Here is a 57671-nt window from a genome sequence, read left to right on the forward strand (position 1 = left end):
CAATATAAAGCTGCTTCCTCCGCCAAGAAGCCAAATTGCTTCAGGGGCGGTTGCTTTAATCTGACCTGCTTTAAGTGATAGACTGCCACCCTGAATCGAGATGTTACCTGCACTCTGCATCATTACACCTTGGTCATTCAGTGTGATGACTAATCCAGCTCCAGCCTGTACGGTCACCTCATCCGATGACATACCAATAGATGGTCCGTCAGGATGGCCCCACAGTTTGTGTTGCGTTCCACCGGAAACCGAACGCTTGCTTTCGGGCACTGCATGACGAATATAAGCCTTGGACTCGCGAGTTCCAGGAATGTACAGTTCCACCGTGTCACCAATTTCTGGCATCAGGTAGAGTCCGCTGTGACCTTCGGCGACGTAAGATGTCGATAAAGGATATGGACAGGAAGATTCTGCTTTAATCGGACCATCTTCGATATACAGTTCCATCTGTACACGATCACCAATAATGCGGATTACTTCACCGTATAAGGAGAGGCCAATGAGATCCAGAAGATCGGATCGTGGAACCCGAATATGGTCTTCCAACATCATACGATATGTAGTCATGAGCAACCCGGATTCCAATCGGGATTCCGCTTGAGTTACCGTTAATTCTTTCCCGTCAGGCAGTTCGACTTTATCACCCAAAGCATAGGTTTCATAACACTCCATCGTATAGATGAGCGCCCCCTGTGTACCTTTGGGATCCTGCATCATATACCGATGCTGTTCATCCCCATGCCAATTCAGATGGCCCATTTCTTTCTTGACATGATATGGACGATCCAGAGGCCATTTCCACAACTTGCCCATGGGCAACCCGAAGAACAATTTCGGTGAAGCCGCTGTCACTTCAGGCACCAGTACGGTACCAAACCGGGAAGCCAAACGTCTCAGAAACATCCAGTCGGTTTCTCTATATTGTAAAACAAGTTCTCCCAATTGGGTATTCTCTGTGACATTATCAATTACATCCGAGTAGGTATACGCCTTCATCACGTATTTAACTAATTCGCCATAGGACATCGCCCTGTTCTGGAATGCTCGCTCGGATATTTCAATGTCCATCTGATATGTATTCGATATGGCCTCTAGCTCGAACCTGTATATGCCACCAACCAAATGTACAGTTAATGAAGTCATCACGCCATGAAACAGACGCCTTACAGATTTCCCCATTTGATCTAGCTGTCTTAGTACAATCGGTTCTCCTTCAGCCTGGACATGAAGGATGCCTGGTCCATCTTCCTCCGGTATAACGCCGCTAATATATAACTTCGCATGCTCATTAATCTGTCGGGTAATTCGGATTTCTTCCAGCCATTGCACTTTATACGGCCAATATAAACGGAGTTGTTCGTATCCGATGCGTTCCTGTACCTTTTTCATGGATTCGTTCATCTCAAAAATCCAGCTGCTGTCCGTCATCCTCGATGACGATATCTCCACCATACAGACACTTATGCGTACAGTGACCAAGTAGAGCAGCTTTCCCTTCCACCTTGGCATCTCCTTTGCCATGTAGCCAAGGCATAGTCAATACAGGTACACACGGTGCTTTCTTCACCCCATAGATATCCACCATCATACTGTTGGATACAGCCGGATTCTCCATATTGGAGCAATTTCCAAATGATCCAATATGGACTCCAGGTACATAATCTTCAATCGTCAACTGAGCCTTGCCTTTGATGTAAACGCCATGACTAAATGGGATCTTCAATCGGGTACGCTGTGTACCACAACTGCAATGCAGAATCGCTCCGGCAACCACATAACTCTTGGAATCTCCTGTAGCAGGTTGAAGACTGATCTCACTCTCTTGATTACCTTGTGTCATTTCGCCTCTCTCCTCTCTATATTGTCTGTTCCTGCTCCAGACGGACCAGCTGAATCCCGGAAAAATCCCGACGCAGCAGACTCTCTGCCAAAGCTAGATTAACGATGATGACAGATTCACGAGGTTCCTTTAATTGAAACAAAGGAAGTTCAGCCTTACCTCGATCCAGAACAATCTGTTTCAGACTTCCATCCAGATGACGTTCCGTTTGGGGAGAGAGCACATCCATTACCGTTGGATAAATAGCCCAATAGGTCTCCTGGGACATACGTGCTTTGTCCGTCAACACTGCCGCCCTGCGAATTAAGCCGGGATGGTACAACGTAAATACTTCCAGCATTCGATCCGATACCAGAGGTACAGGGCGCTCCAAATAATCGGTGTAATCTACATTAGGTCTGCTTTTGATTGAAAGGTTAATTGCGGTGTGATTACCACTCCCCTCCTGAAAAGAAGCATTCCACTCTCGACGCTGTACCTCACCAACCGCTTCTGTCTCTACACGATTTGTCCATCTGGTATCCTGCATCAGCCTAAAGTATCGCATGGCGATTCCTCCTTCACCGACTCCTCAAATATCGCATCTTCCAGATCTGCCCCATCCCATAACACGTTGGTTAGGTTTGCTCTACGAAATATAGCTCCACGGAGTCGCGCTCCCCTGAAATCTGCTCCGGTTAAGTTGGCATTCTCGAAGTTGATACCTGAGTACCCAGGACCCTGTATTCGACCATCAGGATGCCCTTCTTCCCCAGAAATGCCCCTGAAGATAGCCCTCTCCAGTGAACATCCATTGAAGTCAGCACCGTATAGTAGACTGTCAGCAAAATTGGTATCTCTCATATCACAGTTATGCCAACGTGTGCCTACCAAGACACAACGTTCAAAATCTGTTGATTTTAATCTGATGTCATTAAACCTGCTATACCGGAAGTCTAGATCACTGCATATCATCTCTTCCATGTCCAGATCGTGATAGTCCGCATACATCCCACCCAAACCATCACCCTCTTCAAGCTCCCTGCCGATGTCTTCCAGGTTCCGTTCTCGTTGGTCAAGTCGATACACACATTCACTGGTATCCAAATACTCCCCTACACGAACCTCAAATTCGGGCTCCACCTGCATATCCGATATCAGTTGGGAATCAAGGAGCTGATGGAAACATTGACGAATAAAATAAATAACATAGCGGTGAACCAAAGTTACCTCTTGAAGTCGTATTCGATCCAGTTCAACCATCGAGATCATCCCCTGATAATCAGGAAGTGTCTTCTTCAAACGATCAAGCATCCGTTCCAAACAATCAAAGGCCCACTGGGCATCATATATTGCCTGTATAGGCTCTCTGTCGAGAAGCCATGACATATCACTGGCTTCGGCAAGATAATGCATCGCTCCCGTAGCGACTTCTGTCCGCAACAAAGAATATTGGATGTAAGCAACATTCCCTTTGGCACCAATCTGTTGACTGTGCCTTACTTTACTAGTTAATTCTTCGAAATAACTTAGGAACTCCGTAGTCAACATTGGGGATTGGCTATTTAATGTATATTGAAGGTCAGCCATCAGCCTGATTCGTTCAGGCTCCACTTGATTCGTATAAAAGTGCAGTAGTGATTCCTTCCGGCTCACTGACTTTCCTCCTTCCAACGTTAATTAGATTTCACTTCTGTCCCGCTCATTTGAGCCTGACCATCCAGCCTTATTTTCCCTCCTCCTCCTTCAAGAAGAAGTTCTGATCCAGCAGATAATGTAATTTTCTTTCCTGCTTTTAGCGAAATGCTCCCTCCTGCTGACATACTTACTTGCTGACTACCTGCAATATGAATACCTTCATTTCCACTAAGTCGAATATAGACCTCTCCTTCTTTGCCGCTAATGATTACAGCGTCTGGAGTAAGACGTATCTCTTTCCCATGAGGAGTGCGAAAAATTTTATGATCTGGATTGTTCAGCTTGTTGGTGGATGTCGACTTGTTATCCAGTCGTGGAGCACCTGTGGCGTAAGCATCTTCTTCATACATCGTTGGGAAATATACAGCTATCGGGTCACCAATTTCGGGCATGACATACCAGCCGGTCTCTCCCTCTGCAATATACGGAGATTGATACAACAGCCACAGTGCATCTTCCGTCCCTTGTTTATCATCACAATCAAGATGCACCTGAACCTGTCCACCATGTACACCGATAACACGCCCCATTAATGAGCTTCCAGCAATCAGCGGATTGTAGTACGTCTTTTGCCGCAATCCTTTGTGAAGACTCAGCACATATTTATGCTTTAGAATACCTCCGGCTAGTTCCGTATAGGCTTCCGTAAGATACAGACTTCTGCCACGGAATGAGATATGGTGTCCCAGTTCCATAACTTGATCTGTCTCCACTTCGTATACAATGAAGTCACTTTCATTCACATTTACAGTCTCGTTCTCTGTGAAGTACATGAACGGAGTCATGTTTTTGTGGACGGTATAACGCGTATTGTCCAGTTCGATCGAGTTACCATGCTCATATACGCCGAAATAAAATTTGGGACTGTCGAATTGAGCCGCAGGCATCAGACTCGTATGAAATCGGGAAGCCAGTCTTCTGAGAAATGCCCAGTCTGTTTCCTGGTATTGCACGGCAACCTTGCCAATCTTGGCTCCCCCGGTCCCCTCATCGATCACGTCCAGTCCCGGATAATCCTGATCCAGCTCCTTTAACAATTCAGGGAGCGTCATCTGGATGTTTTGAAACGTACGGGTTCGCTTCTTGACATCCATCAGGTATGTATGTGAGATTGCTTCAACCTGGAGCGTATATACGCCCCTCACAACCTGTACTTCTACAGATAAAGGAATGCCTTTGAATAGCGGACTTTTGTTCCCTTCCTCGTCCTTTTGCCACACTTCAATCGGGGTATTCTTATCCGTAACATCCACATAACGATCTTTCCATTCCTCGGATACCATGCCTTTGAAAACAAGACGGGTGTGCTCATTCATCTTTTTGCGGATTGTCAATTCTTGCAGATGTACTAGCTCATAAGGTTCAATAATCAGATTTTCATACGTCAGGCTCATGGACTCAGCTCCTCTCTAATTCATTTCGACAATGAGTGTATCCAGAAGTGTACCACCGGGTTCCATCCAATTTCTCTTCTCATCGTCCGTACAGTTAAAACCATAAACAAGGACTTTCTGATCTAAAATGGTGAACACCATATGGTTATAAATTTGATCATTCAATCCCTGAACAACGAACTGGCAGTAACCCGTGGAAAGACCGGCATCCGTCACTCGAACGCCGTGTTTTTTCCATTCTCGTACAGGTTGAGTTGCACGAATCACATCAGCCATCGATTCCGTAAAGGAATTCAGCTCTTCCGGAGCAAGACGATGATCCAATGTCTTGAACGTAAAGTTGATCGTTCCCGAATCATTGGTATAGATCCATTCAGGACGATGGGACGACGGATATTTTAACTGAGCTTCTCTTTCTGTCACCAAACGAAATGTGCGGGGAAGAGACACCGTAACCTTGCCCTCGTATAGCTCCGTTCTTCTCAGATGTATCGTTTCCTGTTCAAGGCGTATCATGGTTATTGGCTCGAATGGTTTTACTTCTCTTGATTCAGGAGAGGCTTCAACATCTCTAGTCTCTGTTCCCTGATGAGGTTCACCGTTCAATGTTTTGCCATATAACATCGGGATGATTTTGCGATCCATATGTTCCATAAACGAATTCCATCCTCCCATTCACTTGAAAATTTCAATCCACAATCATACGATGTGGTCCACCCACCGGCATACCCGAACGTCCCGTTCCCCGACCTGCATTCGCCAGTATGCGATCCAGATATCGATGAATTTGCGCATTATCATATTCTCTGTACTCCAGCCCTAATCGACTAGCAATGTGATGCAAAATGACGCTACGCGCAACCGTTCCTTCATTGAGACACATCATGGCGAAGACCAGATCCTGGGGATCAGAGGTCCCCGTTCGAAGCAACCTCTCGGCATAATCCTTCATGACAACAGGAGATAAGGTGCTTGCCCCCTCGGCTGCATAAGGGACATGAATGACATGCAGGGTGTTGAACTCCGTTGCCAAGTCGGCAAAGGTCTGGTAGTCACGCCGCAGCCGGGCCCCTTCCTTCAGCTTGAATCGAGCCAGCTCCAACTCTCTCGATGTGCACGTTGTCTCTTCATCCAAGAGCAGCTCTGAATGGCTTATCGTCATGTCACTCACGGTCTCCTCCTCGGTAAACTGAAGCTTCAGCACATTGACCCGTCCCGTAGCTTGGTATGCCAGTTCCATAGGCTCTGTCAGCATATAAAGCCTTCCATTATGCAGCACCATCCCAGGGGCGACGACCAATTTGTCCGGGAACACTTCTACCTCTGCACCTGCAAGAATGCCATCTGCATAACCGCGATAGTACAGTTCGATGAAGTCTCTGGGGAAATCACGTAGTCCCTCCAACATGGATGTTTTCAGAATTCTTCCCTTGTTAAAATGCGGATACGAATATGTGAACATGAGCGGTGTTCCCCCTTTCTGCCCGTGGTCCTCACTTCATTCCGTCAAAGAAGTCCAGTTCCGACAAGTCTGTTTCAAACGGAAGCAGCTTCTGCGATCCCAGATACAGCCGTTCATTTCTGCGAGCTACAGGCAACACATGGAAGCCCCAATGACGATCATCCGGAAACACAAAAAACTTCGTCTCTCCATTCACGATGGAATCCGTATCATCCTGCGGAATTTTATCTCCATATCGATCTCGAATGTCTTCGTAGAGCACCTCTTTATAGAATTCCGGGCGGTTCGCATATACGAATTTTTGTCTCAGCTGGCCATCGCTTCCGCTAAGATACAACTCCACTTCTGCCGTCTCGAATGGACGGGAAATGCTGCCAGGAATACCATCACTCCGATCCAGACTGCTGATCAGCATTTTTTCACGTCCATTATGCGTGTAGGCACTTACGGTATACGGAATTACAGCGGCATCATGCGTGATGTCGGCTTGAACGCTTCCTGTTTTGCGGGCACTCAGATAACGAATTGCCCCTCGAAGGCAGGCAAGTTTAAGATCAGGCACACGCCCTTCCGCAGGTTTTTGCCGAAACTCAATGCTTCTGCCTGGAACGAACTCTTTCAGTGCTTCCCGAAATACATCAATGCGGCAGGACTGACCTGTTAACTTGATAATCGAGTACTGGTTCATCCGCCCTTGATGATAGAAATCATCCAAAAACTTGCGAACCACCTCATAGATATCGGCCTTAATCAGCTGGGTAATTTCCTTGATATTGAACACCACATCGGGGAACTCATATTCATCCTTCAACTCCCCATTCCGTTCTACCGAGAGGAACCAACGCTCCATGGTCGTTATTTGCAGATCACTGTCCCCGTCGTCCTCCATCTCCGAGTGGAATCGGTTACGCAATATGCCGGTTTTGCGGAAAAATTGCTGCTTCATCTCTTCTGCGATTTCCCACAGAAAGTAGAAGTTGCCTCTTACCCGCAAATACTCGTCCCGTGAACGATTCTCTCGGCGCGCAAACGCGGTAGGGATGATGTGTTCTGCCTCATCATATCGCTGCTCCAGCTTCTGATAAACGGACTTCACACCCTCTTCGTCCACCTGACGGAACACATCCGCACCAGGTGCCTCAATCAGGCTATCAATATCCGTCACCTGACGGCGTCCGCTATAGTAGTCGGCGAATACAATTTTCATGAATTGCATAATACGATAGGTAATGTTGTGACCTCCGAAGTTCGTATCCCCATTTTCGTAGGTAGTATGAATATCGAGCTTGTACGCCATATGTCCATCCTCGATCGTAAAGGCACAGGAAGATAAATCCGTCGTTCCACCGCCACAATCAATCACGAGCGCATGATACGTCTGCCCTTCCATGAAAGCACCACGTTCCATCCCGTCAGCAAGGGTGTTATAGAGTACAGCCATTCCCTCATCCAGCGCATACGTCTGCTCAATCCGATAATCCGGAAGCATCTCGCCGAACATCTGCAAAAACTGTGTTTTCATCTTCACGGGACTGGTAAAATGCACATGGCGAAACTTGCACTTGAACTGATGCTCTGCCGTTCGGATGATGTAATTCATGTACGCACGCAGCAGATCCATACGAGAAACGATGGCCGCATTGCCATGAACATCGACGATTTCTTCCATTTTGTTGTAATTGTTCACCCATCGCTTCATGCTGCGGAAGACACTCGCCCGGCTGCTGTACCCTCCCCGACGCATACTTCGCAGCGCTTCATAGCCGAACTCGTAACGAATGTTCGCTGGATCCGAACACTCCGCCACCCCAATGGCCGTAGGCAAGACCTCGATCCAATCCGTATCTTTGTATGTAGGATCGGGAAAAGAAACGTAGTTGATGGCATCCATACGGACTCGCCCATTCAGCAAATCCTGGCTGCTCGGCGCCTGAATATAACCGTTATGCAAATAGGCGCCTGCCGTCGTATTGGAGGTGCCAAAATCAATTGCAAGCACTGCTTCTGTCGGTTCAAGCTCCCGGATGTCCAGATCTGCCAGTGGGATTTGAGTATATTGAATATGAACCGGTGGAAGCGGTCTGCTGGAATAATAGGTCTGATATAGGTACTCCGAGTCGCGTTTACGGAAAAAGAGAAGACTATACTGTCTGTTTCCAGATCTCTTCCAGGTCGCCCCACTTCCTGCGGTCAAATAAAAGGTTCCCGATACGGAGTCGTCCTTAACCAGGTTGAAGATGCCGCACAGCTCCATGCTCTCATTGACTAAAAGTACGTTGGATTCGGTTAGTCCCCCCGGTGCCGTAACCACATATCGATCCAGCTTGTCCACGTTCAATCCTTCGTACAGAATCAGTCGCGCAGGTACACTAATGCCTCCATCACTGCTCATGGGCGCCGTCATATGACGAGAAATAGCCTTTTGTATCCGCTCGAATCCACCTTCAACAGACTGATTGATCCACAATATATCGTCCGCTCCCAGAAATTTTAAAATAATCCGAATCAGTTCTTCCCGCTCCGTCCGAGGGCCCAATCCCTCGATTAACCGTTCCTTGTAGCAAATGTTCCGTAATTGGAACGTGGTCATGTCCATCAATTCTTCACGCGTATAACGCATGGTTCCTCTGGAACGTTCCCTGCTCGTGGCATCAGGATACAATCGGTATGAATAGCCGTTCATCTATACTTCCTCCTTACAACTGCTGGTGCTGCTTAATATAGGGCAATCCCGTCCTGTATCATCGTATAATCCACATCCAGAATGCCAAAATGATGCCTCCAGTATATTTCCGTGTCGAAACGAACCGGCAGAAAGAGTTCAAGAATCAGTTCCAGCTTCTCCTTCGCTTCCGTACGCTCTACCTGACCAATATACAAAAGCAATTCATCCTTTTCTTCACAATTGGCATATAGGGTTGAACGCGGGAACATTCGAACAAGGGTATCCCTCAGCAGATGAACCGCCTCTCCCGTATCATACAAACGGAGCATATTGCAGGCGATCACTTCCTGCTCCTCCTGTCCGAACAGCTCCAGTCGCCGCCGAACCCGATCCCCGTATACACCCGAATGCATATCCTTCAGAATGAAGCGAATATAATACTCCCTCTTGTTCATCCCCTGCATCAAATCCATATCCGCCAGAAAATGAATAACCAGATCAAAGAGCGCTTCCCGCAACTCCACCTGCTCTTCATTATTGATATCGAAGAGGTCCCGGAAAATATCAAAAAAGCGATAATACGGATTGACTTCAACCGTGCCTTCCACGCCTGAAGCATTCAGGTTTGTCTGGCTAAGTTCCATGTAAGGCGAATATACACGTGCTGGCACAAAGGTTACGTCGCGCAGATCGGTTCCATTACGCTTGGCCCGAATAATCAGATCCCAGATGTAATTCATGCTGTACTCACACCCATTCCCCTTCGCAGCAGTATTCCGGGAAAGCCAGCTGGATTTCGGATACCAGAAAGCTCAGCAGATCATCCAGAAAAATGGCCTGTCCCGGCTGCTTTCCGTGTCTGCTGAACCTTAAAATCATTCGATGTTTATCTGTTTCAACACGGACATGATCGCTAACAAATGCATTAAGTGGATACGTAATGCCCAAAGCGGGTCCTGGCGCCACCACTTGCACATCTTCCAGTTCCAACCCCTCTGCTGCCTGAAAAGCGTGAACCATGCGGGAAATCTCTCCTTTGGATCGTACAGAACGTCCTTCCTGGCGAGCATATTTACCGGCAAACCCTTCCCGCTTGTTATTGGAAAACAGCGGATAGTCCATCCTGCCAATGCGGGTTGCGACGGGACCCGCTATTTTCAGCACCGTCCATGAATCGGATTTTTCCAGTGGTGATACGATGATGATATCTTCTTCCGATCTTTTGATATACCGAATATGCGATTCGTCTCCATCCACCAGATATCCGTGTTCCGTTCCGGTTTTGCGGAGTGGCAACACATGTTCATAATTGATTCGGTCCGAAGCCGGAACAGGGAATCCACCCGTTTTCATATCCAGCTTCTGAATGTTCCACAGCGGAATCATATTGGTTCTTTTATAAGACTCAAACTCTTCGAGATGGATGGAAAGTTCCTTGACAGCATGTTGTTTGTCCCATGCTTCTCCATCGTCCGAACTGACCAGAACACAATCAATGAATTTGTACACATAGGGTGCATTGATCGATTTCCATGGCAGACTGTTCTTACGAAAGACCCGGTACAATTCTTCAACTTTGGAGATATACGCTGCACTTGATTTCAACCGAACCGTTATGGCATGCCTGCCTCCACTGGTTACTATCTCCCCGCGAAATGTCCGATTACTGTTCAGTAGAGATTGGAGTTCCTGTTGCCCACATTCCATGTAGAACGTGAATAATTTCATCTCTTCATGACGCGCCAGTGCCTCTGAAGCCTCACTCAAATAGACGGACTGTGATTCAGCATCCTCAGGAATGATCGGGTACAGAAATTCATGAATGGGATCCAGATCTTCCCGCGCACATAATGTGACATATACATCATGACGTTCCTCCTGCGGCAACACCTCATCAAAAACCCGTTGCTCAATCTGTTTGTTCAGCGTCTCCTGATACTCCACAAGATTAAGAAAAACGCCTGTCATGAGATCTTTGAGCATGCGGCGTTGTTCGAGATCCTCCATCTTGTTAAGACGGTCACGAATCATGTCTTTCATCATGAATCTCCTCCTTCCGATGATTCCTGTTCGTTCACGTCAGCCTCCGTGGTATCGGTGCTTCCGTCAGCCTTGGAGGCAGAATTGCTGCCAGCATTACTTGTCGTTTTTCCAGGAGAAGTACCTGAGCCGGAAGCATCCGCATTGCCATTTCCAGCCGAGGTGCCATTAGCAGTGGAAGAACCGTTCCCTACTGTATTGCCTGTATTCACACTTCCTGTACTCCCGGTCATATCCGAGGTTATGCCCGAGGTATTTGGTGAGTCTGATCCTGCCGTATCCTGCGTAAGATCAGCCGCCGGTACCGATGGGTTTAATTTCTCATCCAGTTTGTTTATTTTCCGCTCCATGGCCAGCACACGTTCCAGCATATCGATCTCTTGATAAATTCCCTGTGCCGAAGCATAGGCATCCATGGCTCCGCTGTAGTCTCCGGCTTCATTGAAGCGGTCACCCTTCTGTTCCAGCGTATCTGCCTGAAGCTGCCGGGATTGTCGCTTGATATCTGCACGTTTGGTCTCGGCCGTCTCCAGTTGCGTAGCAATCTCCTTCAACGCATCTTTGTAAGCTGTCTCCGTAGCGGCCGTTCTGGCCCGTTTATACAAAATGATTGCTCCACTGTAATCTCCGTTCTGGAGTTTCAGATCGCCCTCGGTGATCCAGTCTTGCACTTGCTGGAAAGTGGTCATCTGCTCCAGTCGCTCCTGAATAACTTCCCGGTTGAACATGGTATAGGATTCAGACAATTCCAATGCTTTGGTGTAACTCGCGGTTGCTTTGGTAATGTCGCCTTCTTTCAGGTGAGCTTCCCCATCAACCAGCGTCTGAGCAGCAGCCATCTTCGCGGTCAACAGCTTTTTATGTATCGGGTCCTTGATTTTGATGGAATTATTGCGTGCAAGGCTGTAGTCCGAGACCGCCTTGGTATACTCTTGTTCCTTGACGTACTGGTCTGCGGTCTGTTCATATTGCAGCATATCTACGACCAATTCAGCTTTTTTGGCTGCACTTTTTACAGCGTAGAATATGCCGGCTCCACCAAAAATCAGGAGCATGACCAGCATGATGGCAATCCGCTTAATCCATTTCTTACGGTTCTTGGGCTCTTCATGAAAAATCTTGTTCACATATATGGCTGCCGCACTATAATTCTCGATACGAGTACGTTGCTTGCTAAGCATCACTTCTTCAAGCGTATCCGCCAGTGTCTGCGGGTCATTGGCACCTTCAACCGCATCGATCATCTCGGCATCTTGCACCCCTTCCCATAATCCAGGGGTGCAGAGCACAAGCACATCGCCATCGGCCAGCTTGATCTTATCCGATACATACGGTCTGATCATGCCAGGTTTGCCCGCGTATTCGTTCAGATTGCCGCGTTCATCATGCTGATCCACACGATCTTCTGCAATCTGGCCTTCGGCTGCCAACTGAGCAGCAACGCTATGATCTTTGCTTTTTAGTGCAAGCCGATTTCCACGAAAATGATACAACCGGCTGTGTCCGGCAGATGCCCACACCATACGTGTATAATCTGTCACAACAATGACAAATCCCGCTTTGAGCCTGACTCGGCGGCTTTCATACTGCAACCATTCATGGGCAATCTTGATATACTCCGTTAGTCTGCGTTTGGACATGGTTGGCTTTTCCAAAAAGGATTCCAGAATGGTCTGCACTGTGATCTGTGCGCTATTCACTTCCGTATCTGTATCCAGGCCATCTGCAATGACATAACAGGCCCAATCTTCCAGCTCAACGCAGCCGTAGAAATCCCGATTTTTCAGGAAAGATCCCGCTTCCGAGACAAAAGCCGTCTTGAATTCACTGTTCTCCTTCCTCATCCGTCTCCCCATTTCCCTTCCCTGTGCGTTGCCTGATCCGTTACCATCCTTGCTCCAAAATGATAATCGTGGCATTATCCTGATGCACGAGCTGTTTTTCTTCAATCAAATCAATGATGGTCTGAGCTGCATCAAATGGCGACATGTCTTTCGCAAGTATAGTTTCCAGTTCCATCTCAGTAAGAGAGTTGTATACCCCGTCACTGCATAACACAATCTTGTCCGCCGGCTGCAGTGCAAACGGCTCGTCCGCGATTTCCATTTGTTTAAAATGGTCGTACCCCAAATAGTTGACCAGCCTTTTGCGCTGCGGATTATCCAACGCCTCCTGCTCCGATATTTCTCCAGACATATACTGTTCTTCCAGTTGGGTTTCCAGTGTATGTTTATGATTGATAGCAAGCAGCTCTCCTTTACGAAATACGGCCAAAATACTGTCTCCTACCGCGCCCCAATATAACTCTCTGCCCTTGATCATGGCCGATACCAACGTTGTTCCACCCGGAACGCCAAGCAAGTTACGAAGAATCGCCTGGTTTGCTGCATGGGAAGAAGCATCCCAAAACTCTTCCGGATCAGGAAACCGCTCCAACTCTTCAAACTCACGGATAAATGTTTCTACCGCAGTGGTACTGGCTACTTTCCCACCAGATAATCCGCTAATTCCATCGGCAAGTACCGCAAGCACACCATAAGGCTCCACGGCACAGGCAAAATAATCATCCTGTTCACTGCGAGCACCAATGGTCTGTCCATTCCCGATCTGAACGCCAACCGGCCTATCGTCACGTTGCCTTACCGGAATCCGGCTTCGGACGAATAACAACAACCAGATCGACAAACAGCCTGCTGCCAGAACCCAATAAGGCGTTAGCTCCTTGTCGTTCCACAAGATCATGAAGGTATTCACTGTTGCTCCCATTCAAAATGCACACCACATAATGGGATGAAAATAAATTTACTGCGTCCCAATTGAATGACGTCGTAGGCAGCCAGTTCCACCGGAGAATAGACCGCTTCGTTGTTATGGTAGGCAAGGCCGGAAGCATCGCCGGGCAGCAGATAGAAATTCCGTTTTTTGGGATCATATACAATCACCGCATGATTGCGCCTTGAAATCGTGTTATCCCCAAGGATTCGAACATGCATCTCTTCCGAACGTCCAATAAAGTTCTTTTCAGCCATAATCCGATAATCCTGGCCCATCTGTGGACCTTCGATACACACCATCCATCCCGTTACCGGTTCAATTCCTGTCGTTTCTCCCAGGTATGGCATCGTTCTGTCATCCTCTGCCGTGCGAGGCGCGCGTGGGATTGCTCCCCCTGCTTCACTATTGCCGGAAGGCGGTGACTCGACGGCCAGATTACAATATGGACAGGTGTTTCCGTGCCGTCTCGTGCTGAACATATGTCCGTTTCCACATCTTGTCAGACTCATTTCTTTTCATTCCCCCGTAAGCTTGTATGATGGTATGCCAACGTTATTTCACCAAAATTCGGGTATTGGCAATATAAATTAAGTCTCCTGCCTCAATCAGGCTGGGTTCTTCGATTTCCAATTTGGATGATCTGCTTTGATTTCCCTTACGTACGCCCACGCCGCTGGCGGAGTCAATATCCTCGATAAACCATTGGCCCGAGGCTTTGTTCAGCACAGCATGTTGCGGACTGATGAGGGAAGCATATGGAGTATCGGACAAATCAATGTCCGCCTCACTGTTCTTCGAACTTTTTCCGATCAATACACTTGTCTCACCCTGAATGTACCATTCCTTCACACTTGTACCGTCATCGTCCAACAGTACGAGTTTCACAACACGTGAAGATAACTTCTTCTTTTCCCTCTTGCTGGCAGGTAAGTATTTAAAAAACAAGTATGCTCCCCCGGAGAGGACCACAATAATTCCAGTTATCCACTGGGCACTCATGTCCCGGTTAATGATGAATATGTAATACAGCACGGCTAACGAAATCATGGCGACGCATGCGTCAACCCCTATCGTCATTACCGACCTTCCTCGTTTCACTTCCATAACCTCCGCCTGAACCGGCACGATCCATTACAGGCCACCGGCTTACTTTTTTCGAACTCCGAAATATCGGTCAAACATGGCGGACATATCCATTCCTTTGTTGGGATCGGCTTTGCCACTGTTTGAGCTGTCCTTGCCTTTGGGGCGATAGCCAAAAAATTGTTCAAATTGTTCCTGCATTCGTGATGGATCAGACCATACCTTCTCGGTATTCATAGGTCCATTTTGGGCTTGTCCACTCTTTTCTCGTGCAGTACTGGATGTTGCTCCATTTGCCCCTCCTGGGTTCCCTGTAGATCGAGGTTGTTGATTGTATGCAGCCCTTAACTCGGGATTTCCGAGTGTACTGTAGGCCTCATGGACTTGCTTGAAACGCATTTCTGCCTGCGCATCTCCCCCATTAACATCCGGGTGAAATTTCTTTGCCAATTGACGATAAGCCTTCTTGATCTGCTCCGGAGAAGCTTCACGTTCCACACCAAGCACGGCATAATAATCATTCATGGTATTCGTACCTGCCTCCCTGCCGTATTCGGGCGTAAATAAAGATTAAGGGGCACCAAGGCCCCTTAACTTGACAGAATTATTCTGGGCCAGCCATAACTGACCCGGAACATCAGCTTCTCCCTTTATACAGGGAAGCCGCCTTCAATTTTAGTGAATTCCGTTTTGTCTTTTTTCTGTTTGATGAACAGGCTGAATTCACCTACGCCTTCGGTATCTCCGAAACGTTCTGTGTAATCCACAACGAACGCGTTAGGCATGTAAATTTTGCGTACCACTTGATCCGCCGCAACCACTTCAAGGGTCACTTTACGGTAGCAATCTGCTTTTTCAGCTGGAACGAGTGACCACAGAGCAAGTTTCATCGTGTCATCCGCATTGTCACCGTCTGTTGCTGTAATAATTTTGCCACTGATGCGAAGTGTTGCACCTACATCTGTGGATCTAGCGTTGGAATCATCCGGTGTATCTGTGTCATACACTACTGTGCGGATATTATCCATTCCCAATTCGATTGTTTCTGCGCCTTCTACTTTCAATACAAAACCCATTAATAAAAACCTCCTTAAGATTAAAAAACAATGTGCCCGGCATGCTCTCCATCTGGGGAGAGGTACCGAAATATATGTATAAGGTCAGCCAATAAAGGCCGCCTCTAACACCAAAATAAATGTCTATAATTCGTTGTTTGAAGAATTATATACATTTCTAAAACTTGTACCCACTCCAGTTTCTTACACCTTCATCGCGCTGGTGCCTTTAGTAATCATGACCTCCAGGTTCTTCACGTTGCCGTTGAATACCAGGTCAATGTGGCACATATTGCTCTTCTCATCGATGATAAAGCTCATGTCGTCACCTTCTTGAATGATCGAATTGATCGACCCTCGGGTTCCCAGCCACCGGCTCTTCTGACTGCTCGGATTGTTGCTGAAGAATTTGACGATATTTTCATGCTTGAAATCACCCGTCTGGAAACGGAGCAAGCGCTCAATGTAAGTACTTACGAGTGTCTTATACAAGGAATCAAAACCATCTTCGGACATCGCCATGCTTCTCGCTTTGTATACCGTGATCCGCTTGATGTCGCTATCCTGGATTTGGGCATTCTCCGATGAGAAAATAAATCCAAAGTTTTTGCGGTTAATCGAATCCTTGATGGTGTTCGTGAATCCGGAAATTTCTTTGGTCATCGTAGTCACTACACGCAGACTGTTATCGCCTGCCTCAATATCAAAACGCACACCTGGATAATCCCGGTTCACGGTTTTAAATGCGCCTCGTAGATACTCGGGGCACTGATATGCAGCCACAATTCCGGCAGATACATAAGACGCACCGACATACACACCTTCAATCCACAGCTTCAGAATGTCTTCCTTCTCCTTGGAAAGCTCCACACCATTCTCCGTCTGGAGCATACGACTGTCGATAACGACACCCGATTTCTCTTTCGGAATGATGGTGAAATTCGGAGCACTTGGAATGGCGAATTCGCTGTAGTCTTTGCGAGTTAATACCGCGCATTTATCAATATATTTATCGATGCCCGCAGTAGCCATGCTGCTGAATGTAGTCTCTTCTCCAGATTCAAAGCTAAAGAATACTTGTACTTTGTAGTCTTTAACGACTTGCAGAAGCATGGACAGGGATTCCATACTGTTTCCGTCTTGTTTAACCACTTTCTCGTTACCACGGAAACGGGCTCGACTGACTTGAACTTGTCCCGTATTCTCCAGTTCAACGGAAGGAACAATTCCGAACCAAATAGTGTCGGTAAAATCATTCTTCGCATTGACTGTGTTGAGATAGGTCTCCAGCCGCGGAATATTACTGCTCTTAACAAGCATATCCAGCTTGGCATTGGCAATCAGCATGGAAGGAAGCATGCCTTTGTTTTTGGTCGCATATTGATCAAAGAACATTTTGACACCCAAAATTTTCTCTACCAGCGGTTTTACGGTTTTTACAAAGTCATCCTTGGCGTTCTTGTAAAATTCCAGGTATGTATTGTAATTCTGTACTTCAACTGCCGTATCAACATCCGTCTGAACTGCAGGCAGTGGGCAGAATGTACGAACGACCAGATCCTGTACATACGGTGAAGGTGCCTCGGAGAGTGAATCATAATCTTCGGCAAACACCTGAGTCAAATCTGTGCTTGTCGACTCATCCAGGAGCATCAACTCGTTGTTATCACTCTTTGGAGCTTCGATAATTTTCAATTCTCCGCTCTCACCAATCGTGAGTTGTCCTACCTGAATCGCTTCGGAAGAAGTTTCTTCTTGAGCACGGCCCAGCAACAAGCGGGTTTTGATATCTTCGATGGCCAGTGGCAGCATCGCCATGACATTGTTATAGTTCCTGCTGGCATCTTCAAACATGACATTAAGTTTATCCCCGATATCCAACTTCTTCGGGTCCCCGTCATCCAGCTTCTCATGCTGGCCGTACATGTAATGAATTTCTTTTCGTACCTGCCGAATGTCATCCATAACCTTTTTCGGTGAAATCATATCCAGCAAATTTTCAAACTTGAAATCTACATTCGTAATCCCCTGACTACGTTTGGTATCGATCAGGGTAAAGAGCATTCTCAGGAAGTCATTGCTATGATCAATTTTGATCTCAGAGATTGCTTCATCCGGAATCCCTTCGGGCTTTTTGAGCGTATACATGACTTTCTGGTTTACCGCATTGAAAAAGGAATACACACTGGGAGAAAACTTGTCCAAAAACTCATCGAAGCTTCGTACAAGCAGGTGCTCATTGATCTCCTTGATCTTGTCATCATTCAGACTGTCGATCCCTTTTACGTCACCGACAATCGTAATCAAATCCATTTTCTCAGGATTGATCTCTTCGAAAAGCATCGTTCGGTTCGTTTGATTAATAATATCCATTCAGGCAACATCCCCCTAATGATGGTTCATTCGGGCGAATGCTTCCCCCCCTCCATCAATTTTTGACACTCCGCACGCTCTATCAGTCTTTGGTCATGATCTAAGAGAATCATCTTCTCAGGCGATCACAAGTCCAATAGAACGAGCTGTCAACATATGACTGGAACTTATGTACCAGATTATGCCGTTTGCTTTGGAGATTTATGGAATTCATCTTAATCATCAGTGATATATTTTGTCAATATTACCCTATATAGGTCTAAAAGCTCATTTTTGTGACTTCGATATACCTATAGAACTAATTTCCGATTTCCGCTTCATTTCCCATCGAATCATGCCGATGATAAAGAATATCCTATAATCTGGATGATGTTCAATGATTTAAAACTAGTGGAGTTTTCCCCCTAATCAAGAGGAAATCGCCTTAACGTATGCGGTGTTGCAATATTCTTCGCTTATCAAAACTACGCATAACGGGGTTTTGTCGAGTAGAAACAAAAGTTTTTCAACAAAAATCAGTTTGACCTCTAAAAACAATTGCAGTGCCCAAAACAGAAAGGAGATTCAAAGCATCGTATGATATTAACAAAATTCAAAAAAACATTTTTTTCTATCTTGGTAATCAGCTTTTTAATTCCAGCATGGGACATGGGGAGCCTATACGCTGAATCATCCGTCAAGACCCAGACGTATGAAGGCCTCGATGCCATGTTTGTCCTGGATGTTAGCTACTCCATGAATGAGACCGACAAAGATCGCATTGCCGAAGAAGTTATACATATGTTTATGGATATGAGTAGTGGACCTAAGACCCGATTGGGATTCGTAGCTTATAATGACAAGATCACTTCATCCGTACCACTGATGGAGATTTCATCCTCTGGAGCTCGCAATAATCTTCGTAGCCGTGTGGATGGCTTAAAACGTTCGGGATATACAGATCTCGGACTTGGCTTACGCCGAGGGGCTAGCCTGCTCGAACAATCGCAGACGGACAAACGTAAACCATTTATGATTTTGCTCTCTGACGGAGAAACGGATTTGCGAGGATCGACGAGCAGAACACCTGCTGACTCCTCCAAAGATGTGGACAAAGTTATTGAGATGGCACAACAAGCTGGTTATCCCATCTATACTGTGGGACTAAACCGCGACGGTACCGTTAACCCGGCAGAACTGGAGCGTATCGCCAAAGAAACGGGTGGTTCTTCCTTTATCACCGGAAGTGCGGACGATCTGCCTGAAATCTTCAATCGGATTTTTGCAGATCAGATTCAATCCGTTCTTGTATCTGTAGCGGCTGTAACTGCAACAGGAGCAATGCAGGAAGTAACCGTGGATATTCCTAACTCCAGCATGGCGGATGCCAACATTATCATGCTATCTGATCATGCTGTCTCGGAAGCTCAGCTCTATTATCAATCGAGCAATGTCAGCTTCATACGGTCTGATAAATATGCTCTGATGAAGATCATTCGTCCGGTCAAAGGACAGTTTAAACTGAAATTCAAAGGCCGTAGCGGTGATCTGGTGAAGATTAACCTATTAGGGAACTACAACGTCTCTGCGGTCGCAAATATGGCAACGGAGCAGCCCGTCAAGGGGAAGAGCATCACATTTGAGGCATCACTCTACGATCAGGCTGTGGACCCTAAACCCATTAAGGACTTGGATGTGTACAAGGGACTGGAAGCGGAACTCATTGTAACTCCATCTGATGGAAAAACAGAACGTATCCCTTTGACCAATACAGGTAGCGGATTTACGGGAAAATACACTTTTCCCAAGTCGGATTTGTACACATGGGGACTACGAATCGACGGTCCGGACTTTTATCGGGAAATTACTCCGGTTGAAGTAGACATTACGAATCAAGCACCCGTAGCCACCGGCGAATCCATGGTGTTATCCAAAGATGACAGCAATACAGATGTCGACCTGAACAACTACTTTAAGGATGCCAATAATGATCCATTAACGTATGTCCTTGCAGACGGTGGAAGTGAGCGCAAACTTGGAGATGCCATCATTGAAGGCAACCTGTTGCGATGGTCTTCTCTACACACCGGAAGTTCAACGATCAAGGTGACAGCAACGGATTCTGAGGGAGCAAGTATAACTACAGACATTTCGTTGCAAATTCATTCTTTACGTGAAAAGGTACTGCTATATACAGGATTGGGCCTGCTTCTTGCTGGTGGTATTTTCGCACTGTATTGGTTCGTAATGAAGCCAAAACCCGTATTCCGGGGAAGACTGGAAGGATACTTTCTAGCGACAGCGAACAGCAAGGATATACCAGTGACCAATTGGCCTCTCACTTCATTGGAACGCCGAAAAGTAAGTCTCAGTGAACTGTTTGATCGCATGGACATCGGGGTCAAAGTACTAGAAGCGGGACGAATCTGGCTGGAAGCGGGTAAAAAAGAAACGTTATTGGTACGGCACGATACGAATTGTACGGTTGTCCGAGGCCGAACGCCAGTGAAACGCAGACACACGGAAGCTATGGAGTACAATGAAAAGTTGTATATCACGTTTGAGGATGGTGTTACGGAGATCGAAATTCGTTACAAAGCCATCAAACCAAGTACCAATAGCTATGTAGGACAAAAGAGAGATCCACAGTAAACTACGTGTTAACTACGTGGAAATGAAGCACGCTGATGTATGTTCTCTCTGAAAATATAATAGAAACAAGCCAGTTCGCCCCATATGTACGGGTAAGAACTGGCTTGTTTCTATTTTACACCTATTTAACGGTTATGCTTTCATTTAAGCGTATCTACTTTAGCAACATAGGTCATGACTGCTTACGCCGTCTCATGTTGCTTTTTCGGCTCCACTTCATAGACCTGCGTATGTTGATTCTCGGCTAAAGACCATTCCACTGTACCTGGCTTGCGCACTTTCCATACCCAGGCTTGAACTCGCAGCGAGCTTCTGACCCAAGCTAAGGAAGCACAGCGTTTCTCAGAACGAACCGTCAACCCCCAATGAATAACACGAGCGAGCCAAGGATTCACATACTCATTATGTGAGCGAACAGATGGCAATTCATCCTGGAACAACCGCTGTTTCACGTCCATAGGGGGTTGCCCACATGTCCAATAATGGAGCAGAGCTGCCAAACTATAGATGTCCGACATCGGTCCTTGACTAGATTTCTCCGAATAAAACTCCAGCGGAGAATAACCTGCCGATGTAAATATCACCTGTTTCTCTCCGGATTGCATAGGCCAACGGGTAGCTGAGCCAAAGTCCAGAAGTTTGGGTGTACCATCCTCCATAACCATAATGTTGGAAGGTTTCACATCCCGGTGAAGAATGCCTTGCTTATGTATGTAATCCAATGTATCCACCAGTGGAAGTAGCGTCTCCGTTATGAAAGCAGCATCAAGAGCATGATTATGTTCATTCAAATACTCGGTCAATGTGATTCCCGTGCAGTATTCCATAACCAGATACCCCGTACCATTCGCTTCAAAATGATCCATATACGATACAATATGGGGATGATCTAGTTTCGATAATAGTTCACCTTCGAGCAGAAATGCAGCCAGTAACTCCTGATATTGCCCACCGTATCCTCGTGAAGAGCAGAACACCCCTCGCTTGTCTGCCTGCCGTTCAGCCATTCTCTGTGGGAAAAATTCCTTAATGGCTATTTTGGCACCTGTGTTACGATCTCGCCCTGCATATACAATAGCCAACTCACTGCTGGCCAATACCTGTCTTACCTGATATGTATCATTTATAATCACATTGCGCTGCAATGTCATTTTACAATTGTCTTTTCTCATAACAGACCTCTTTTCAACCTTGTCGATCGGAAGACTTTCCGCGTAAATGCATCACTTGGTTTAACCAGTCAGCAATTCATCGCCAACTATACATATAAACCAAATGATGCAATTTGAAACACCTTCACGCGAAATATTTAAATATTAATGATATCAAGCCTTCTTCGTTCTACTGCTAATCCCTATCCACACTATTCTATAGAAGAAAAGCATTCTCTTATATAGAGTATCGACAGATGGATGTAATTACTTTATTAAACTGGAGAAAAACATTTCTCATCCTTCATTAACAGTTTTTATTAATAATTATTCTGTAAAAAACGCCCGATTTCCTCGTTCATCTGAACCAATACGTCCTGTGAAGGGAAATGTCCTGTATCATACTTGATGGCTTCTACATTCGTAATAATCTTTTGAGCTCGCTCAATACACTTATCAGCTGGGAAAAAGACATCCTTCTCTCCTACCAATAACAAGGTTGGTGACGTATAATTCACCAGTTCTTCCCGCTCCGTAAGCTTGGGCAGATCCTGATCTATGCTGACGTATTTAAAAAGTTTGCCGATAATGTTTTTATCCATTTCTTTCATGCAGTTGCACGACATGTTGTCCGTAATTTTTTGCAAAGAAGATGGTGAAGACGTCATACGATACTTGACGAGTGGCAACGTGATATCCTGAGCTGTTTTAATTTTGGAATTGACCGCAAGACCCGCAGGAGCAACCAATACAGCACACGAGATGCGTTCCGGAATATAGGTAGCCAGTCTGAGAATAATGCCTCCTCCAAACGATGGGCCGATAAATGCACTCTTTTCGATATCATAGTGATCCAGCAGATCCGATACCCATAATGCCAAACTATCAAACCGTGTCGAGATACTCGCTTCCTCACTATAACCAGGATGACCAATCGTATCAGGAGCAATAATCCGGTATTCTTTAAATAAAGAAGAGAACCAGGACAACGTCATCGGATTCACACAATTACCGCCTTGGAGAATAAATAACGGCTTGCCATCTAGAGGACCCGTCAGTAAAACATGTGTCTTTCCAAAACGCGTCTCTACATACTCCCGAGTAAATTCCTCACCCAACTCGTTCAAATAAATCTCATACTCTTCAAGTATGCTGCTCTTGCCTTCTTCACTTCTATAAATGGAACTCATGTCTGCCTCCTGCAATATATACTCAAATACCCCATTCTATTGAATGGACTTGCTAATCAATGGACCAAAAAGATAAAGAGGGCCTGCAGATGACAGGCTCCTCCATATGTTTAACTAATCATATTCAGATGATTATAGAGCGGAAACTGGAAATTGTAAATAACGATTCTAATAGACCAGAAATTAAGGAGGCATCCTTTGGAAAAATCAATTTCATAACTCACTAAAAATGGATTTTCGCAACTAGATATAGACAAATTAAACCGCTTTGATCTATATCTAGCCTTATTGAAGCAGCGAAAGGTATTATGAAATTAATACGGAGAAATACCTACTTCCGGCCGTAATCTGCCTTGATTTCGCCCCACTGTTTGGTCTGCCATTTTAGCACTTTATTGCTATACGTATTCGTCTGGAGCCACTGCTCCGCACGATCAATCATCAACCATATCTCTTCCGTAGAGTTGTCTCTTGGTAACGTTGTGGCTACTTTTTTCTGCTTTAGCCATTTCATGGCATTGACCGAGTCGGTATACACCGTTTTGGTACTGCCTTCTTTTTTCAGATGTGCAAGGGCATGTACAATGGCCAAAAATTCGCCCAGATTGTTCGTACCTTTGGAGATCGGTCCGACGGAGAAAATAATCTCACCGGTGCGGGTGTCTACCCCTTTGTATTCTACAGGTCCGGGGTTACCACGTGTGCCCACATCAACAGAGACGCTGTCGTAATCCACTTCCTCTGACGTTTCCATGCCAGCACTTCTTCCGCTACCAGCCGACTTTGTCTTCGACGCTCCGCCTGCACTTGAACCCCAGTTCCCTTTCCATCCAGCACGATACGCTTCTTCTGCGGCTGTTTTGGACTCATAGGATTTATATTTCGCTCCAGTATAATGATCCGTCTGCGCTTTGCAATCTGCCCATGTGTTATACACACCAGGCTTCTTGCCTTCCCAGACAACATAATATTTCTGTTTTGCCACTGTAACCCGCTCCTTTGTTCACTTCATCAATACCCTATTGTAAACGATCTGGTGGGCGGAATGAAAGCTATGGATTTGGCCCTCTGCATAATTCCTCCAACTCCAGAACAGTCTAAGAAACAAAGCGCATACTGGAATAGAAAGGAATATACGTATGGACTGGATATGGAAATCTGTTTTACTTGTACTTATCGGCATGATTCTGCTGCGAATTGCAGGACGCAAGTCGATCTCACAGATGAGTGTCGCCACAACGGTCATCATGATCTCCATCGGAACAACGATTGTACAGCCCATCGCAAATCATGAGCTTGGCAAAGCGATTGGATCAGCATCAGTCTTCATTTTGACATTGCTTGTAGTGGAACAACTGCAATTGAAATTTAATATTTTTGAACGGTTAATGAGTGGCAGTTCCAAAATCGTGGTAGAGGACGGAAAGGTCATTATCCCGAATCTGAAACGTATGCGTTATACGATGGATCAGCTTGAGATGCATATGCGACAGCACGGAATTACAAGTGTAGACGATCTGGAGACAGCAACGGTGGAACCCAATGGTCAACTTGGTTATGTCCTGAAACGACATGCTCGTCCCGTGACGATTGGAGATCTGGAAGAGATCCTACGAAGTTATGCGATTACAGGTAGTAGTCCAGCAACGGGAGAACACCCTCAACAAGACAACAGCAGCAAGTCTTCAAGGCATAGCGATAACTCCTCAGATATTTTCCAAGAAGTCAGTAAAGGTGCTCATGTTCATCCCGTTGATCCTAAGCTTCAATAGATGTGTCCTCCCCTCTAAAAAAAGACCGCACCTATGAGCACTTATCAACATCGCTCCAACAGGTACGGTCTATGTTCACTTCAATTGATTATTTCGAAAGATTTCTCCACGTCATCCAAACAAAGATATAGTCCCAATCAACGTGTACTCAGGTAAGCAATGCCTAAGCCGCCCGTAACTGGATTTGTATAGATTTCACAATCGACATCGAATACCTCACCAATCATCTCGCGAGTCAGAATATCTGCCGGTTTGCCATGGACCACAATCTGGCCCTTTTTCACCACATAGAGATAATCGCAATATGCTGCAGCGAGTTCGAGATCATGCAGCGCTGCCAATATGCCAATGCCGAGTCCACGGACAGTATTTAGAATCTGAAGCTGGTATTTGATGTCCAAATGGTTCGTCGGCTCGTCCAGGATCAGGAATTGGGGTTGCTGTGCCAAGACACGCGCCAAGACGACACGCTGTTTCTCCCCACCAGACAGGGACACGTAATTACGGTCTGCATGTCCAGTCAGATGTACTTTTCCCAAAGCCTGCTCGACGATTTCGTGATCCCGTTCATTATCCGTCTCCAGCATTTTTTTGTGCGGGGTACGGCCCATCATGACCATCTCACGCACCGTAAAATCAAAACTCAATTCATTAAACTGGCCAACAACGCCCATGTGTCTGGAAACAAGCTTTGGACTGGATTTGAGAATATCGGTATTGTCCAGAAAAACCGTACCTTGCTGCGGTTTGATCACTTTATAGATGCTCTTGAGTAGCGTTGACTTGCCACAACCATTGGGTCCGATCAGTCCAACGAACTGTTTACCGTTCACCTGTAATGAAATATCCTTGATGATGTCCGTGTTCAGCACAGAGATGGATACATTTTCTACGTTCAGCTTCATGTTTAATTTCCTCCAAAACCGTAGCCTTTTTTGACCAGCATATACATAAACATCGGTGCACCAATCATGGCCGTAATAATACCGATCGGCAACTCCACGCTGGATATGAGGGATCGTGCAATAACATCCGTCCAGATGAGGAAAATGGCTCCAAACAGCACGGATACAGGCATCACTTTACGATGGTCGGAACCCACGAGACCTCTGACAATATGCGGAATAATGAGTCCAACAAAACCAATCATGCCACAGCTCGCCACCATAACGCCTGTCACCAAAGCGGTTAACAGCATGTACAGTCTGCGATACACACTCAGATTAATGCCCAGCGTAACAGCTGCTTCATCCCCCAACAACATCGTATTAAGAACTCTGGACTGTAAAAGGAAAAATAGAATCGCCACCAGCACGACGATACCTACGAGTGGAAGCTTGTTCCATCCGGAAGCCGCCAGGCTGCCCATGGTCCAGAATGTCACCGTTTTGATGCCTTCAGCATTGTTAGCAAAATAAATAATAAAGTTCGAAAAAGCGCTACATAACGCGTTAATCACCATTCCGGCAAGCACCAGCTTGACCGACGTCATTTTCCCCCGAATCCCTGCCAAAGTCAGGACCAGTAAGGACGCACCCATCGCACCGGCAAAGGCCCAGAAAGCCACCCCCGTCTGACCTAGCCACCCAATCGCACCGAATCCAATAAGAATTGCAAAGGTTGCTCCAAGTGAAGCGCCTGAGGATATACCCAGTATGTAAGGATCAGCGAGCGGATTCTGCACAGCAGCCTGCATAACAGCACCGCACAAGGCCAAGCCTGCGCCGATAAACATCGCCATCAGCACACGCGGGAAACGAATCTGCCAAATGATATCGGTAAAGGAACCTGCCTCAATGGGTGTTGTCCCCCACTGAAATCCCGTTAATTTGTATAAAAGAATACGATATGACTCCGCCAGTGGAATTTGTACCTGTCCAATGGAAACTGCAATACCTACGGATATAAGCGTAATCATGATTAAAGCTGCAATCAGTAAAGCAAACCCGGATTTACTATGAATCAGAGACTCTCTTTTCCCCATACGCTGTGTCTGAACCTGAACCGTCTGTGCCATCTCTTCCCCCATCAATTCGCGTAAAATGTAGAACAAATTAAATTTAGCTATTTACAATGTGTTTTCTCGGATTATAATTGAGAATGATTATCTTTGTCAATTTAAAACACATAGAAAAGGGGTTCGTCATTTAATGAAATTCACATCCAGAACCATTGGCATCGCTACTCTAAGTCTCCTGTTACTACTACTTGCAGCCTGTTCGAACGCTTCAACTTCTTCCCCTGCCGAAGAAACAACTTCACCTACTAACACGACAGAAACTTCAGCTCCTGCTGAGAATACAAATAAAACGACGTACCCGCTCACCATTGAAAATTTCACGATCTCGGGTGAGGGTGGCGAGTGGAAACCCAAAGTGCAAGTATTCGATAAAGCACCTGAACGTGTTGTTGCGAATACCCAATCTGCGGCTGAGATGCTCATCAAATTAGGTCTGACCGATAAAATGGTCGGTGTTGCTGCTCTATATGGTTCCGTTACACCGGATGTGGCTGATGATTTCGCCCAAATTCCGGTATTGTCCAAGGATTATGTCGGTAAAGAGCTGGTTGTAGGTGCAAGCCCGGATCTGGTTCTCGGACGGGGCGACCTGTTCGCTGATGCAGACTGGGGCGTGGGTACCGTCGATGGATTGAATGACTTGAATATCCGCACGTTCCTGCAAACGACGAATCACAAAGGCACACTCGAAAGCCTCTATAGCGATATTGCACAACTTGGAAAGATCTTCGACGTTCAAGAGAATGCCGCAACTTTCACGGAAAGTCTGAAGACTCGTGTTGCAGCCATTAAGGCAAGTGTAGCGGATCAGCCTGAGCAACGTTTTGCTTATATCGTTCCCGCTACAGAAGACACCATTACGGTAAGTAGCATGCAGAACGATACGTATCAGCTCGATGCACTTGGCCTGCTGAAGCTGAAAAATACGTTTGATGGTGTGCAAGGTGAAGTTAGTGTAGAGCAACTGATCACAGCGAACCCGGACTACCTGCTCTTGTCCGCGTATGCCGGTTCACCGGATATCGATAAGCTAATTGAGAACCTGTATGCCAACCCTGCCCTGCAAAGCATGAACGCGATCAAGAACAAACAAATCTATGTGACAGATTTCAGCCAGTTCTGGGGTTATGGATATCAAATTCTGGATGGCATTGAGAAAATGGCACAGGAAATGAAAGCTAATCCAATCAAGTAATGACTTGAGCCAATGAGCAGGAGAAGACATTCTCCCTGCTCTTTTTTTATGCCGCGCATGCAATAAACGATGGATCCAAGCTTGACATTAGTTTGATAACAAACTATATTACACGTATGAAAACAAGAGACGCTATTTCACTCATATCCAAAATTAAAGAGAAGGTCAACCGCTTTATCCTGGCCGAGATGGCTGAGCAGGGAATCCAGGATCTTGCTACGTCCCATGGGGATATTATCTATGCCCTGTACAATAATCACAGGATGACCATGGCTGAGATTTCCAAAAAAATTGGCAAGGATAAATCCACAGTGACTGCACTTGTGGACAAATTGGTGCGGACAGGATACGTGCTCAAGGAGCGTGATGCAACAGATTCACGAGTTGTTCATGTGGCTTTGACTGCCAAAGGCGAAGAATTAAAGCCAGTCTTCGAAGAGATATCACAGCGCATGCTGGACGTGTTCTATGCGGACGTTACGGAAGCGGAGAAAAAAGAACTGTTGCGAATTTTAATGAAAATTTATAGCAACTTCTAATTTTTTTTGGAGAAATAGTTTGATATCAAACTAATAGTTTAGAGGAGGTTTTTGGTATGATGGACTACACTCAATTGTTACCGGAACATGAGGTAAAGAAGATCGGAGAACATGATTTACACTTGGAGATATTCGCAGGAACCCCGCCTCATGACGAAAAAACAACGACCAAGAAGCCCCCACTACTGTTCGTTCACGGTGCATACACAGGCAGCTGGATGTGGAGCAAATATATCCCCCACTTTGTCCAGCACGGTTGGACCTGTTATGTCATGAACCTGAGAAGTCACTACAAGAGTCGGGTCATGGATATGACGATGATTACGTTTGACGATTATTTAGAGGATATTCGTGAAGTGTTAGTCAAGTTCAGCGAGCCTCCCGTCCTCATTGGCTTTAGCATGGGTGGGATTCTCAGTCAAAAGATTGCAGAAACCGTTACTCTGGCAGGCCTGGTTGTGATCGACGCCAGTCTGAGCAAGGAAGTGCATGAGCTAATCCCCTACCCGGAAAGCAATCGTATCACACCTGGAATTATCATGCCTGCACCTGTCCGTGATGAACTAACCAGTATAGATGAGACGGCAGAAGACATTGCTTTTCAGCGTAAATATCTGCAAACGGAGTCCGCGAAGGCATTTGCTATCTTTTCAGTTCTTTGTGGAGCTGATGGAATATCCATTAATGGCGACCTGATCCATTGCCCCAGCTTGGTGATCAAGGCTGTCTCCAGTGAAGACGAAGATCAGAGAGGCAAATTAACCGCCAAGCAACTGCATGCTGCATATGCCGGACTGTGGGATACGACCCATACAGGTTTACTGGTAGGCCAACGGTACATGGAACCTGTCGATATCATCCTTGAATGGATGAACAGACAGTTCCCCTTTGAATTAACGGAAAAACTCACAAATTAAAATAAATACCATGTTAAGACCCCCTTCTTACCTTTAATCCTGTATGCAAAAGTTTGATTTTTTCAGATAAGCTTATATGCATAGTTCTGGATAGGATTAAAATATAAGAAATGAGGTTTTATTCATGACCGCTCACACATCCCTCCCAAAGCAAAGGGAGCTACCTTCCATATCTTCAAAACGCCTTCCGTGGGCTGGGCTTCTTGCATTAGCCATGGCGGGATTTATTTGCATCCTCACTGAAAGCCTGCCTGCGGGACTGCTGCCGCAAATTGCAAAAGACTTGGGGATCACAGAAGCCCTCACAGGACAGTTGGTGACTCTTTATGCCATTGGATCACTTGTTGCTGCCATTCCCTTGACTACTGCTACACGCGGATGGAGACGCCGACCTCTACTGTTAGTATGCATTAGTGGTTTTCTTGTCTTTAACACCGTTACCGCCTTATCTTCGGATTACATCCTTACACTTGCTGCTCGTTTCATGGCTGGAGTCTCTGCGGGTGTGTTATGGGGCATGACAGCTGGTTATGCTCGTCGAATGGTCCCGGATTCGTTAAAAGGTAAAGCCATGGCCGTGGCTATGGTCGGCACACCGGTAGCATTAGCCCTGGGTGTTCCAATCGGTAGTTTTCTCAGTTCTTATGTCGGCTGGCGCCTCATCTTCGGGATGGTATCTCTTCTAACCGTAGCTTTAATCGTATGGGTTCTCTGGAAAATGCCGGATTTTGCCGGAGAGCCAGCTGGTGAACGTCTTCCGCTGCATAAGGTGTTTTTAATTCCGGGAGTTAGGCCTATTCTGTTTGTTGTTCTGGCCTGGATGCTTGCCCATAACATTCTATATACCTATATTTCTCCCTACCTTGCCCAGACCGTATTTGCTAACAGAGTAGACTTGATTTTGCTCATTTTCGGTTTTACTTCCATTGTTGGAATTTGGTTAACCGGAATGCTCATTGACCGATTTTTGAGGAGATTGGTAATCATTAGCTTGGCAGCATTCGCTCTCGCGTCTGTCGTGATGGGAATCGGTACTCATCAACCTATGATTATTATCCTTGGCATCATGATCTGGGGAATTACGTTTGGTGGGGCTGCCACGCTACTACAAACTGCCATTGCTCAAGCCGGAGGCAAAAGTACAGATGTCGCCCAATCGATGCTGGTTACAGCATGGAATCTGGCGATTGGCGGAGGAGGCATCATCGGGGGCATCCTTCTTGAGCTATTTGGAGCAGGATACCTTTCTGGGGCGCTGTTTATCTTGCTTATTCCTGCGTTGCTTGTAGCTATGCGTGCTTATAAATATGGATTTACCAGAGCAAATTAACAGGAAGACATTTTGCATGAGTTACACGCAGGAGGAAAGAGGAGTTCACTTGATGTGGACTCCTCTTCTGTTTTTTCATTTTAAAGACCAGAATCTTATTCTGCCTGTGCCAACAGATTTGGTCCTTCCACGAGATTTTTATGTGCAATTGGAGAAGACATGGTGATTAAAGTCATGTAAGTACCGTACGGATCACACTTGTTCTGAAACTCCTCGAGTCCCTGAATGGTATCTGTGAGGATTTTCAGCAAGTAATTGTACTCTCCGCTTATCCGATAACATTCCACAACTTCAGGTGACGCATGACAGAAATCCAGGAAAGGATAACAATCCCGCGTACGAAAAAGAACATAGGCTGTGCTCTGCTTGCCCAATTTGGATGGGGAGATTACGGTTCGATATTCCTCGATGATTCCCTTTTCTTCCATTCGTTTGACTCGTTCAGTAACAGCGGGCTGAGATAACCCCACCAGTTTGCCGAGTTCGGTCATGGATAATCTCGCCTGATTCTCCAAGTGATACAGAATATGCTGATCTATTTCGTCCATGTGATCCACTCCTTTAAATACATAAGATATATTCAGAAATTACCTTAAGTATATTCGCCAATTCATTATAACGCCTTTAACAAACCATGTAATACAAGATCAATCATTTTATATAATAAACACAGTTATCACGAGAAATCAAATACATCAGTTGGTGAGAGGAAGATAAGCATGAGAAAAAAAGACATGACGACATTGCATAATTATGTGGATGAAGCCATTGACCGCGCTCTAAGCGAAAAAAGAATCGTAGGAACAGTTGTACAAGTTGCTTTAAGAGGGAAACTGATATACAGCCGGGCTGCTGGTTTCGCGGACAGGGAGCAAAAGCGCAGCATGTCGGAAAACGCTCTGTTTCGACTTGCTTCCGTAACCAAACCTATTGTCTCGACAGCAGCTCTGGCATTAATCTCACAAGGAAAGCTGAGTCTGCATGATCCGGTGACACGCTGGCTTCCTGCATTCCGGCCCAAACTCGCTAATGGTCAGGACGCTTTAATATCAGTACATCAGTTGATGACGCACACCGCAGGCTTGACATACCGTTTCTTCCAAGAAGATCAGGGAACCTATGAGCTTGCAGCGGTATCGGACGGAATGGATTGGTCTGAAATGAGTCTGGAGGAGAATCTGCAGAGGCTGGCTTCTGCTCCTCTTTTGTATGAGCCAGGCAACATGTGGAGATATTCCATTGCGACAGATGTACTTGGTGCCGTTATCGAAAAGGTAACTGGGATGTCACTACGAGAAGCTGTCCAAACGCTGGTTACTCATCCACTCCACATGACCGACACTGACTTTGTTACGGTAGATTCGGAACGATTGACAGCCGCATATGCTAATGGTTCTGAAGAACCGCGTCTTCTTCATCAGGAGTTGGAGCTGATTCCTTTTATTGAGGGTACTGCTGGCTTCCGACTGTCACCCAATCGTGTGAATCGTACTTCTGCTTACTTATCGGGCGGAGCGGGTATGGTTGGAAGTACCGGAGATTTTCTTACTTTACTTGAAGCATTGCGACAAGGAGGACAGCCTCTTCTTACAGAAGCCGTTGCGGCTGAGATGTCAACCAATCAAATCGGGGATCTCGTGATGCCATACTGGCCAGGCAGAGGGTTTGGCCTTGGTTTTACCGTACTTAAAGATCCTGTCGCAGCCGGTACACCGGAATCCCCGGGTACGTGGCGGATGGGTGGAACTTACGGTCATTCCTGGTTTGTTGATCCAAAAGAAGAACTTAGTGTTGTAGCATTCACCAACACGGCACTTGAAGGGATGTTGGGCCAGTATACCACCGATATCTGTGGTGCAATCTACGCAGGCATTCGTGAAGGCAAAGAGGCTACACGAATATAAATACGAATAACCGCCCAATATTATTGGGCGGCTATTTGGCAACGATGGTAAGGCTACTGTCTTGTATTACTCAAATTTTTCTTTTTAAAAAGGTAGATCCCCGCAACAAGAATAAACCACACTGGCGTGACAAACAGTGCCACACGCGTATCTTCGGCCAATGCCAATACCACCAACACAAATGCCAGAAACGCCAGGATCAAGTAGTTCGAAAACGGATATAGTGGCAGTTTGAAGCGGTTGCGACTCGCCAGTTCCGGCTGAGTACGACGATATCTGAGATGACAGATCACCATGATGCCCCATACAAAGATGAAACACACGGTCGACACGCTCGTGATCAGCGTAAATACGCCTTCTGGCATGATATAGTTCAGCAGAATCGCGATCAAAATAACAATCGTGGAGAAAAACAGCGCGTTGGAAGGAACCTTCCTGTTATTCAGTCGTGCAAACGATTCGGGTGCGTTGTGATCCTTTGCCATGGAGAACACCATACGGCTTGTACTGAATATGGCACTGTTACACGCTGACGCTGCGGACGTCAGTACCACGAAGTTCACAATGCCGGCTGCGGCTGCAATACCCACAGCGGCAAACACTTGTACAAACGGACTTTCAGTAGGCACAATGGCGTTCCACGGATAAATACTCATAATAATCAGCAGTGCGCCAACATAGAAGAGCAGTACCCGGATAGGAATCTGGTTAATGGCTCTCGGAATAACCTTCTCCGGGTTCTCCGTTTCCCCCGCTGTGAGTCCCACCAGTTCCATGCCTACAAAGGCGAACACCACCATCTGGAACGATATGATGAACCCATGCAGTCCATTCGGAAACCATCCCCCATGACTCCACAGATTGGTGAAGCTTGCTGGACCCTGATCCGTCGTAAAACCTTTGAAGATCATATATAAACCAACAATAATGAGTGCCAGAATAGCCACGACCTTAATCAGGGCAAACCAGAATTCCATCTCCCCAAACAACTTTACCGTTGCCAAGTTCATGATTAATAAAATGACTAACGCTATTAACCCTGGCATCCACTGAGGTACATTCGGAAACCAAAACTGTGTATACAATCCAACGGCCGTAATATCAGCCATGGCAATGGAGATCCAGCAGAACCAATAGGTCCAGCCTGTAATAAATGCCGCCATATTTCCCAGGTAATCACGCACAAAATCGACAAAGGAATGATACTGCAAGTTGCTTAACAGCAGCTCCCCCAATGCACGCATGATCAGGAACAATACAACACCCGTAATAATATAGGCCAGCAAGATAGATGGCCCAGTTAGCTGAATCGTTTTGCCTGCTCCGAGAAACAGACCTGTACCGATCGCACCTCCGATCGCCATCAACTGCACATGCCTGTTCTTTAATCCCCTTGTTAACGTTTCTTGCTGCATGATCAACCACCACTCTCTTTCTGTACATGCTCTCTACGATGCAAAATATTATTACTCATCATATAATAATCTGCCCAGAATACATATCCCTCTTTTATATATTTTTTTGCACAGCAAAGAGGCCACCTTTGTAAGAGGCGACCACTTGATACACCCGTATTTCATGCTCTTGGCTTTTATAATCTTAAGTTATTTGTGAGAGAAGGATGAGTATAATCCCGCCGTCCGACAAAATAAGAGCCCGGATCACAAGTACAGTTCCAACGATCATAATCCCAATGCCAGTCATGACCCTGCCTTTTCGGGCGCGACCTTGATCTGGCTTGCAACCACACTGCGGCGGACCAGCTCAGTACACATCGCCTCCCATTGCAGCAGTGCCCTACGATAAACAAAAGATTTGTGAAATTGAACGGTGTTGGTCTCACCGCCTCAAGGTAGGGGATGAAAAAAGCATGTTGGAATGATCTAAATACTGAAAAATGGAGGATATATTTGCTATGCTTGCAAAGAAAAGATAGGCTTCTAATCGATACATTGAAGAAACGAAGAAAGAGGCTATTCTTCTGCGAGTGAGGAAGGTTAGGCATAAAGCCGGATCATAGGGAAGTTTAAAAATGCCAGCCAGATATCTCATGGGGACGCAAAAGCTAAAACGGAGTGTGTGTTTTAAGGGTTACCCAGGACGCTTGTACAAAGAAAAATTTTAGCAGTGCCGAAGAAGAAAATGCCTATCTAAAAGGACAGGTAGAATATCTAAAAAAAGCTCAATCCGAACTAGCACGGGGAGGGAAGCCGGATTTATAAGCCCGGTGCCGGTCCATACGAGAAATATGCACGTGGGCCGCGTAGTAGGACTGTGTAGAATTACTGAAATCTCACTGTAGATTAAGCGAGCTAAGAACACTGCCTGTAGAGAGAAGCGAACAGTGCGCGAGCGGATATGGAAGCAAGCTTCTAAGGATTCCCCGACTTCGTCCGTATCACGATAACAATGAGATTGTGTCTTCGGAACACTTTCCGAACAGAATGACTTGAAACTCGTGAAGGATGCGGTGAAGCCGTTAAAAGCGACCATATTTTCTCCATTTAGATCAGGGACTTCAGTAATCATCCGCCCCTATGCTAAACCTGTTGAAGAAAAAAGATGACAGGAAGCCTTTCTTGCCGTGAAAATTGATTCTACAACACTTTTATTGAATCGTTCTTTTACCATTTAAATACCGAGGAGTACTAAGTGGAAAAACCTCAACATATGGAGCAAGCAAGGATCCAAATTATGAATTATATTTCGTTTTATAACGAGGAACGTTTTCAAGACAAACTCAGCGACTTTCCCCGATTAAATTCCGGGAAAAAGTCGCCGTTTAATAGAACACTTTTTTATTCGCTACTTAACAGAGCTATGACCCATTAAAGATTGGACGTTAAACATTCGGACCATACAGAGATATCTTCAACATATCGCTGATACAAAAACACGCTAATCATTTGAATAGCTTATAAAGGTCAAGTAATTTCACAATAGAGAGTTCTTAGAGAAATCATTAAGCAATTGTTCTAGAAGCACTTGTTCATTAAGATACAATTCATTAAAGAGACTTATCAATTTAGGAGGGACTTGCTTATCTTGTGTTAATGCATATTTTATATATAGATTGAGTATATTCTGACTTTTATCCCTAATCTTAATGAATCCCTCCAAGAACACAGGGTTAAGATCATAAAGTTTGTTTTCTTCTATATATTTAATTCTTGATACCATGAGTTTTTTATAATCATATAGCGTGTAAAGTGGTCTCACATCGAACTGAGCGCTGTGCTCCAAGTGTGAAGAATAATATTCTGTTAACTTAGGTAAAATGTCTATTCCGTAAGTCCACTCTGAATATGATTTATGACTATAAAAGGATTGATAATTTAAGGATAGATTTTTTGATTCATAATAATCTTTGATTTGTTCTGCAACAAATTTCATATCAAATAGATATGGCAATCCTTGATGATGTTTCGGATGTAATTTTAGCAAGTGCATATAGTTAACATGTTGAGTAACATCATTATCTATATGTTTTTTTCCAAAATCATGAAATGACTTCTCTAGATCTGAATACGAAACGAAGGCAGTTGTATACTTTCTGTTTTCTAAAAAACCAGAAATATTAAATCGTCTCTCATGATCATCAAATCCATATATAAATATGGCATGTGGAAATGAGAACTTTTGATACGCTGGCGAACCTGGAATGTAATATTCATTTACATGAAGCCATATGTAATTGTCTTGTTGGATTTGTTCTTTTAAGAATTCAACTATATTTGGCATGAATTTCAATACCGTCGATCTTAACATCCGTTGAGTATGTGTAAAGCAAGGGTGAAAATGATGTTCAGGGGATTGTGCATAATAGTCTAAAAAACAATCTTCCCCAGATTGCATCAAACACATATTTAAATAATTACTATAAATCCACGGAAAACAATTCTCATTATTTGATATTATCGAAAAATAATAGGCATGCTGTGGGTAATTAGATACTAATGGATATTGTATAGGAAGCTCTTTTATATTCACGAATTCACTCCTTTAAAGGGTTATTCCATTTATTTGATTAGAACCAACATTTTAACAAAATTAAAAATAAATATAATCCTCATTCTAACACCAGAGATACACTAGTTCTATATGGTAATATTAGGGTTAATATGATTATGTTAGGCTTCAATGCTTAGCCGGTTACATACACCGATGCATTTAAATAAAATGGAATATTTAGGATCCAAATGAAATTCCCAAAAGCGTTTAGATGTCAAATAAATTAGTTCAGAGCGTAACCGTTCTTGTGGAAAACGTTGGCGTGCCTCGTATCATGAAGCAGACGTAGAAGGATATATACAGAACCAATTCAGGTCAACCGTTGAAACGTGAATGGACACTGGAGGCAAAGATGGACGGCCCTGTCAGCTGGATCGTTTTGCCTGCTCCAAGAAACAGACCTGTACCGATCGCACCTCCGATCGCCAACAACTGCACATGTCGGTTCTTTAATCCCCTTGTTAACGTTTCTTGCTGCATGATCAACCACCACTCTCTTTCTGCAAATGCTCTCTGCGATGCAAAATATTATTACTCATCATATAAAATAATCTGCCCAGAATACATATCCTCTTTTATATATTTTTTTGCACAGCAAAGAGGCCACCTTTGTAAGAGGTGACCACTTCATAGGCTCCTATTTCATGCCCTTGGCTTTTATTAATCTTAAAGTTGCATCCGATCCATACTATCATCAGCCTATGTACATTCCTTTGTTATTCTCATGCCACGTTATGCTGATTATACATATCTATAGAAGTATTTTAAAATAAAAGCCAAGCATAGAGCGGCAACAACTAAAAAAGTAATCGCTAATGAACGTTCGTTTTTCCAAATTCGAATAGCATTAGCAACACTAATCATCGATAGCGCAATATAGTTAAGAATACTTGAATACGATTGGAACATGTTATAAACGATCATAATCATCCCAATGATACAGATTAACAAATACCACAGTGGAATCTTTTGAAACAGTTGCTTCATTATGATGTACTCCTTATATATTAAATTGGTCTGTGTATAAGATATTCTTTATCAGGAATGAAAATTCCTTTATTTAGGTCATAACCCCAAATAATTAATACTATTTAGATCCAATTTAAGTATCTTCACAGTAAAAAGGGCTCCCGATAAAGGCGCCCTCTGGTCTATCCAACAACTACTTTTGCTTATAAAACTCATGATACAGCTTCATTAACGCTCGCTTCTCAATCCTTGATACATAAGAACGTGAGATGCCCAGTTCCTTCGCAATTTCGCGTTGAGTTCGTTCCTCCCCGCCTGCTTCCAGGCCAAATCGACCAATTACAACTTCCTTCTCCCGGTCATCGAGGATATCTAGATTGCGATAAATTTTGCTTTTTTCAATCTTGAGCTGTACTCGATCTACAACATCATCAGCTTCTGTGCCAAGGATATCGATTAATGTAATTTCATTGCCTTCTTTGTCCGTACCAATGGGGTCGTGCAGGGATACGTCTTTGCGTGTTTTCTTCAGGGAACGGAGATGCATTAAAATTTCGTTTTCAATACACCTCGCCGCAAATGTGGCAAGCTTTGTGCCTTTGCCTTGTTGAAAACTTTCGATCGCTTTGATCAAACCAATCGTTCCGATGGAAATCAGGTCTTCCTGATCTTCACCCGTATTGTCGAACTTCTTGACGATATGCGCGACGAGGCGCAGATTGTGTTCAATGAGCAGATTGCGAGAGTGAGCATTGCCTTCAGCCATAAGGCGTAAATGTTTGGCTTCATCACCCTCAGCCAGTGGCTGGGGGAACGCATTATTTTTGACATACGAGACGAGTAACGTTAACTCTTTAATGAATAGAGCAATTGCGGTAAACAATCCGGGCACAGATGACACCTCCTGCAGTTTTACAACGATCTGGCCTGAGCACATGTGGGAACAGGGTCGATCTATTGTATGTAGGCAGTGGCCCAGAAGTGCACGTACACTTGAAAAAGGGGATGATCTTGCGAAGATTTCACAGACTCACAGAAACTATGGAGCCCACCCGCTGAAGCAGGAGAAATTCTTTTTCCACACTTTCGATAAAATATTTCTTTTCACCAAATAGGACAACATCATTCTGGGCTAATGAAACATCGCTTTTGAAATAAATCACATTGTCCGTTTCCCGGAATGCACCTTTGTAATAGAACATCCTATTTCTCTCCTTCATGTATCTACCTATGTAATTAACTACCCGCTCCATGTGGATCTGCTTCCTTCATGCTAACATATTCTCTCTCATTCATCATGTCATATTCGCACACTAACCAACATAAAGCCCCAGCCCTGTGCAGAACAGAACTGAGGCTACATATCGATATGAATTCCTGTTTCTCCTGTCGATTGCTTCAAGAAGCTAATTCAAATTAAATTATTTGAAGATTCGTTGTGAGAACTGATACAGGCCGCTGTTCCAGACAGATGGTTCGTGTCCACCTACATCCAGATAAAAGGTATGCGGAATATTCATGCTGCTCAAGCCGTTTTTGAAGTTCTGGCTGACCCATAACAGACCGTCACTTGATCCACAGGAGATCCACAACAATTTGAGTTGGCTGGCTACTTGTCCCGGGTTGGAAACCAGCTGTGATACAGATTGCGTATTCGGTGCAGCCGAGAAGGCCCCTACCCAAGCGAAGGTATTCAGATTTTTCAATCCGAAATTAAGCGACTGCCCACCACCCATGGACAGTCCGGCTAGCGCACGACTATTCTTGTCTTTGTATACCGGATAGTTGGCCTCGATATGAGGAATCAGATCCTTGAGCAGGTCTTGCTCAAACCGTTCAAACGCAGCCACTTTGTCCGGAGCAAAAATGTCACCAACTGGACGATCGTCCTTCATGGCACGGCCATTTGGCATGACAACGATCATCTGGGACAACTTACCTTCCGAATACAGGTTGTCCAGAATGTTCTTTGGTTTCATTGCGTTAACCCACTCATGCTCATCTCCGCCGATGCCGTGCAGGAGATACAGGACGTTATACTTTTTATTCGGAGAATATCCTGGCGGTGTATACACCGTCGCTTTCCGTGTATTGCCTACCGTTGTGGAGTAATAGGATATCAGATTGGTATTTCCGTGCGGAATATTGTTTCGATAGCCATCATAACCCGGTGGTGCCGGCACCACCGGAGTATTAGCCAGCGCATTTTGCCCGGTATTATCCATGGTGCCGGTCGCTCCCTGATCTATCACAGACTGAATGGGGGCTGGAGCTGGAGTTTCCTGCATATCCGTTGCAGACGCCATCGTTGGTACAAGGAGTGCTGCTGTGATGGAGAGACTCAGAATTTTGGACAGACGTTTTTTCATTAATATCAATCTCCTTTGGAATATGATTTTAAACCGTGTACGAACCTCATAACAGGTCTTTCAGATACACACAAACCCCAATTGAAAGCCCTTACATTTAAAAACGAAGTTCCTCCTTTCCACGTATGAATACGGACCGCTATCCTTCACCTTTCCCAATAAGGAAGTAAACATCCGCGATCCATAATTTACAATCAATTCCAATTACATCTTTATTATATCACCTCACAAGGCCTGTACATCATCAAAAAACTTAAATAACTATATCTTATAGTTTAAAAAGTATACTTCTCCACCCCGCCAGACCGTCTATTCGCTCCCCTACTCTGGATCTCATCATGATATAAAAAAGCCTCAACTCTCCGTGTTCAACGGAAGAATTGAGGCGAAACGATTCCATATTCAGCTTGCCGACGCTGCCTCTGCAACCTGGGCAACCTCTGGCCCATGATGTTTACGCTCCATGAACAGACTGAAGAGCAGTCCTAGCAAACCTAATCCGGCAATAACTGCGGCATACAAAGGCACTGAGATAAGTCCCGTATGTGTAATTGCATACCCACCCATATAGGCACCAGCGGCATTTCCCAGGTTAAATGCCGAATGACTTGAGGTTGTCGCAAGTAGCGGTGCTTCACGAGTCATATTCATAATCCGAATCTGAAGTCCCGGCATAATACCAAAAGCGGCAACCCCCCAGAAAAATATCGTGAGCACTGCCAGATACGGATTCTCCAGCGTCAGCGTGAGCACTGCCAGAAGAACAGCAAGGATACCAAAGTTGACGATTAACGAAGGCATCAGCTTCCAGTCTGCCAGACGGCCGCCAACCAAATTGCCCAAGGTTACACCGAAGCCAAACAACACCAGAATCCAGGTCACACTTTGCTCTGCAAAGCCGCTAATATCCACAAGCATCGGCGTAATATAGGTGAAGACTGTAAACAAACTTCCGCACCCCAACGCCCCAATAAGCAGAACCAGCAACACTTGTGGACGTACCAGATTTCGAAATTGCTGACCGAGGTTTGCAGGCGGTCCTTGCGCAATAACCGGAATAAAACGAATAATCCCCATTAATGAGATAATGCCCAGAATTGTAATCGCCCCGAAAGATGACCGCCATCCAAGCTGTTGCCCGATAAATGTACCAAACGGAACGCCAATGATGTTGGCAATCGTTAGCCCCGCGAGAACAACCGATACCGCCCCTGCCCTTCTCTCGGGCGCAACAAGCCGCGTTGCCATGATTGAACCTACACCAAGGAACGTACCATGAGCAAATGCCGTTAATATCCGTGCTGAGATTAACAACCCATAGGTGGGAGCAATAACGGACAATGCGTTCCCGATAATGAAAATGCACATCAGCAGTACCAGCAGTTTTTTCTGCGGAATCTTGTGTGTAAATACGGTCAATATCGGCGCACCTACCGCTACACCAAGCGCATATCCCGTAATGAGTTGTCCAGCCTGCGGAATACTTACATTCAGATCTGTTGCCACATTGGGCAGCAGGCCCATAATAATAAATTCAGTCATACCAATCGCAAAAGCCCCTATCGTCAGGCATAACAGGGATAATGGAAACGCCCCTCGTTTACCTGACTGCGAAGCCTGTGGTTCTGTTGTGTGTCCTGTGGTGCTCATAGATGTTCTCTTCTCCTGTCTCTAATCAACGATTTTCTGTCGCCTTCAACCACAAGGCATCTGTTAGTTGTTCGAACGTTTCACGCATAGCCAGTTTGTCCCGCCAGTGTGCCGGAATACCACTCAGTCCATAATAAGCACCTGCGATCTGCCCATACACCGCACCTGTAGTGTCCGCATCATCACCCAGATTAACAGCTAACAACGCGCCTTCTTCAAAGCTTGACGACTTATGTAACGCCCATAGTGCTGCTTCAAGTGAACGAACCACATAACCACTACCCTTAATTTCCGGCGGTTCTTTGCTCTGATAGGAACCCATCACAACCTCTTCAATTGCAGGCGAAAAAGTAGGTTCTTCCCTCCACTGTCTGCATGTCTCCGGCATCAGCATGACGCTCTTGTCCGCTCCGCGCAGACCGGCAACAATTATGGCGGCCAGCACTTCACATGCTTCCACGCTTTCCGTTGCAGCATGTGTTGTCCGGGAGCTCAGCCCGGCATAACGAACCGCCTCGTTTGGTTGATTAGCATAAGCCATCGCGACAGGTGCAAGCCTCATGATAGAGCCATTGCCCGCCGTCATCGGGTCAGTTGATCCGCTGTAGGCTTCTCCAGTTATCTCAAACCTCTCCAAGGCACTTCGTGTGGCCCCGCCGATATCGAAGCAATCGCCTGTGCTGCTCATATACCCGACCTTGTACCAATTGGTGTATCTGCGCATCTGATCCGCAGGATCAAAGTCTGCTTTACGTACCAAACTTTCTGCCAGACACAGAGCCATGGATGTATCATCTGTCCACTGCCCTGCCTCCAGCCCAAATACACCTCCACCCACGATATCCGTTACGGGTTCAAATGTGCCCGGGCTGCTGAATTCCACGGTAGTTCCCAACGCATCACCCGCTGCAAGCCCGATGAAGCAGCCATTGAAACGGTCCTTTTGCAACATGCTTGTCTTCCTCCCTTACTCCATATACTTTCAGAATCTTTCTTCCATTCTCCCACAGGGCCTGATCTGGCGTAAAGCTAATAAAATCCAATAAATTCAGCTCCATTTCTTCTATTATAAAAGTGTCGAAAGCTGTTGAACGGCCAGACTATCCAATTTTCATAAAAAAAGTTTTATTTTTTTGAGCTCTAAAAACAGTTTATTCAGTATACCGCTTACATGCAAAAGGGTTAACGGTTTGCAACGTTCATCATTTTCTGAAAATAAATCATACATGCGAAAATTTTCAATGTAAACAATCATGACGCGCTTGACCCTTCGGTTTGTCCTATGTTACGGTTTTATTAGCTTCAAACGCATATTTTTTCCCAAATTAATATTCATTTTCGGTTTATTGCGTTAACTAATATCCCGCAGGTTAATGAATATAGGGAATGAATTTGCAGAAAATTTTCATTTTTCGTTTTATCCCCAAACTAATTCTGAAACAGGAGGAACAAATTTATGATTAAGGCACTGGTGTTTGATTTCGACGGAACGATTATTGATACAGAGACAGCATGGTATATTGCTTTTCGTGATGCTTACAAGGAACACGGCGTAGATTTAACCCTGGAGATGTATTCACAATGCATCGGTACCAGTCTGAAAACATTTAATCCGTATGAGTACCTCATCACAGATTTGAATCTTCCGATCGATCGGGAAGCGTTCAGGGAATCCGTTCAGTTGCAACACGCTGCATTGATGAACAAAGAAAAGGTGCGTCCTGGTATTCAGGAATATCTTGAACAAGCACGTGAAGCCGGACTGAAACTGGCTGTAGCATCCAGCTCCAAACGGGAGTGGGTTGAACAGCATCTGGAACAACTGAAACTAAAAGATTATTTTGAAGTCATTCGTACGGCAGATGATGTTGCAAATGTGAAGCCTGACCCGGAACTCTACACTCAAGCGCTTGAAGCCCTTGGAGTAACTGCAGACGAAGCCGTAGCGATTGAGGATTCACCTAACGGCGCGCGTGCAGCTGCTGCGGCTGGTATGCACTGCGTAGTCATCTCGAATACCATCACAGGAACACTGGAATTCGATCTGCCTCACCAACGGTTATCTTGCTTGACTGACCTTACATTTAATGATTTGATTTCGAAGCCACTCGTAACTACCGTCTAAGGTCTGCACGAATTTCGCGATTTAATCCTTAAAGGGGGAGTTCACACATGAAAGCTGTACATTTTGGTGCGGGCAATATAGGCCGCGGTTTTATCGGTCATATGTTGTCCGCTTCCGACTACGAAGTATGCTTTGTCGCACGTAACCCGAAGAAAATCTCCATGCTTCAAGAGAGACAGGAATATCCGATTACACTTGCCAATAGAGATCAGGACACTACGATTGTCAACAACGTGACGGCCATCAATGTGAGTGAGCAGAATCTCGTTGCTGAAGAGATCGCTTCAGCGGATGTGATCACAACCGCGGTGGGGGTATCTGCACTCGGAGATATCGCCGAACCGATCGCCAAAGGCATTCAACTTCGCATGAAAAACAATAATCAGGCTCCACTGCATATTATCGCTTGCGAAAATGCCATCGGTGGTAGCACCAGGTTGAAGAAACGCATTTATCCATTCCTGGATGAACAAACTCGCAAAAAAGCCGAACGTTATGTTTCTTTCCCCAATGCAGCTGTGGACCGGATTGTTCCGGCTCAAAACCACAAAGACCCGCTGCAGGTCACTGTTGAACCTTTTTACGAATGGGTCGTTCATCGTCCAGCACTTCTGGATGGATTTAAGAAAATAGATGGCGTCCACTATGTGGATTCGCTTGAACCTTATATCGAGCGTAAAATGTTTACGGTCAATACAGGCCATTGTGTCGCCGCATACTTCGGCTATCTCGAAGGATTCAAGACGATCCGCCAGGTGATGAGTAATTCCACCCTGCGGGCCAAAGTGCGCCATGTTATGGAAGAGACCGGTCAGATGCTCATCCAGAAGCACGGATTCAACGCTCAGAAGCATGACAAATATATCGATACCATACTGGAACGCTTCGCCAATCCCAACCTGACGGATCAGGTCACCCGGGTCGGACGTTCCCCCCTTCGCAAGCTTTCGCCTCATGATCGGCTTGTTCGCCCAGCGATGCAGGCCAGTGAATTCGGAATTGAAATTCCTCATTTAACTTCTGCTATGGCGGCCGCAATGCTGTTCAATGACAAGCGCGACGAGGAAGCCATGAAGCTACAACATATGATTCGCGAAGATGGCGTCTCCGCCTTCATCCGTGAACGCATGGGAATTCCCGACGAACATCCCGTTCATCAGAATGTAATCTCCCGTTATCAAGAACTCAGAGGGCGCAAGGAATCGACTATACTAACCTGATTAACGGATCAAGGCATGGGTTCGATCCTGCAAACTGAATAGAAGCACGGCCAAGAAGCCGGGAGGAACCTATGCAGCTGCATCGCTCCTTCCGGCTATTTGTCTATGCACGGCGTGGCACGGCACGGTACATCCTATCTATATTGTAGTAACGTCGATAAAACAGCGCATCTCCTCTCTCAAGGAAACACGCTGTTTAGGGAATCTTTTTAATTTACTACATCGTTTGGCTCAGCCTTGAGGCTCATCCCTTTTCTACTCATTCATAATGGAATTGAGGGATGCATATGCCATGGGCAGGAAACCTTCCGAAGGTTCACCAATAGGTGCTTGGATGTGGAAAATGAAACCATTGCCGTCCAGTTCTTTCACGATAAAATACTCTGTTTTCTTATCATTCTGGGACATCATGTATAATCTTGCATCCTTCATCGGGCCGTTGCTGAGTTGTTCAGCCGTTAACTGCTTCACTTCTCCGGTCTCGGACAACTCTTCCTTGGCATCCATCTTCAGCGCATCCAGATTGTAATTTGCCGGCAGCTTCTCAATCTCTACCTCATAATCCGGATCAATCTTCATTGTTAATTCATGGTCTTCGGCGTCAAAAGCCATCGGTTCAAACACATAAAGTGAATAACCTTTCGCTTGTGCCAATGTCACTGGACGTTTCTCGGTCATTCCTTCTACCGTCACTTCCAGCTCTGATGTCTTCGGACGATCGGACGTTACTGTACCGCCTGCATTGGAACCGTTATTGTCATCACTCGATTCAATCTTTGCAATCTCTGTAAGTACCAACTGTTTCATTGTTGCATCAATCGTTTTCTCTACATATTTGAAACGAACGGAATCTTCGTCATCGATATCATCCAGAGACTTCTGCAGATCTTCGCTCACCTGGAATGACATCGGCTTCTCATTCACTCGAATCTCCACCGTATGCGGATCAGCCCATCCAGTCAGAATACCTTCTGCTTCAATTGCAGCACTTTCATTTGGTTGTTGCTCTGGTGCTGGTGACTGTTCTTCCGTATTATTCACTGTTGGCTGTGCAGCAGGATTACTGTTCCCACAAGCCACAAGCGAGAATCCCATAAGTAAAACCAGGAGTGATGCACTGACTTTCATTGTATTTCCTTTTCGCATATGAACACCTCCGTTAGCTTATACGCAATGATGCTTGTCCATGTTGCTTCTCATCCATTGGCTTGGCTGTATACTAGTACTTACACGGGAGACAGGCAGCTCAATCATGCAAAATATCTGAATCGTTGCTCAGATCCTCTGCTCAGCTGGCCTGATCCATCTGTACCAGTTTGGCATTGGCTCCGTTAAATGCTTTGGTCTGGAGGTTAAATTGCTTTCGGAATTCAGCAAGCTTCGCATATTCGCTATTCCGTACCCGAATGGCTCGCTTAATCTTAACCAGATTAGGTTCTGCACTTTCTCTCATCAGATCATATAACTGCTCATCGGCACTCAGACTCAACTGATACGAAGCAACAAAATTTTCCAATGCACGTGCTCTTGCTTCATATTGATCCAGCACCTTTTCAGCCTGTGCCAACGTTTCTTCTTTTTCAAATGATAGTTCTTTCAATGAACCGCGCAGGGCCACCGTCTTCTCGTTGGTCTGTTCCATGGCCTCTTCCGCCTGTTTCAACAACGTTCTTCGTTCATGGATATGTTCTGCTGCCTGATCCAGCAGTGCTTCGAGATCACTGTTTTTGTTCTTGCCTTTGTCTAAAATTGACTTGTATAACTTCATATCTTCCTGCTCATGACTGGTCAGCGTCTTCAAACTCTGGTCGATCTCCTGACCGCTGAGCACCAATTGGTTTATCTGATTTGCCGCAGGCTCCTGCGGATCTCCACAACCACTCGCCAGCAGAATTAGCAATACACTGACTGCCGCAAGCGCCACTTTTTTACTCGTTAGCACCAAAGTCCTTCCTCTCTTGCATCATCTTGTTGTTTATTACAAGCGGGTATCTCCGCTAAAATTGGCTACCCAGTGTGCATCCGGATCGTATACTTCGAACTCGTAACCCCGATCTTCGAGTAACTTCAGAATGCGTGGTAAAGCCTGAACCGTCTGCTCCCGCTCATGCATCAGAATCACTTCCTTATCCCGATGTACACTTTTGCTCACCCGGGCCACAATCTTGTCCGGCTGACCGGGAAGATTCCAATCGAGTGAATCTGTCGTCCAGTCCCACATCTTGAATCCGGCCGCCGCAATGTCACCTCTGAACTTTTCACCGATCTGTGGACTGCTGCCATAAGGTGCACGAATAAGATGAGGTGTAAAACCAATCAGGTCCTGCACCATCTTCTGCTCTTTCTTGAACTCTTTCACAAAGTTTGCCGAGTTGCCGCTCTTATACAGCTTTTTATAGTTATGCGTCATGCTGTGAAGTCCAGGATAACTGCCTTCTTTCAACAGTCGTTTCACTGCTTCCGGATGCTGATTCAACTGACGTCCGATCATAAAAAAGGTAGCCTTTGCCTCATGCTGCTTCAATATATCCAGCAGTTGTTCCGTATATTCAGTTGGCCCATCATCAAACGTTATGTATGCCAATTTGCGAACCTGGCCCTGAAACCGTACCGGCTCCTCCTTCGCATCAGGAGTAACTTGTATCATGCCGAGCTTGGCCGGCTGTTCGATTACAGTGATCGGAGGCGGCGCCACAACGCTTTTGATCCAATGCGTCATGCCAAAGAATACATATGTAATACCGGTAACGAACAGTACCAAGAGCATTAGAGCTATGATTACTCTTCCATACCGGATTTTTCTTCGTTTATGTGTTTTCGTGCGACTTGTGCTAGGCGGAATACTGCCACGCTCTCCCGCTCTCTCTTGTTGAACTCTCACTGTCATGCCACTTCCTTACTTTCATTTTTTCCCGATTATTGGTATATTATCTCGTTTCATGTCTCTATATAGAAGATTAATAGAAAAATGGATCGGGAGAATGACAGAATAGTTACAAGCCCGGTTACAATCTACTTATCTCTTCGTTCTCTTTATCTTTCCTGCGGTTGTCTTCTCCTGTATAATGAAGTGATTTACGCTATCAGACTTCAAGAAGGAGCTACACCCATGACAAGCTTGAACCGTGCCGGCAGATCCATCTATCTGTTATTCTTTGTCGGCATTATCGCCATTTCTTTCTCTTCGATCTTTGTACGCTGGTCTACCGCAGATGTTGCGGTCATTGCCATGTACCGTCTATTTCTGACCAATCTGCTAATGCTGCCTTTTGTCTGGAAATACAGACATGAGATGATGCGTCTGAGCTTACGGCAGTGGGGCTTGCTGCTTGCATCCGGTGTGATGCTGGCCCTTCATTTTCTGCTCTGGATGGGTTCGCTACGGCTCACCAGTGTTGCCAGTTCCACAGTTATTCTCGCGCTGGAGCCTATACTGATTCTTGCCGGTTCGGTATGGCTGTTCAAAGCCAAAATTAACCGCATGATGATCATCGGCATGGGCATCGCCCTGCTTGGGTCAATCGTCATTGGCGCAGGAGATTTCCAGTTGGCAGGTACTGCCCTGCAAGGTGATGTCCTGTCTTTACTTGGCACAATCGCAGTCGCCGTTCATATGCTGCTGGGTCAATTTTTGCGAGCGGGACTTAGTGCATTTTCGTATAACTTCTGGGTGTTCTTCGTAGCTGCTTGCACGCTGGCGGTATATAATCTGATCATGGGCCATCCATTCGGAGGTTACGCTGCGTCAGAGTGGGGAATCTTCCTGCTACTCGCCATTGTGCCAACGATCTTTGGACATTATCTCTTCAACTGGCTGCTTCAATATATGAATGCCACGACGGTATCCATGGGCGTACTTGGGGAACCCGTATTCTCTTCATTACTAGCCTGGATGCTGCTCGGCGAATCCCTCAGTGCTTTACAAATGTCTGCCGGGGTGGTCATTATATTCGGGGTATGGATCTTCATTCGATATGGCAAAACCAAACCTCAGATTGCTTCAGCAGAAGCCTCTGTTGCGGGAAAAGGGCCTATTGAACCTACAACGGTATAACGTATTTTTTCGTAAATCATAGTAATAAACGACTCTACCACTCTCATAAGGCGGTGTATTTTGATGAAAAATATTGTATCCATGCGCTGGCTGCTCGCCAGAATGTATGAACCGGATGTAGTTATTGCAGATTGCAGATTCTTGCTCGGTCAGCCAGAGGCTGGAAGACAATCCTATGAAGCTGGACATATCCCAGGGGCTGTCTATCTCGATTTGGAAAAAGACCTGTCTTCTCCTGTATCTGCGCACGGAGGACGTCATCCGCTTCCTGATCCAGCTGTGCTCGCAAGTCGTCTCTCCAAAGCTGGCATCGGCTCCAATAGTCGTATTGTTGCTTATGACGATCAAGGCGGGATGAATGCATCTCGGCTATGGTGGCTGCTTCGCTATATCGGTCATGAACAAGTGTATATCATGGACGAAGGTTTCTCCGCTTGGAAAAACGCCAAATTCCCAGTGACTACGGATGTGCCGGTTCAGATCCCGGCTTCCTTTGAGGTGAATGTGCAACCAGCCATGCTGGCAAGTGTTGAAGATGTTCAGCAGGCTTCGGCAAGTGGCAGTGCCGTGCTAATTGACTCCCGTGATGCTCGCCGTTATGCGGGTCTGGAGGAACCGATTGATGCCAAGGCCGGACATATTCCGGGTGCGGTGAATTATTTTTGGAAAGATGTGTTGGATTGGGATGGACGTTGGACAGATACTGGGGTGTTAGAAGAGCGTTTCAGTAAACTGGACAAGGATGGTGCGATTATCGTGTATTGCGGTTCTGGCGTCTCGGCCTGCCCTAACGTGATTGCGCTGGAAGAAGCGGGATATACAAATGTGAAATTGTATTCCGGAAGTTGGAGCGACTGGATCAGTTATGAGGGAAATCCGGTGGCTACGGGGGAAGAATAATACTAAACGTTATTCAAAATCACGGATTTACTTGGATCACTTTTTGGTTTGCTAAGAAATATCGCTTTGCTATCTCAATATCGCGACAATTGTTCTTACTGCACTCCCACTCCTGGGAATGCTACTTAATATTCAGCGAAAGATAATCAGATATTGATATCTCTTGTAATTATGTTAGTTGCAATTTGAGGACTATAATAAAGAATGAGAATTGGGCTGAACTCCGCGGACAGGCTGAATTATGTTCGGCTTCTCAAGCCCATTTTCACAACGGACTTGAGAAGCCTAGTATACGAATTTAAAGCTGTATTTCATTAGTGAGCGTTTGAGTCCTGGTAACATATCGTCTTTAACGTTTATCAAGAGGACAGCTAAATTCGACTAATCAAAAGTCAAACAATGCGAAAACTTAGGATACGAAACTCCAAAGAGCTGGCTCATCTGAATCAGACATACATTACCTTTGATTGGGATCACAACAATGAGTTACGCATAAAAAAGGAATGTATACATTTTAAAATATCAAAACCTCATTATTTCATACATGATTTGATTATAAGAGGAATCAAATTCACTTCTCCTATTTTTATCTTTTCAATATTATTTTTTATTTTCGAAATATTTTTGTAATTGGGTCTAACCTTATTCTTTAATTGCAAGTTTCTTGTTTTCAATGCTAATTGTTCAATTAATGAATACTCAGAGTAAAGCTGATCGAAATCTGTCATGTCAATGATATTGTAATCTTTTAGATATTTGAGCCGAAAAAGCATTATTTTTTTGTGTTCCCATATTATATGCAAAGGTCTCATATCATCTATATAGCTAGAAATATTACGAATCAAATAATCATATACAGATATTCCATGCGCTATCCTTGTATCGCAATTTTGCATAATAGATAGGGAGTACAGTGAGTCAATAGAATTCACATAATCTGATAGCTGTTGCAACATAATATTTATGTTGAAATCATATGTTGTATACGGGTGTATTTTAAATATTGAAATTAAACCTTCTCTATACCACCCTTCCCTTCCTCCCTCCACAAACGCACTTTCGAATTCTCGAAAAGTCAACTTACTACGCCTGATGATATTATTGTCATTATATCCAATTAATTCAAAAATTTCATTTTGTAAGTCATAACCATAAATCATATTTCCATGGTAATATGTATATTCTTTATATCCCTTACCTTGAGGAACATAAAACTCATCAAGTAGTACGTCTACGTAGTTATTATCATCAATAGCTTCTATTATAAACTGAACAATACTAACATTATTTTTTTTCAATAGGGAATACTTAATGTTCTGTACTCTTAAATACGGACAAAATGAGTAAAAATCATCATTTAAGTATATACCTGTATTAAAATTTATAGGATTTGCATGTATACTAAAGTCTTTATAACAATACATTTGAATAAAATTCGAGACAAACCAAGGTTTATATGCATTCTCTCTTGGTGTACATAGTGCAATTCCCATGTAAACTGCTGTATCAAAACTAAAGGGAATTGTTCTAGTATGTATCCACTCGCCTAATGAATCTCCACAGTACAATTTTACATAATTATCGTTCCGTTCAATTTTTATTCGGGCTGGAAATTCAGAATTACATAAATATTCATATGTTGAAACCTCATTTGTACTTTCTCTCATTTGTACTACTATTCCATTAACTGCTGGTGTAGTAAATATAGAAATATACCTTGAATCGGATGTTAAGTTTTCACGAAACATTAGACCAGCTTTTGCCCACACACTAGTATTTTTTTGATAATCTATTTTAAATTCCATTCCCCCATTTCCTTCTAGTATGGAATAAATAAATTTAAATGAATCATTTTGTCCAGTAATGTCTCCTTCGTTGCAACATGCGCCTTTAAGTTCTTGTATACAAATCTTATGATTGGGTTCAAGATTTTTTTCGTCACCATAATCAGATATACTTTTTTCAAACCAATCATTTTTAAAATAATATTCAGGTATTGTTTTAAGATCTGAAAACTCAACGTTATAAGCATTATCAGAATCGTCATCGAGGAGAATTGAAGATATGTTTGCATAATGTGGGTACGATGTAAGGAAACTTTTCTTATTTAAGGCTAAAGTTTTTTTCATTTTTTTCACCTTCACTTTTTTAAAATTAAGAGTATGTGCTCTGGTTAATTATTCTGGTACTGCTTCACATAAGTTAGTGTATCTTCAATAGCCTGCTTAAGTTGCGTCAAAGAAGTCTCCTCAGATAATTGGTTAAAAAGATGGTTTATATATGCTTTTCTAGCAGGACCCCAAAAAAGGTATTCAAACTCATTCTCAAGAGCATCCAAGCTATTCCTATTAAATGGAGTTCTACTAAAGAAGACAGAAGTATCAACTTCCCTGAGATAGTCAATATGTTCGCCAAATTTCCTTGAGTCATCCTGTCTCTCTAATGGAGCTACTCCTTGATAAAAGAGTTGCAACTGAAACTCTTTTGAAATGATAATATTGATACAATCTATAATGATGTCAATGGAACGAGAAGTTGAATTCACATACATATTGAGACCATTTTCTGGATATCCAATTTTGTTTTCAAATGTTGGTATCGCATTACATTGATATTCGATGTTGTTTTCAATAAATTTACGCATAACTTGATGACCCATTGATGGAAACATTTCAAAATTTCCTACTCCACCGAAAACCAGTGCTAGATTATTGATTGGTTTATTCCCAGGTAAAGAATATGCTCTTTTCAGAAATTCAGTCAATTCTTTCCAACTATCTAAATAACTCATAGTTTCTCCGTCATCATCAAGATAGCTCAAAGATAATTGTCTCAGAGTATGAGATAAGTGCCCTGTATTTAACAGATACTTTTTTGAACTGAAATGGTTTGAGCAGTCTTTTAAATTATTTATCAAATCATTCCAAGATTCTAAACTTTTAATTGATAAGTCTGTCTCCTTCTGGAAATTAACTGAATAATAAAAACCATACACGCATTTTGTGAATGGGATTTTATATAATCTCGTTTGATCATTCTTAAGATGCGGGTAATACTCTAATAGGTTCATTTCAAATCTATTCGTTTTTCCCTTCGGTATCAACTCGCCAGTTGAATCTACTACAATGTCAATTAATTTTCCTCTTTCAAGCAAAGAAGATACAGATCCAGCTTTGGAAGAAATATATTTAATAGAGTAACTTGGATATTTGTTGTTTATAGCTTCTCTTAGCATAGTAAGAAAGTGCGCTTCGGACTGAAAGCCTATTGCCATTAATAAAGAAGCGTCAGAATAAAAGATAATTTCCTTTTTCAAATTTTACCCTCCTTTTGAAATCAGATATTAGATAGGACATCGTTGCCGTACAGCGATGATTGTATATGAAATAATTTGTGATATGCTCCATTCTCACGCAAGAGTTGTTTGTGATTTCCAACCTCAAGTATTTCTCCTTTATCAAGAAATATAATCTTATCCGCAAGTGTCGCTGAACCTAGACGGTGAGAAATTATGACCGCAATTTGGTCTTTTGCATAATTTTGAAATTGTTTATACAACTTCATTTCCGCAAAAGAATCCATTGAAGCCGTAGGCTCATCCAAAACTGCTATAGAAGCTTCTTTTAGATAGGAACGAGCTAATGCAAGTTTTTGTTTTTCTCCTCCAGAAAGGTCTATTCCTTTATTGTATAAATCTCCAATTGGTTGATCTAAACCCAGTGAATGTTTGAGTATCACCTGCTTACAGTTAGACTTCTCAATCGCCTCAATAAATATGTCGGATTCATATTTTGAATTTGTATCTCCTAATAAAATATTTTCGCCAATAGTAAGTAAAAATGTATTGTAATCTTGAAATACCGCCACTGCCTGACTAAGTATATATTTAGGATGTAGCTCATTTATATTCTGACCATTTACATAGATATCGCCTGTCGTAGGCTTTGATAGGCCAAGTAGTAGCCGTATAAATGTTGTTTTTCCTGCGCCATTCTCACCAACAATAGCAACTTTTTCATTTGATTTAAAAATAATATTTATATTCTTCAAGGCAAATACATTGTCATTTTTATATGAGAATGATACGTTCTTAAATTCTATTTCAACTATTTTATCAGTAAGAATATTCTGAGGGGGTGATACACTAATTTCATCAAGGAAGTTAAATAATCTTTGAATTAATGACGAATCAAATTTCATATTAGACAGATTATTATTAAAAGCATTTATCGCATTGAAAATTGTGTTGCCAGCGAAAAAGAATGTTGTAAACTCACCGATACTTAGTTTATTATCAATTACAGCAAAAATGGCGAATAATATGGATCCCCTATGCAATACAAAAAAAAGAAACTGCCCCGTTGATCCATCAAGTTGATTTTTTATATTTACGCTCTTTGTCTTTGCAAGAAATTTATTAGCATATTCAATAAACTTTTTCGACAAAAAATCATAACCATTTGATAATCTAATCTCTTTCTCATATTTCGATCCGGTTAAAAGATCTGAGAAATAAGTCATTCTTCTATTTAGATGATTAATATCATCGTAAATTTTCAGATTTCTTCTTGTTGCTCGAAATTTAAGAATAATATCTGGTAGGATTACAATGATCCATTGAATAGGAAGCATCCAATAAAAAGAGAATAATACAGTTAATGTAGTGATTAACTGAATAGTCGAAGTCACTAAACCTAAATTTTTTGTGAAGTAAGATACAAGCTTATTTCCATCAATGCTTCTTATACTTTGAAGTAAATCCTGATAGGCAGGCCTTTCGATTACTTCTTGATGAACTGAAGCAGATTTCATCATCAACTTTTTGGATAAAGAAATCTGAATACTATACTGTATAACGTTATGCAAGTATGAAGTCGCTTGTGTTAATACGTTCGGCAAGATTAAAGCAGAAAGAATGTAACATACCGAAATGGTAATCACGAATTGAATTGAAGCATTACTTTCTTTCAAAAGTATGGATGTAGATGAATCAACAAGATAGCTTAAAATTATTAACGCACTTGAAGGTAAAAGAGCAATGATCAGATTACCAGTAAGTAACAAATAAAATTTTGATTTATTATTTGAATAAATGAATTTTAGTGTTAGCCATCCCGTCTTAAACATTAACCACATCTCCGTTTCGGTACCATTGAGCTTGAGTATCAAACATTCTTTTATATTGCCCTTCCAAATTAATCAATGAGTGATGAGTACCTACTTCGATAATTTCTCCATCATTTATTACAATAATTTTATCTGCATGAGTAATTGAACCTAGCCTATGGGTTATCAATATATTGGCTTTATTAAGGGCCAATTCATTAAATAAATTAAAAATTTCAACTTCAGTTTTTGGATCAAGTGCAGCTGTCGGTTCGTCAAGTATATATAATAATTTTTCATGAAAAAATGTTCTTGCAAATGCGGCTTTTTGCCATTCCCCTCCCGAAAGCTGAACATTTTCAAACTGTTTTCCCAAAACTTTCTCGAGTTCATCCTGTCTAAAGCCACACTTAAAGATAAATTCCAATTGTCTTGAATTCATAGAACCGATAGATTCATCACTTAACGATATATTCTGCAATAAAGTCCCTTCGATTTTTAAATAATTCTGAAAAATATATCCTATCTGGTTGTATATTAATTTTTTATCAACATCTGAATAATCTGTATCATTTATGAAAACCTGTCCATTAGTCGGTTCATAAATGCCTGCAATAATATTAGCTAATGTTGTTTTGCCCGCTCCATTCAATCCTACAATTGCTAACGTTTGGCCAGGCTTGATTTCCAGATTAATATTTTTCAATATATATTTTTCGCTATTCGGATATTTAAATGAAACATTCTCTAATCGAATGATTCTATTATTAGATGTCCTCCCAATGACCCCTTTTGAAACAGGTTTCAGTTCATTCTCAAAAGTTCGATAAAAACTTAACAATTCCGTTATATTATTTTTATTGATATTGAAAGTCTTCAGTGTGGAACCGACATTATTAATCATTGGTGTTAGCTGTGAAATAAAAGAAACTAACCCAGCGAAAGCTCCAATATTCGCCTGACCGTAATAGATACTTATAGAAGTTGATACAAAAAAAACACCTACCATGAGAAAACCAGTCCCATTTATTAGAATATTTTGTTTGTAATGTTTTTTCTGCAAACTTATTGTTACATTTTTTATTTTTTTGACTTTCTCTTCCCACTTGCTAAGGATAAAGTCTATAAAATTGTAGATTCTTACTTCTTTAGAGAAATCCACATTGGTTAAAATGTTGGTCAGGTAACTCGCTTGACGTTCTTCAAAAGTTAAATTTTTTTGGCTCTCATATTCGCGATTACTTTGAATAAACGAACTTACAGAATAGATCAAAATACTAACAAGAAAAATAATACAAAGAAAAATGTTTAGAGAGAATGTATATATTACGAATCCTGTGAACGCTATGATTGTCTGAAGTAATCCTTGAAATCCTTCAATTAAATAAAATATCGAACTTCCGTTCGCTTTCGCCCTTGAAATCAAAAATTGAGTATCTTCAGTCTCTAAATCAATGATAGGAATTCTACGTGTGATGTTTATTAAATCTAGCGCCTGCAGTGTTTGCAATCTATTGAAAAGAGTATTTGCTGTGAGATTCTGCAAGCTCACAGCAATAATTTGTATAAAGGAAACTATACTTAAGAAGAGAAAAAGATTTAAACTACTTTCTGAATTTTTTTTCAATAAAGAGTAAATTAGATCAGTAATTAAAAATGCTTGTATCCCTGGAAATGTCCCTATCAGGACTGTAGATAAAAAGTATGTAATCGTAGTAACAGGATTTATTTTTATTAATTTCTTATATGAAAATAGAATTGCAGATAAAGTTGTTATTTTAAACATCGCTCAACCTTCCTCAAAATAATTTAGTACTTCTTCATATACTTGATTCATTTCAATTGCATTATCTAATCGAAAAACTTTCTTGTTTAATTGAGTTTTTATCAATTCCACAAAGTCTTCTGATCGTACACGAGTTTTTTTTTCAATTAAGGTGTAATCTTGTGACAACTCTTTAGGGAAGACAACTATAGCTATGACGTTGCATGAAATTAGGCTTTCAATAGTTTGAATTGTTCTTTTAATGTAGCCTATTTCATCATTATGATTAACACATAAGATAACTGCATCGGGACATGTACCAAGTAAGAATTCTAATTGTGGTGTAGTGTAAAATGATAGATTGTTAGTAGCATACGGGACAGTGCCTGATTGAGAACCCACTAAAATAATTTCCGGATTCGTAATCTCAATATTTCTAAGTAATTGATTAATAACTTGCACAGCGTCGTAACCACTAACGTTTACTGT

49 protein-coding genes and 1 pseudogene (1 of these 50 running past the window's edge) are annotated in these 57671 nt (G+C 43.8%); 11 read left to right on the top strand and 39 right to left on the bottom strand.

Translation table 11 applies throughout. From position 1 onward, the window contains the following. The 17 genes from AC1DE7_RS26475 to AC1DE7_RS26555 all read right to left on the bottom strand — a co-directional run. Window positions 1–1428, bottom strand: a 1428-nt coding sequence (locus AC1DE7_RS26475) for a contractile injection system protein, VgrG/Pvc8 family (RefSeq protein WP_477535519.1), incomplete at its 3' end; no start/stop codon positions are given. After that, window positions 1403–1840 (bottom strand): DUF4280 domain-containing protein, encoded by a 438-nt coding sequence (locus AC1DE7_RS26480; protein ID WP_221824334.1) that lies wholly within the window; start codon window positions 1838–1840, stop codon window positions 1403–1405. The genes AC1DE7_RS26480 and AC1DE7_RS26475, both read right to left, overlap by 26 nt. Window positions 1841–1856: 16 nt before the next feature. Beyond that, window positions 1857–2387: a hypothetical protein gene (locus AC1DE7_RS26485; protein WP_221824336.1), complete on the bottom strand. Its 531-nt coding sequence runs from the start codon at window positions 2385–2387 to the stop codon at window positions 1857–1859. Then, window positions 2369–3475, bottom strand: a complete 1107-nt coding sequence (locus AC1DE7_RS26490; RefSeq protein WP_221824338.1) for a pentapeptide repeat-containing protein — start codon at window positions 3473–3475, stop codon at window positions 2369–2371. Before AC1DE7_RS26490 ends, AC1DE7_RS26485 begins: the two co-directional genes overlap by 19 nt. 20 nt (window positions 3476–3495) lie before the next feature. Continuing rightward, a complete protein-coding gene (locus tag AC1DE7_RS26495; protein WP_253502183.1) occupies window positions 3496–4911 on the bottom strand; it encodes a hypothetical protein in 1416 nt (471 codons plus the stop codon). Window positions 4912–4926: 15 nt separating this feature from the next. Next, window positions 4927–5556 carry a hypothetical protein gene (locus tag AC1DE7_RS26500; RefSeq protein ID WP_477535520.1) on the bottom strand — a complete coding sequence of 210 codons (630 nt, stop codon included), beginning with the start codon at window positions 5554–5556 and terminating at the stop codon, window positions 4927–4929. Window positions 5557–5599: 43 nt separating this feature from the next. After that, window positions 5600–6373 (bottom strand): DNA and RNA helicase, encoded by a 774-nt coding sequence (locus AC1DE7_RS26505; protein WP_477535521.1) that lies wholly within the window; start codon window positions 6371–6373, stop codon window positions 5600–5602. Window positions 6374–6404: 31 nt separating this feature from the next. After that, entirely contained in the window at window positions 6405–9056 is a 2652-nt protein-coding gene (locus AC1DE7_RS26510; protein ID WP_127545050.1) for an Hsp70 family protein, read from the bottom strand. 32 nt (window positions 9057–9088) lie between these two features. Further along, complete coding sequence (locus tag AC1DE7_RS26515) at window positions 9089–9778, bottom strand: iron-dependent peroxidase (RefSeq protein WP_127545047.1); 690 nt, start codon at window positions 9776–9778, stop codon at window positions 9089–9091. 7 nt (window positions 9779–9785) lie between these two features. Then, the gene (locus AC1DE7_RS26520; RefSeq protein ID WP_477535568.1) at window positions 9786–11078 is read right to left on the bottom strand and encodes a normocyte-binding protein; all 1293 of its coding nucleotides are present in this window, start codon (window positions 11076–11078) and stop codon (window positions 9786–9788) included. Beyond that, complete coding sequence (locus tag AC1DE7_RS26525; RefSeq protein ID WP_477535522.1) at window positions 11078–12997, bottom strand: serine/threonine protein phosphatase; 1920 nt, start codon at window positions 12995–12997, stop codon at window positions 11078–11080. The genes AC1DE7_RS26520 and AC1DE7_RS26525 overlap by 1 nt, the downstream gene beginning before the upstream one ends. Continuing rightward, the gene (locus AC1DE7_RS26530) at window positions 12963–13820 is read right to left on the bottom strand and encodes a PP2C family protein-serine/threonine phosphatase (RefSeq protein ID WP_100528561.1); all 858 of its coding nucleotides are present in this window, start codon (window positions 13818–13820) and stop codon (window positions 12963–12965) included. The genes AC1DE7_RS26525 and AC1DE7_RS26530 overlap by 35 nt, the downstream gene beginning before the upstream one ends. A gap of 8 nt (window positions 13821–13828) precedes the next feature. Beyond that, on the bottom strand, window positions 13829–14362 hold the full coding sequence (locus tag AC1DE7_RS26535) for an FHA domain-containing protein (RefSeq protein ID WP_091013796.1): 534 nt from the start codon (window positions 14360–14362) through the stop codon (window positions 13829–13831). A 43-nt stretch (window positions 14363–14405) separates the two neighbouring features. Beyond that, window positions 14406–14957, bottom strand: a complete 552-nt coding sequence (locus AC1DE7_RS26540) for an FHA domain-containing protein (protein ID WP_127545040.1) — start codon at window positions 14955–14957, stop codon at window positions 14406–14408. Window positions 14958–14999: 42 nt separating this feature from the next. Continuing rightward, window positions 15000–15461: a J domain-containing protein gene (locus AC1DE7_RS26545; RefSeq protein ID WP_100528544.1), complete on the bottom strand. Its 462-nt coding sequence runs from the start codon at window positions 15459–15461 to the stop codon at window positions 15000–15002. A 125-nt stretch (window positions 15462–15586) separates the two neighbouring features. Then, a complete protein-coding gene (locus tag AC1DE7_RS26550) occupies window positions 15587–16012 on the bottom strand; it encodes a hypothetical protein (RefSeq protein WP_056695746.1) in 426 nt (141 codons plus the stop codon). 183 nt (window positions 16013–16195) lie between these two features. After that, the gene (locus AC1DE7_RS26555; protein ID WP_091013787.1) at window positions 16196–18364 is read right to left on the bottom strand and encodes a transcriptional regulator; all 2169 of its coding nucleotides are present in this window, start codon (window positions 18362–18364) and stop codon (window positions 16196–16198) included. 648 nt (window positions 18365–19012) lie between these two features. On the opposite strand from AC1DE7_RS26555, the gene AC1DE7_RS26560 reads away from it, so the two are divergent. Then, window positions 19013–20995, top strand: coding sequence for a vWA domain-containing protein (locus tag AC1DE7_RS26560; protein ID WP_477535523.1), 1983 nt, complete (start codon window positions 19013–19015; stop codon window positions 20993–20995). Between the two features lie 182 nt (window positions 20996–21177). Here AC1DE7_RS26560 and AC1DE7_RS26565 read toward each other — a convergent pair whose 3' ends face one another. The 3 genes from AC1DE7_RS26565 to rnhA all read right to left on the bottom strand — a co-directional run bounded on the left by AC1DE7_RS26565 (window position 21178) and on the right by rnhA (window position 24321). After that, window positions 21178–22167, bottom strand: a complete 990-nt coding sequence (locus tag AC1DE7_RS26565; RefSeq protein WP_339283630.1) for a serine/threonine protein kinase — start codon at window positions 22165–22167, stop codon at window positions 21178–21180. A 299-nt stretch (window positions 22168–22466) separates the two neighbouring features. Continuing rightward, complete coding sequence (locus tag AC1DE7_RS26570) at window positions 22467–23336, bottom strand: alpha/beta fold hydrolase (RefSeq protein WP_036615225.1); 870 nt, start codon at window positions 23334–23336, stop codon at window positions 22467–22469. A 331-nt stretch (window positions 23337–23667) separates the two neighbouring features. After that, a complete protein-coding gene (rnhA, locus tag AC1DE7_RS26575; protein ID WP_427433682.1) occupies window positions 23668–24321 on the bottom strand; it encodes a ribonuclease H in 654 nt (217 codons plus the stop codon). 154 nt (window positions 24322–24475) lie between these two features. On the opposite strand from rnhA, the gene AC1DE7_RS26580 reads away from it, so the two are divergent. Then, complete coding sequence (locus AC1DE7_RS26580) at window positions 24476–25108, top strand: DUF421 domain-containing protein (RefSeq protein ID WP_477535524.1); 633 nt, start codon at window positions 24476–24478, stop codon at window positions 25106–25108. 137 nt (window positions 25109–25245) lie between these two features. Here AC1DE7_RS26580 and AC1DE7_RS26585 read toward each other — a convergent pair whose 3' ends face one another. Both AC1DE7_RS26585 and AC1DE7_RS26590 read right to left on the bottom strand, forming a co-directional pair. After that, window positions 25246–26013 (bottom strand): ABC transporter ATP-binding protein, encoded by a 768-nt coding sequence (locus tag AC1DE7_RS26585; protein ID WP_477535525.1) that lies wholly within the window; start codon window positions 26011–26013, stop codon window positions 25246–25248. A gap of 2 nt (window positions 26014–26015) precedes the next feature. Beyond that, window positions 26016–27092 (bottom strand): FecCD family ABC transporter permease, encoded by a 1077-nt coding sequence (locus AC1DE7_RS26590; RefSeq protein WP_218034852.1) that lies wholly within the window; start codon window positions 27090–27092, stop codon window positions 26016–26018. Window positions 27093–27258: 166 nt separating this feature from the next. On the opposite strand from AC1DE7_RS26590, the gene AC1DE7_RS26595 reads away from it, so the two are divergent. The 4 genes from AC1DE7_RS26595 (at window position 27259) to AC1DE7_RS26610 (ending at window position 31109) form a co-directional block, all read left to right on the top strand. Further along, entirely contained in the window at window positions 27259–28323 is a 1065-nt protein-coding gene (locus AC1DE7_RS26595) for an ABC transporter substrate-binding protein (protein WP_477535526.1), read from the top strand. 116 nt (window positions 28324–28439) lie between these two features. Continuing rightward, complete coding sequence (locus AC1DE7_RS26600) at window positions 28440–28862, top strand: MarR family winged helix-turn-helix transcriptional regulator (RefSeq protein ID WP_477535527.1); 423 nt, start codon at window positions 28440–28442, stop codon at window positions 28860–28862. A 56-nt stretch (window positions 28863–28918) separates the two neighbouring features. After that, window positions 28919–29779, top strand: a complete 861-nt coding sequence (locus tag AC1DE7_RS26605; RefSeq protein WP_282320630.1) for an alpha/beta hydrolase — start codon at window positions 28919–28921, stop codon at window positions 29777–29779. A gap of 124 nt (window positions 29780–29903) precedes the next feature. After that, window positions 29904–31109 carry an MFS transporter gene (locus tag AC1DE7_RS26610; protein ID WP_253502220.1) on the top strand — a complete coding sequence of 402 codons (1206 nt, stop codon included), beginning with the start codon at window positions 29904–29906 and terminating at the stop codon, window positions 31107–31109. A 95-nt stretch (window positions 31110–31204) separates the two neighbouring features. On the opposite strand, the gene AC1DE7_RS26615 is transcribed toward AC1DE7_RS26610, so the two are convergent. Beyond that, on the bottom strand, window positions 31205–31657 hold the full coding sequence (locus AC1DE7_RS26615; RefSeq protein WP_477535528.1) for an Lrp/AsnC family transcriptional regulator: 453 nt from the start codon (window positions 31655–31657) through the stop codon (window positions 31205–31207). A gap of 171 nt (window positions 31658–31828) precedes the next feature. On the opposite strand from AC1DE7_RS26615, the gene AC1DE7_RS26620 reads away from it, so the two are divergent. Continuing rightward, on the top strand, window positions 31829–33013 hold the full coding sequence (locus AC1DE7_RS26620; RefSeq protein WP_477535529.1) for a serine hydrolase domain-containing protein: 1185 nt from the start codon (window positions 31829–31831) through the stop codon (window positions 33011–33013). 53 nt (window positions 33014–33066) lie between these two features. On the opposite strand, the gene AC1DE7_RS26625 is transcribed toward AC1DE7_RS26620, so the two are convergent. From AC1DE7_RS26625 to AC1DE7_RS26660, 8 genes and pseudogenes are all read right to left on the bottom strand, one after another. Beyond that, window positions 33067–34428, bottom strand: coding sequence for an amino acid permease (locus AC1DE7_RS26625; RefSeq protein ID WP_477535530.1), 1362 nt, complete (start codon window positions 34426–34428; stop codon window positions 33067–33069). Window positions 34429–35947: 1519 nt separating this feature from the next. Next, complete coding sequence (locus AC1DE7_RS26630) at window positions 35948–37003, bottom strand: cysteine peptidase family C39 domain-containing protein (RefSeq protein WP_477535531.1); 1056 nt, start codon at window positions 37001–37003, stop codon at window positions 35948–35950. A gap of 372 nt (window positions 37004–37375) precedes the next feature. Further along, window positions 37376–37504: pseudogene (locus tag AC1DE7_RS26635) on the bottom strand (amino acid permease); the annotation flags it as partial. A 682-nt stretch (window positions 37505–38186) separates the two neighbouring features. Next, entirely contained in the window at window positions 38187–38885 is a 699-nt protein-coding gene (sigK, locus tag AC1DE7_RS26640; protein WP_017687130.1) for an RNA polymerase sporulation sigma factor SigK, read from the bottom strand. Between the two features lie 130 nt (window positions 38886–39015). Next, window positions 39016–39195, bottom strand: coding sequence for a hypothetical protein (locus tag AC1DE7_RS26645; RefSeq protein WP_036615241.1), 180 nt, complete (start codon window positions 39193–39195; stop codon window positions 39016–39018). A 219-nt stretch (window positions 39196–39414) separates the two neighbouring features. Continuing rightward, a complete protein-coding gene (locus tag AC1DE7_RS26650) occupies window positions 39415–40362 on the bottom strand; it encodes an alpha/beta hydrolase (protein WP_477535532.1) in 948 nt (315 codons plus the stop codon). A gap of 402 nt (window positions 40363–40764) precedes the next feature. Beyond that, window positions 40765–42012 (bottom strand): MFS transporter, encoded by a 1248-nt coding sequence (locus AC1DE7_RS26655; RefSeq protein WP_477535533.1) that lies wholly within the window; start codon window positions 42010–42012, stop codon window positions 40765–40767. Between the two features lie 25 nt (window positions 42013–42037). Continuing rightward, a complete protein-coding gene (locus AC1DE7_RS26660) occupies window positions 42038–42964 on the bottom strand; it encodes an ADP-ribosylglycohydrolase family protein (RefSeq protein WP_477535534.1) in 927 nt (308 codons plus the stop codon). 504 nt (window positions 42965–43468) lie between these two features. Here AC1DE7_RS26660 and AC1DE7_RS26665 point away from each other — a divergent pair. Then, entirely contained in the window at window positions 43469–44137 is a 669-nt protein-coding gene (locus AC1DE7_RS26665) for an HAD family hydrolase (RefSeq protein ID WP_477535535.1), read from the top strand. Window positions 44138–44184: 47 nt separating this feature from the next. Then, on the top strand, window positions 44185–45357 hold the full coding sequence (locus AC1DE7_RS26670; protein WP_477535536.1) for a mannitol-1-phosphate 5-dehydrogenase: 1173 nt from the start codon (window positions 44185–44187) through the stop codon (window positions 45355–45357). Between the two features lie 255 nt (window positions 45358–45612). Here the strand turns inward: AC1DE7_RS26670 and AC1DE7_RS26675 are convergent, their stop codons facing one another. The 3 genes from AC1DE7_RS26675 to AC1DE7_RS26685 form a co-directional block, all read right to left on the bottom strand. Next, the gene (locus tag AC1DE7_RS26675; protein WP_477535537.1) at window positions 45613–46503 is read right to left on the bottom strand and encodes a hypothetical protein; all 891 of its coding nucleotides are present in this window, start codon (window positions 46501–46503) and stop codon (window positions 45613–45615) included. Between the two features lie 142 nt (window positions 46504–46645). After that, the gene (locus tag AC1DE7_RS26680) at window positions 46646–47299 is read right to left on the bottom strand and encodes a YkyA family protein (RefSeq protein ID WP_477535538.1); all 654 of its coding nucleotides are present in this window, start codon (window positions 47297–47299) and stop codon (window positions 46646–46648) included. A gap of 36 nt (window positions 47300–47335) precedes the next feature. Next, complete coding sequence (locus AC1DE7_RS26685) at window positions 47336–48238, bottom strand: polysaccharide deacetylase family protein (RefSeq protein ID WP_255319703.1); 903 nt, start codon at window positions 48236–48238, stop codon at window positions 47336–47338. A 228-nt stretch (window positions 48239–48466) separates the two neighbouring features. Between AC1DE7_RS26685 and AC1DE7_RS26690 the strand changes: the two genes are divergently transcribed. Both AC1DE7_RS26690 and AC1DE7_RS26695 read left to right on the top strand, forming a co-directional pair. After that, window positions 48467–49411, top strand: a complete 945-nt coding sequence (locus AC1DE7_RS26690) for a DMT family transporter (RefSeq protein WP_036668496.1) — start codon at window positions 48467–48469, stop codon at window positions 49409–49411. 63 nt (window positions 49412–49474) lie between these two features. Further along, window positions 49475–50311 (top strand): sulfurtransferase, encoded by an 837-nt coding sequence (locus tag AC1DE7_RS26695; protein ID WP_477535539.1) that lies wholly within the window; start codon window positions 49475–49477, stop codon window positions 50309–50311. A 533-nt stretch (window positions 50312–50844) separates the two neighbouring features. Here AC1DE7_RS26695 and AC1DE7_RS26700 read toward each other — a convergent pair. The 5 genes in view from AC1DE7_RS26700 to AC1DE7_RS26720 are tightly spaced (at most 44 nt apart) and all read right to left on the bottom strand, a layout consistent with a single transcriptional unit that may run on beyond the window. Next, window positions 50845–52440 (bottom strand): hypothetical protein, encoded by a 1596-nt coding sequence (locus tag AC1DE7_RS26700; RefSeq protein ID WP_477535540.1) that lies wholly within the window; start codon window positions 52438–52440, stop codon window positions 50845–50847. 44 nt (window positions 52441–52484) lie between these two features. Next, window positions 52485–53627, bottom strand: a complete 1143-nt coding sequence (locus AC1DE7_RS26705) for a hypothetical protein (RefSeq protein WP_477535541.1) — start codon at window positions 53625–53627, stop codon at window positions 52485–52487. A gap of 20 nt (window positions 53628–53647) precedes the next feature. Beyond that, window positions 53648–55438, bottom strand: coding sequence for an ABC transporter ATP-binding protein (locus AC1DE7_RS26710; protein WP_477535542.1), 1791 nt, complete (start codon window positions 55436–55438; stop codon window positions 53648–53650). After that, on the bottom strand, window positions 55431–57203 hold the full coding sequence (locus AC1DE7_RS26715) for an ABC transporter ATP-binding protein (RefSeq protein WP_477535543.1): 1773 nt from the start codon (window positions 57201–57203) through the stop codon (window positions 55431–55433). Before AC1DE7_RS26715 ends, AC1DE7_RS26710 begins: the two co-directional genes overlap by 8 nt. 3 nt (window positions 57204–57206) lie before the next feature. Next, window positions 57207–57671: the end of a S8 family serine peptidase gene (locus AC1DE7_RS26720; protein WP_477535544.1), read on the bottom strand. It continues 1386 nt past the right edge of the window; only the last 465 of its 1851 coding nucleotides appear in the window; its start codon lies beyond the right edge, outside the window — the gene reads right to left on this strand; its stop codon occupies window positions 57207–57209.

The sequence above is a fragment of the Paenibacillus sp. 10L310 genome (assembly GCF_056395745.1).

What these genes read in the sequence shown, in the direction of transcription:
- AC1DE7_RS26615 (WP_477535528.1), bottom strand. Translation starts at nt 31,657, where the DNA reads ATGGACGAAATAGATCAGCATATTCTGTATCACTTGGAGAATCAGGCG.
- AC1DE7_RS26700 (WP_477535540.1), bottom strand. Translation starts at nt 52,440, where the DNA reads ATGAAAAAAACTTTAGCCTTAAATAAGAAAAGTTTCCTTACATCGTAC.
- AC1DE7_RS26610 (WP_253502220.1), top strand. Translation starts at nt 29,904, where the DNA reads ATGACCGCTCACACATCCCTCCCAAAGCAAAGGGAGCTACCTTCCATA.
- AC1DE7_RS26580 (WP_477535524.1), top strand. Translation starts at nt 24,476, where the DNA reads ATGGACTGGATATGGAAATCTGTTTTACTTGTACTTATCGGCATGATT.
- AC1DE7_RS26645 (WP_036615241.1), bottom strand. Translation starts at nt 39,195, where the DNA reads ATGTTCTATTACAAAGGTGCATTCCGGGAAACGGACAATGTGATTTAT.
- AC1DE7_RS26590 (WP_218034852.1), bottom strand. Translation starts at nt 27,092, where the DNA reads ATGGGGAAAAGAGAGTCTCTGATTCATAGTAAATCCGGGTTTGCTTTA.
- AC1DE7_RS26595 (WP_477535526.1), top strand. Translation starts at nt 27,259, where the DNA reads ATGAAATTCACATCCAGAACCATTGGCATCGCTACTCTAAGTCTCCTG.
- AC1DE7_RS26675 (WP_477535537.1), bottom strand. Translation starts at nt 46,503, where the DNA reads ATGCGAAAAGGAAATACAATGAAAGTCAGTGCATCACTCCTGGTTTTA.
- AC1DE7_RS26560 (WP_477535523.1), top strand. Translation starts at nt 19,013, where the DNA reads ATGGGGAGCCTATACGCTGAATCATCCGTCAAGACCCAGACGTATGAA.
- AC1DE7_RS26480 (WP_221824334.1), bottom strand. Translation starts at nt 1,840, where the DNA reads ATGACACAAGGTAATCAAGAGAGTGAGATCAGTCTTCAACCTGCTACA.
- AC1DE7_RS26550 (WP_056695746.1), bottom strand. Translation starts at nt 16,012, where the DNA reads ATGGGTTTTGTATTGAAAGTAGAAGGCGCAGAAACAATCGAATTGGGA.
- AC1DE7_RS26585 (WP_477535525.1), bottom strand. Translation starts at nt 26,013, where the DNA reads ATGAAGCTGAACGTAGAAAATGTATCCATCTCTGTGCTGAACACGGAC.
- AC1DE7_RS26600 (WP_477535527.1), top strand. Translation starts at nt 28,440, where the DNA reads ATGAAAACAAGAGACGCTATTTCACTCATATCCAAAATTAAAGAGAAG.
- AC1DE7_RS26570 (WP_036615225.1), bottom strand. Translation starts at nt 23,336, where the DNA reads ATGAGTTCCATTTATAGAAGTGAAGAAGGCAAGAGCAGCATACTTGAA.
- AC1DE7_RS26625 (WP_477535530.1), bottom strand. Translation starts at nt 34,428, where the DNA reads ATGCAGCAAGAAACGTTAACAAGGGGATTAAAGAACAGGCATGTGCAG.
- AC1DE7_RS26515 (WP_127545047.1), bottom strand. Translation starts at nt 9,778, where the DNA reads ATGAATTACATCTGGGATCTGATTATTCGGGCCAAGCGTAATGGAACC.
- AC1DE7_RS26530 (WP_100528561.1), bottom strand. Translation starts at nt 13,820, where the DNA reads ATGATCTTGTGGAACGACAAGGAGCTAACGCCTTATTGGGTTCTGGCA.
- AC1DE7_RS26520 (WP_477535568.1), bottom strand. Translation starts at nt 11,078, where the DNA reads ATGAAAGACATGATTCGTGACCGTCTTAACAAGATGGAGGATCTCGAA.
- AC1DE7_RS26710 (WP_477535542.1), bottom strand. Translation starts at nt 55,438, where the DNA reads ATGTTTAAGACGGGATGGCTAACACTAAAATTCATTTATTCAAATAAT.
- AC1DE7_RS26650 (WP_477535532.1), bottom strand. Translation starts at nt 40,362, where the DNA reads ATGAAAAAACGTCTGTCCAAAATTCTGAGTCTCTCCATCACAGCAGCA.
- AC1DE7_RS26510 (WP_127545050.1), bottom strand. Translation starts at nt 9,056, where the DNA reads ATGAACGGCTATTCATACCGATTGTATCCTGATGCCACGAGCAGGGAA.
- AC1DE7_RS26540 (WP_127545040.1), bottom strand. Translation starts at nt 14,957, where the DNA reads ATGGAAGTGAAACGAGGAAGGTCGGTAATGACGATAGGGGTTGACGCA.
- AC1DE7_RS26690 (WP_036668496.1), top strand. Translation starts at nt 48,467, where the DNA reads ATGACAAGCTTGAACCGTGCCGGCAGATCCATCTATCTGTTATTCTTT.
- AC1DE7_RS26565 (WP_339283630.1), bottom strand. Translation starts at nt 22,167, where the DNA reads ATGAGAAAAGACAATTGTAAAATGACATTGCAGCGCAATGTGATTATA.
- AC1DE7_RS26605 (WP_282320630.1), top strand. Translation starts at nt 28,919, where the DNA reads ATGATGGACTACACTCAATTGTTACCGGAACATGAGGTAAAGAAGATC.
- AC1DE7_RS26505 (WP_477535521.1), bottom strand. Translation starts at nt 6,373, where the DNA reads ATGTTCACATATTCGTATCCGCATTTTAACAAGGGAAGAATTCTGAAA.
- AC1DE7_RS26555 (WP_091013787.1), bottom strand. Translation starts at nt 18,364, where the DNA reads ATGGATATTATTAATCAAACGAACCGAACGATGCTTTTCGAAGAGATC.
- AC1DE7_RS26655 (WP_477535533.1), bottom strand. Translation starts at nt 42,012, where the DNA reads ATGAGCACCACAGGACACACAACAGAACCACAGGCTTCGCAGTCAGGT.
- AC1DE7_RS26665 (WP_477535535.1), top strand. Translation starts at nt 43,469, where the DNA reads ATGATTAAGGCACTGGTGTTTGATTTCGACGGAACGATTATTGATACA.
- AC1DE7_RS26715 (WP_477535543.1), bottom strand. Translation starts at nt 57,203, where the DNA reads ATGTTTAAAATAACAACTTTATCTGCAATTCTATTTTCATATAAGAAA.
- AC1DE7_RS26695 (WP_477535539.1), top strand. Translation starts at nt 49,475, where the DNA reads ATGAAAAATATTGTATCCATGCGCTGGCTGCTCGCCAGAATGTATGAA.
- AC1DE7_RS26620 (WP_477535529.1), top strand. Translation starts at nt 31,829, where the DNA reads ATGAGAAAAAAAGACATGACGACATTGCATAATTATGTGGATGAAGCC.
- AC1DE7_RS26660 (WP_477535534.1), bottom strand. Translation starts at nt 42,964, where the DNA reads ATGTTGCAAAAGGACCGTTTCAATGGCTGCTTCATCGGGCTTGCAGCG.
- AC1DE7_RS26485 (WP_221824336.1), bottom strand. Translation starts at nt 2,387, where the DNA reads ATGCGATACTTTAGGCTGATGCAGGATACCAGATGGACAAATCGTGTA.
- AC1DE7_RS26525 (WP_477535522.1), bottom strand. Translation starts at nt 12,997, where the DNA reads ATGCCACGATTATCATTTTGGAGCAAGGATGGTAACGGATCAGGCAAC.
- AC1DE7_RS26500 (WP_477535520.1), bottom strand. Translation starts at nt 5,556, where the DNA reads ATGGATCGCAAAATCATCCCGATGTTATATGGCAAAACATTGAACGGT.
- AC1DE7_RS26670 (WP_477535536.1), top strand. Translation starts at nt 44,185, where the DNA reads ATGAAAGCTGTACATTTTGGTGCGGGCAATATAGGCCGCGGTTTTATC.
- AC1DE7_RS26545 (WP_100528544.1), bottom strand. Translation starts at nt 15,461, where the DNA reads ATGAATGATTATTATGCCGTGCTTGGTGTGGAACGTGAAGCTTCTCCG.
- AC1DE7_RS26535 (WP_091013796.1), bottom strand. Translation starts at nt 14,362, where the DNA reads ATGAGTCTGACAAGATGTGGAAACGGACATATGTTCAGCACGAGACGG.
- AC1DE7_RS26495 (WP_253502183.1), bottom strand. Translation starts at nt 4,911, where the DNA reads ATGAGCCTGACGTATGAAAATCTGATTATTGAACCTTATGAGCTAGTA.